65 protein-coding genes and 1 pseudogene (2 of these 66 running past the window's edge) are annotated in these 55,234 nt (G+C 54.9%); 56 read left to right on the forward strand and 10 right to left on the reverse strand.

Translation table 11 applies throughout. From position 1 onward, the window contains the following. From ACX4JR_RS09635 to ACX4JR_RS09700, 14 genes are all read left to right on the forward strand, one after another. Positions 1-342, forward strand: the 3' end of a protein-coding gene (locus tag ACX4JR_RS09635) for a hypothetical protein (RefSeq protein ID WP_476057858.1). The gene continues 411 nt to the left of window position 1, outside the view; 342 of the gene's 753 nt are visible here — the last part of the coding sequence; the start codon falls outside the window, past its left edge; it ends in the stop codon at positions 340-342. 91 nt (positions 343-433) lie between these two features. Then, positions 434-871, forward strand: a complete 438-nt coding sequence (locus ACX4JR_RS09640; protein ID WP_476057859.1) for a hypothetical protein — start codon at positions 434-436, stop codon at positions 869-871. Between the two features lie 93 nt (positions 872-964). Then, the gene (locus tag ACX4JR_RS09645; RefSeq protein ID WP_476057860.1) at positions 965-1,963 is read left to right on the forward strand and encodes a hypothetical protein; all 999 of its coding nucleotides are present in this window, start codon (positions 965-967) and stop codon (positions 1,961-1,963) included. A 410-nt stretch (positions 1,964-2,373) separates the two neighbouring features. After that, on the forward strand, positions 2,374-3,789 hold the full coding sequence (locus tag ACX4JR_RS09650; protein WP_476057861.1) for a DnaB-like helicase C-terminal domain-containing protein: 1,416 nt from the start codon (positions 2,374-2,376) through the stop codon (positions 3,787-3,789). Next, entirely contained in the window at positions 3,761-5,779 is a 2,019-nt protein-coding gene (locus ACX4JR_RS09655; protein WP_476057862.1) for a bifunctional DNA primase/polymerase, read from the forward strand. Before ACX4JR_RS09650 ends, ACX4JR_RS09655 begins: the two co-directional genes overlap by 29 nt. Then, positions 5,742-7,472 carry a DEAD/DEAH box helicase gene (locus ACX4JR_RS09660; RefSeq protein ID WP_476057863.1) on the forward strand — a complete coding sequence of 577 codons (1,731 nt, stop codon included), beginning with the start codon at positions 5,742-5,744 and terminating at the stop codon, positions 7,470-7,472. The genes ACX4JR_RS09655 and ACX4JR_RS09660 overlap by 38 nt, the downstream gene beginning before the upstream one ends. Before the next feature lie 61 nt (positions 7,473-7,533). Then, positions 7,534-7,731 (forward strand): hypothetical protein, encoded by a 198-nt coding sequence (locus ACX4JR_RS09665; RefSeq protein ID WP_476057864.1) that lies wholly within the window; start codon positions 7,534-7,536, stop codon positions 7,729-7,731. 100 nt (positions 7,732-7,831) lie between these two features. Beyond that, a complete protein-coding gene (locus tag ACX4JR_RS09670) occupies positions 7,832-8,125 on the forward strand; it encodes a transposase (RefSeq protein WP_476057865.1) in 294 nt (97 codons plus the stop codon). Positions 8,126-8,127: 2 nt separating this feature from the next. After that, entirely contained in the window at positions 8,128-9,129 is a 1,002-nt protein-coding gene (locus ACX4JR_RS09675; RefSeq protein WP_476057866.1) for an IS3 family transposase, read from the forward strand. A gap of 399 nt (positions 9,130-9,528) precedes the next feature. Continuing rightward, a complete protein-coding gene (locus ACX4JR_RS09680) occupies positions 9,529-10,209 on the forward strand; it encodes a hypothetical protein (protein WP_476057867.1) in 681 nt (226 codons plus the stop codon). 16 nt (positions 10,210-10,225) lie between these two features. Continuing rightward, a complete protein-coding gene (locus tag ACX4JR_RS09685) occupies positions 10,226-10,441 on the forward strand; it encodes a hypothetical protein (protein WP_476057868.1) in 216 nt (71 codons plus the stop codon). Beyond that, positions 10,441-10,722: a metal-dependent hydrolase gene (locus ACX4JR_RS09690; RefSeq protein ID WP_476057869.1), complete on the forward strand. Its 282-nt coding sequence runs from the start codon at positions 10,441-10,443 to the stop codon at positions 10,720-10,722. Before ACX4JR_RS09685 ends, ACX4JR_RS09690 begins: the two co-directional genes overlap by 1 nt. 84 nt (positions 10,723-10,806) lie before the next feature. Beyond that, positions 10,807-11,874 (forward strand): helix-turn-helix domain-containing protein, encoded by a 1,068-nt coding sequence (locus ACX4JR_RS09695; RefSeq protein ID WP_476057870.1) that lies wholly within the window; start codon positions 10,807-10,809, stop codon positions 11,872-11,874. Further along, positions 11,867-12,157 (forward strand): PIN domain-containing protein, encoded by a 291-nt coding sequence (locus ACX4JR_RS09700; RefSeq protein WP_476057871.1) that lies wholly within the window; start codon positions 11,867-11,869, stop codon positions 12,155-12,157. Before ACX4JR_RS09695 ends, ACX4JR_RS09700 begins: the two co-directional genes overlap by 8 nt. A gap of 103 nt (positions 12,158-12,260) precedes the next feature. Here the strand turns inward: ACX4JR_RS09700 and ACX4JR_RS09705 are convergent, their stop codons facing one another. Together ACX4JR_RS09705 and tnpA (ACX4JR_RS09710) are read right to left on the reverse strand one after the other, a co-directional pair. Then, positions 12,261-13,331, reverse strand: a complete 1,071-nt coding sequence (locus tag ACX4JR_RS09705) for an RNA-guided endonuclease InsQ/TnpB family protein (protein ID WP_476057872.1) — start codon at positions 13,329-13,331, stop codon at positions 12,261-12,263. Next, complete coding sequence (tnpA, locus tag ACX4JR_RS09710) at positions 13,328-13,729, reverse strand: IS200/IS605 family transposase (protein WP_476057873.1); 402 nt, start codon at positions 13,727-13,729, stop codon at positions 13,328-13,330. Before tnpA (ACX4JR_RS09710) ends, ACX4JR_RS09705 begins: the two co-directional genes overlap by 4 nt. A gap of 151 nt (positions 13,730-13,880) precedes the next feature. Between tnpA (ACX4JR_RS09710) and ACX4JR_RS09715 the strand changes: the two genes are divergently transcribed. From ACX4JR_RS09715 to ACX4JR_RS09790, 16 genes are all read left to right on the forward strand, one after another. Continuing rightward, positions 13,881-14,087, forward strand: coding sequence for a PIN domain-containing protein (locus tag ACX4JR_RS09715; RefSeq protein WP_476057874.1), 207 nt, complete (start codon positions 13,881-13,883; stop codon positions 14,085-14,087). Between the two features lie 121 nt (positions 14,088-14,208). Beyond that, on the forward strand, positions 14,209-15,108 hold the full coding sequence (gene nrdG / locus ACX4JR_RS09720) for an anaerobic ribonucleoside-triphosphate reductase activating protein (protein WP_476057875.1): 900 nt from the start codon (positions 14,209-14,211) through the stop codon (positions 15,106-15,108). Continuing rightward, entirely contained in the window at positions 15,071-15,613 is a 543-nt protein-coding gene (locus tag ACX4JR_RS09725) for a Holliday junction resolvase RecU (protein WP_476057876.1), read from the forward strand. The genes nrdG and ACX4JR_RS09725 overlap by 38 nt, the downstream gene beginning before the upstream one ends. Before the next feature lie 46 nt (positions 15,614-15,659). Then, the gene (locus ACX4JR_RS09730; protein WP_476057877.1) at positions 15,660-16,067 is read left to right on the forward strand and encodes a stage V sporulation protein S; all 408 of its coding nucleotides are present in this window, start codon (positions 15,660-15,662) and stop codon (positions 16,065-16,067) included. A 17-nt stretch (positions 16,068-16,084) separates the two neighbouring features. Continuing rightward, on the forward strand, positions 16,085-16,702 hold the full coding sequence (locus ACX4JR_RS09735; RefSeq protein ID WP_476057878.1) for a ParB/RepB/Spo0J family partition protein: 618 nt from the start codon (positions 16,085-16,087) through the stop codon (positions 16,700-16,702). After that, positions 16,690-17,703, forward strand: coding sequence for a DUF4417 domain-containing protein (locus ACX4JR_RS09740; RefSeq protein ID WP_476057879.1), 1,014 nt, complete (start codon positions 16,690-16,692; stop codon positions 17,701-17,703). Before ACX4JR_RS09735 ends, ACX4JR_RS09740 begins: the two co-directional genes overlap by 13 nt. 50 nt (positions 17,704-17,753) lie before the next feature. Beyond that, positions 17,754-17,927, forward strand: coding sequence for a hypothetical protein (locus ACX4JR_RS09745; protein ID WP_476057880.1), 174 nt, complete (start codon positions 17,754-17,756; stop codon positions 17,925-17,927). A 4-nt stretch (positions 17,928-17,931) separates the two neighbouring features. After that, a complete protein-coding gene (locus ACX4JR_RS09750) occupies positions 17,932-18,780 on the forward strand; it encodes a PHP domain-containing protein (protein ID WP_476057881.1) in 849 nt (282 codons plus the stop codon). Continuing rightward, complete coding sequence (locus ACX4JR_RS09755; protein WP_476057882.1) at positions 18,728-19,066, forward strand: hypothetical protein; 339 nt, start codon at positions 18,728-18,730, stop codon at positions 19,064-19,066. The genes ACX4JR_RS09750 and ACX4JR_RS09755 overlap by 53 nt, the downstream gene beginning before the upstream one ends. After that, a complete protein-coding gene (locus tag ACX4JR_RS09760; protein WP_476057883.1) occupies positions 19,063-20,022 on the forward strand; it encodes an ADP-ribosylglycohydrolase family protein in 960 nt (319 codons plus the stop codon). The genes ACX4JR_RS09755 and ACX4JR_RS09760 overlap by 4 nt, the downstream gene beginning before the upstream one ends. A gap of 4 nt (positions 20,023-20,026) precedes the next feature. After that, positions 20,027-20,629, forward strand: a complete 603-nt coding sequence (locus tag ACX4JR_RS09765) for a hypothetical protein (protein WP_476057884.1) — start codon at positions 20,027-20,029, stop codon at positions 20,627-20,629. A 158-nt stretch (positions 20,630-20,787) separates the two neighbouring features. Then, positions 20,788-22,320: a hypothetical protein gene (locus ACX4JR_RS09770; protein WP_476057885.1), complete on the forward strand. Its 1,533-nt coding sequence runs from the start codon at positions 20,788-20,790 to the stop codon at positions 22,318-22,320. Between the two features lie 417 nt (positions 22,321-22,737). Further along, a complete protein-coding gene (locus tag ACX4JR_RS09775; protein WP_476057886.1) occupies positions 22,738-24,870 on the forward strand; it encodes a hypothetical protein in 2,133 nt (710 codons plus the stop codon). A gap of 30 nt (positions 24,871-24,900) precedes the next feature. Further along, positions 24,901-25,077: a hypothetical protein gene (locus ACX4JR_RS09780; protein WP_476057887.1), complete on the forward strand. Its 177-nt coding sequence runs from the start codon at positions 24,901-24,903 to the stop codon at positions 25,075-25,077. Then, positions 25,052-25,288 (forward strand): hypothetical protein, encoded by a 237-nt coding sequence (locus ACX4JR_RS09785; protein WP_476057888.1) that lies wholly within the window; start codon positions 25,052-25,054, stop codon positions 25,286-25,288. The genes ACX4JR_RS09780 and ACX4JR_RS09785 overlap by 26 nt, the downstream gene beginning before the upstream one ends. Positions 25,289-25,692: 404 nt before the next feature. Next, on the forward strand, positions 25,693-25,899 hold the full coding sequence (locus ACX4JR_RS09790; protein WP_476057889.1) for a hypothetical protein: 207 nt from the start codon (positions 25,693-25,695) through the stop codon (positions 25,897-25,899). On the opposite strand, the gene ACX4JR_RS09795 is transcribed toward ACX4JR_RS09790, so the two are convergent. After that, positions 25,845-26,999 (reverse strand): NUDIX hydrolase, encoded by a 1,155-nt coding sequence (locus ACX4JR_RS09795; protein WP_476057890.1) that lies wholly within the window; start codon positions 26,997-26,999, stop codon positions 25,845-25,847. The two genes, ACX4JR_RS09790 and ACX4JR_RS09795, sit on opposite strands and share 55 nt — an antisense overlap. A gap of 325 nt (positions 27,000-27,324) precedes the next feature. On the opposite strand from ACX4JR_RS09795, the gene ACX4JR_RS09800 reads away from it, so the two are divergent. The 8 genes from ACX4JR_RS09800 to ACX4JR_RS09835 all read left to right on the forward strand — a co-directional run bounded on the left by ACX4JR_RS09800 (position 27,325) and on the right by ACX4JR_RS09835 (position 32,555). Further along, positions 27,325-27,681 carry a hypothetical protein gene (locus tag ACX4JR_RS09800; RefSeq protein ID WP_476057891.1) on the forward strand — a complete coding sequence of 119 codons (357 nt, stop codon included), beginning with the start codon at positions 27,325-27,327 and terminating at the stop codon, positions 27,679-27,681. 222 nt (positions 27,682-27,903) lie between these two features. Next, positions 27,904-28,305 carry an IS200/IS605 family transposase gene (gene tnpA / locus ACX4JR_RS09805; RefSeq protein WP_476057873.1) on the forward strand — a complete coding sequence of 134 codons (402 nt, stop codon included), beginning with the start codon at positions 27,904-27,906 and terminating at the stop codon, positions 28,303-28,305. Continuing rightward, positions 28,302-29,372, forward strand: coding sequence for an RNA-guided endonuclease InsQ/TnpB family protein (locus tag ACX4JR_RS09810; protein WP_476057872.1), 1,071 nt, complete (start codon positions 28,302-28,304; stop codon positions 29,370-29,372). The genes tnpA (ACX4JR_RS09805) and ACX4JR_RS09810 overlap by 4 nt, the downstream gene beginning before the upstream one ends. A 397-nt stretch (positions 29,373-29,769) precedes the next feature. Then, positions 29,770-30,045, forward strand: a complete 276-nt coding sequence (locus ACX4JR_RS09815; protein WP_476057892.1) for a DUF2325 domain-containing protein — start codon at positions 29,770-29,772, stop codon at positions 30,043-30,045. Then, the gene (locus ACX4JR_RS09820) at positions 30,035-30,394 is read left to right on the forward strand and encodes a hypothetical protein (protein WP_476057893.1); all 360 of its coding nucleotides are present in this window, start codon (positions 30,035-30,037) and stop codon (positions 30,392-30,394) included. The genes ACX4JR_RS09815 and ACX4JR_RS09820 overlap by 11 nt, the downstream gene beginning before the upstream one ends. Next, on the forward strand, positions 30,358-30,894 hold the full coding sequence (locus ACX4JR_RS09825) for a hypothetical protein (protein WP_476057894.1): 537 nt from the start codon (positions 30,358-30,360) through the stop codon (positions 30,892-30,894). The genes ACX4JR_RS09820 and ACX4JR_RS09825 overlap by 37 nt, the downstream gene beginning before the upstream one ends. A gap of 140 nt (positions 30,895-31,034) precedes the next feature. Further along, positions 31,035-32,174, forward strand: coding sequence for a ParM/StbA family protein (locus tag ACX4JR_RS09830; protein ID WP_476057895.1), 1,140 nt, complete (start codon positions 31,035-31,037; stop codon positions 32,172-32,174). Positions 32,175-32,195: 21 nt separating this feature from the next. Next, the gene (locus ACX4JR_RS09835; protein ID WP_476057896.1) at positions 32,196-32,555 is read left to right on the forward strand and encodes a hypothetical protein; all 360 of its coding nucleotides are present in this window, start codon (positions 32,196-32,198) and stop codon (positions 32,553-32,555) included. A 69-nt stretch (positions 32,556-32,624) separates the two neighbouring features. On the opposite strand, the gene vapC is transcribed toward ACX4JR_RS09835, so the two are convergent. Beyond that, entirely contained in the window at positions 32,625-33,038 is a 414-nt protein-coding gene (vapC, locus tag ACX4JR_RS09840; protein ID WP_476057897.1) for a type II toxin-antitoxin system VapC family toxin, read from the reverse strand. Beyond that, the gene (locus tag ACX4JR_RS09845) at positions 33,031-33,234 is read right to left on the reverse strand and encodes a type II toxin-antitoxin system VapB family antitoxin (protein WP_476057898.1); all 204 of its coding nucleotides are present in this window, start codon (positions 33,232-33,234) and stop codon (positions 33,031-33,033) included. Before ACX4JR_RS09845 ends, vapC begins: the two co-directional genes overlap by 8 nt. 276 nt (positions 33,235-33,510) lie before the next feature. Between ACX4JR_RS09845 and ACX4JR_RS09850 the strand changes: the two genes are divergently transcribed. The 7 genes from ACX4JR_RS09850 (at position 33,511) to ACX4JR_RS09880 (ending at position 40,194) form a co-directional block, all read left to right on the forward strand. Continuing rightward, on the forward strand, positions 33,511-34,815 hold the full coding sequence (locus ACX4JR_RS09850; RefSeq protein WP_476057899.1) for a ParB/RepB/Spo0J family partition protein: 1,305 nt from the start codon (positions 33,511-33,513) through the stop codon (positions 34,813-34,815). Next, complete coding sequence (locus ACX4JR_RS09855) at positions 34,799-35,203, forward strand: hypothetical protein (RefSeq protein ID WP_476057900.1); 405 nt, start codon at positions 34,799-34,801, stop codon at positions 35,201-35,203. The genes ACX4JR_RS09850 and ACX4JR_RS09855 overlap by 17 nt, the downstream gene beginning before the upstream one ends. 82 nt (positions 35,204-35,285) lie before the next feature. Then, complete coding sequence (locus tag ACX4JR_RS09860; RefSeq protein WP_476057901.1) at positions 35,286-35,669, forward strand: PH domain-containing protein; 384 nt, start codon at positions 35,286-35,288, stop codon at positions 35,667-35,669. Between the two features lie 61 nt (positions 35,670-35,730). Next, on the forward strand, positions 35,731-36,270 hold the full coding sequence (locus tag ACX4JR_RS09865; protein WP_476057902.1) for a metal-dependent hydrolase: 540 nt from the start codon (positions 35,731-35,733) through the stop codon (positions 36,268-36,270). Between the two features lie 85 nt (positions 36,271-36,355). Beyond that, positions 36,356-36,781: a hypothetical protein gene (locus tag ACX4JR_RS09870; RefSeq protein ID WP_476057903.1), complete on the forward strand. Its 426-nt coding sequence runs from the start codon at positions 36,356-36,358 to the stop codon at positions 36,779-36,781. 1 nt (position 36,782) lies between these two features. After that, on the forward strand, positions 36,783-38,564 hold the full coding sequence (locus ACX4JR_RS09875; RefSeq protein ID WP_476057904.1) for a hypothetical protein: 1,782 nt from the start codon (positions 36,783-36,785) through the stop codon (positions 38,562-38,564). 112 nt (positions 38,565-38,676) lie between these two features. Continuing rightward, entirely contained in the window at positions 38,677-40,194 is a 1,518-nt protein-coding gene (locus ACX4JR_RS09880; RefSeq protein WP_476057905.1) for a hypothetical protein, read from the forward strand. Here ACX4JR_RS09880 and ACX4JR_RS09885 read toward each other — a convergent pair. Beyond that, positions 40,186-40,461 carry a YlcI/YnfO family protein gene (locus ACX4JR_RS09885; RefSeq protein WP_476057906.1) on the reverse strand — a complete coding sequence of 92 codons (276 nt, stop codon included), beginning with the start codon at positions 40,459-40,461 and terminating at the stop codon, positions 40,186-40,188. The genes ACX4JR_RS09880 and ACX4JR_RS09885 overlap by 9 nt on opposite strands. Before the next feature lie 78 nt (positions 40,462-40,539). On the opposite strand from ACX4JR_RS09885, the gene ACX4JR_RS09890 reads away from it, so the two are divergent. After that, the gene (locus ACX4JR_RS09890) at positions 40,540-42,405 is read left to right on the forward strand and encodes a VirB4 family type IV secretion system protein (RefSeq protein ID WP_476057907.1); all 1,866 of its coding nucleotides are present in this window, start codon (positions 40,540-40,542) and stop codon (positions 42,403-42,405) included. Positions 42,406-42,876: 471 nt separating this feature from the next. Here ACX4JR_RS09890 and ACX4JR_RS09895 read toward each other — a convergent pair whose 3' ends face one another. Both ACX4JR_RS09895 and ACX4JR_RS09900 read right to left on the reverse strand, forming a co-directional pair. Then, a complete protein-coding gene (locus ACX4JR_RS09895) occupies positions 42,877-43,194 on the reverse strand; it encodes a HepT-like ribonuclease domain-containing protein (protein WP_476057908.1) in 318 nt (105 codons plus the stop codon). A 26-nt stretch (positions 43,195-43,220) separates the two neighbouring features. Next, on the reverse strand, positions 43,221-43,508 hold the full coding sequence (locus tag ACX4JR_RS09900) for a nucleotidyltransferase family protein (RefSeq protein WP_476057909.1): 288 nt from the start codon (positions 43,506-43,508) through the stop codon (positions 43,221-43,223). 112 nt (positions 43,509-43,620) lie between these two features. On the opposite strand from ACX4JR_RS09900, the gene ACX4JR_RS09905 reads away from it, so the two are divergent. From ACX4JR_RS09905 to ACX4JR_RS09925, 5 genes and pseudogenes are all read left to right on the forward strand, one after another. Further along, complete coding sequence (locus ACX4JR_RS09905) at positions 43,621-44,685, forward strand: M23 family metallopeptidase (protein ID WP_476057910.1); 1,065 nt, start codon at positions 43,621-43,623, stop codon at positions 44,683-44,685. A gap of 142 nt (positions 44,686-44,827) precedes the next feature. Next, positions 44,828-45,784, forward strand: coding sequence for an LAPAL motif-containing putative phage structural protein (locus ACX4JR_RS09910; protein WP_476057911.1), 957 nt, complete (start codon positions 44,828-44,830; stop codon positions 45,782-45,784). A gap of 62 nt (positions 45,785-45,846) precedes the next feature. After that, positions 45,847-46,110, forward strand: a pseudogene (locus ACX4JR_RS09915) (hypothetical protein); the annotation flags it as partial. Positions 46,111-47,078: 968 nt separating this feature from the next. Next, positions 47,079-47,480, forward strand: a complete 402-nt coding sequence (tnpA, locus tag ACX4JR_RS09920; RefSeq protein ID WP_476057873.1) for an IS200/IS605 family transposase — start codon at positions 47,079-47,081, stop codon at positions 47,478-47,480. After that, complete coding sequence (locus ACX4JR_RS09925) at positions 47,477-48,547, forward strand: RNA-guided endonuclease InsQ/TnpB family protein (protein WP_476057872.1); 1,071 nt, start codon at positions 47,477-47,479, stop codon at positions 48,545-48,547. The genes tnpA (ACX4JR_RS09920) and ACX4JR_RS09925 overlap by 4 nt, the downstream gene beginning before the upstream one ends. Positions 48,548-48,826: 279 nt before the next feature. Here the strand turns inward: ACX4JR_RS09925 and ACX4JR_RS09930 are convergent, their stop codons facing one another. Then, positions 48,827-49,240, reverse strand: a complete 414-nt coding sequence (locus ACX4JR_RS09930; RefSeq protein ID WP_476057912.1) for a hypothetical protein — start codon at positions 49,238-49,240, stop codon at positions 48,827-48,829. Positions 49,241-49,417: 177 nt separating this feature from the next. Here ACX4JR_RS09930 and ACX4JR_RS09935 point away from each other — a divergent pair, with 177 nt between their 5' ends. Continuing rightward, positions 49,418-51,157 (forward strand): DNA translocase FtsK, encoded by a 1,740-nt coding sequence (locus ACX4JR_RS09935; protein ID WP_476057913.1) that lies wholly within the window; start codon positions 49,418-49,420, stop codon positions 51,155-51,157. Positions 51,158-51,163: 6 nt separating this feature from the next. Here ACX4JR_RS09935 and ACX4JR_RS09940 read toward each other — a convergent pair whose 3' ends face one another. Continuing rightward, positions 51,164-52,036: a hypothetical protein gene (locus tag ACX4JR_RS09940; protein WP_476057914.1), complete on the reverse strand. Its 873-nt coding sequence runs from the start codon at positions 52,034-52,036 to the stop codon at positions 51,164-51,166. A gap of 51 nt (positions 52,037-52,087) precedes the next feature. Here ACX4JR_RS09940 and ACX4JR_RS09945 point away from each other — a divergent pair, with 51 nt between their 5' ends. From ACX4JR_RS09945 to ACX4JR_RS09960, 4 genes are all read left to right on the forward strand, one after another. Next, entirely contained in the window at positions 52,088-52,510 is a 423-nt protein-coding gene (locus ACX4JR_RS09945) for a hypothetical protein (RefSeq protein ID WP_476057915.1), read from the forward strand. A 53-nt stretch (positions 52,511-52,563) separates the two neighbouring features. Continuing rightward, a complete protein-coding gene (locus ACX4JR_RS09950) occupies positions 52,564-53,001 on the forward strand; it encodes an ANTAR domain-containing protein (RefSeq protein ID WP_476057916.1) in 438 nt (145 codons plus the stop codon). 78 nt (positions 53,002-53,079) lie between these two features. Beyond that, complete coding sequence (locus tag ACX4JR_RS09955; RefSeq protein ID WP_476057917.1) at positions 53,080-54,849, forward strand: CpaE/TadZ family protein; 1,770 nt, start codon at positions 53,080-53,082, stop codon at positions 54,847-54,849. Then, positions 54,843-55,234, forward strand: the 5' portion of a protein-coding gene (locus ACX4JR_RS09960; protein ID WP_476057918.1) for an EAL domain-containing protein. The gene runs 304 nt beyond the window's last position; 392 of the gene's 696 nt are visible here — the first part of the coding sequence; the start codon lies at positions 54,843-54,845; the stop codon falls past the right edge of the window. The genes ACX4JR_RS09955 and ACX4JR_RS09960 overlap by 7 nt, the downstream gene beginning before the upstream one ends.

Genomic DNA, 55,234 nt, shown 5'->3' on the forward strand with positions numbered 1-55,234 from the left:
GCCCTTGATGAAAAGGAGCGCCAGGCCGTGCTGGCCATAGCGGGAATTGGACCGCCCCTACCCCCGGGGCCGGCATGTTTACCCCTGGAAACGGCAGCCCGGTACAGGGCGGTAGTAAAACAGCCCCAGGTAGACGGTGACGACTGGGAGCCGGACCCTGAAGTCCTGGAGGCCATGGAAGGTTGGAAGGCATTGTTCTCGGAGGAAGACCTGCACCGCATGGCCGTAGCCGAGGCAGGGTCGGGCGGAAAGCTGGAAAAGGGGCGGAAATTGAACGTAATGTATGGGTCAACGGGAATGGATCAGGGGGCTTTTTCTTTCGCTACGCGAGGGGAAGGATAATCTATTTCATTCCGCCGTTCCGTTCCGCGCGAACCCCTTAGGTGCGCGGTTGGAACGGAACGGCCACAGGTCATCTAAGGAGCTGGAAACAATGCGACCTGAACTTTCTTTCCCCAAGGATAAAACCTCCAAGTTAATCCCTCTTCCTGAAAATTTTGAAGAACTTAGACTTGGAGGCCCGGAGATGCCCAGACTGGAGAAGAATTACCGGCAAGCAAACAAGCGCCAAAGTGTCACCGTGAAAGCTTTCGCTGAATCCCCGGCGTCATTCCGGGCTGGAGATCCCTATGCCAGGCCGTTCACAAAAGAGGAGGCCCGGCGGGTGTTGACAAATCTCGGCATTAAGGAAGCAGAAGTTTTCGGCACGTACCTTTCCGGCACACCTCACCAGGACTATTACGAGCCCCAGGGCCGGTGCCAGGTAATTATGGCCCGGATTTTTGACCGGGAAATACATCTCTACCTTCGTTACTGCCACCGGGGGCGCCGGGAAGGATGGCGAATATCCAAAGCTTTCGCGGTTAATTAGTGAGACTGACGTATGTTTGCTTTTATCCCACGCCTAAAAGCGTGGGTTTTCTCGTGCGGGTTTTGTAGTTTTCCGGAAAGGAGACTTTTCCTTGTGGACACCAAACTATTTTTGGAACGCAACATGGCCAGGGATGCGGTTATATTCAGCCCGTTGAAAGCCCCGGAAAAAGGCAAGGCGGAACTGCCGGACGGGCAAACAATCGACGTCCTGGGCTGGAAGGATAAATCGCGGAGCTTTTTCGTCCCCGTCCTCTTGACCGATGTCCTGCGGGAGATGAAAAGCCTCACCCGGTGTGTGTACGCGGCAGTGGTCACTCTTTTCCTTGAACGCCCGGAAATTCTGGGGCCTGCCCGTGAACCGAAGGCAGGGGTGGTGAAAACCAGTCTTCGGGAAATCTGCCGCCGCTTGGGCCTGTCAGCGGGAAAAAACCTGAACCGGATAGCCGCTTCGCTCACTACACTGGAAATGTGGCATGTACGCAACTACGAAATGGTCACCGTCGACGGTAAGGGAAAACTCAAAGAAAAGCACCAGCTTGAGCTGTTCACCCTGCTGGCCTACGTAAAATTTGCCTGGGAGACGGACGAAGAACACAGGTGCAGGAAGGCCCTGATTAAACTGCCGACGGACACGGGCAAGGAGTTCGAGGAGATGAAGCGCAGGTTTATGCCCAGGCGGCCGCCGAGGCTCGCGCTGGGCTCCGAAAGCGTAGAGATCCATATCCCCCCGCCGGTCGCGAGGGCGCTCTTAAGCGACACCCCGAAGGCCAGGATACCGCTGGCGGTGCTGGTTGAGGCCCGGAAAAAACCGCGGCTGGAAGAAGCGATCCTCAACGTGGCGTTCTACCTGGCGGGGGCCGACCCCGGAAGGAAGAAGAACCATACGGTCCACTTGAAGCACGAATTCTTGTTCAAACTGACGCGGCTGAAGAAGGAACGCCCCAGGCGGGACAGGGAGAGGGTTGAAAAAATATTAACTCTCCTGAAACATGCCGGGGTGGTGGGGAGCTGGTCTCTCGAAAAGGGAGTGTACCATATCTGCCTGCACGCGGAAGAAGACAGCTGCCAGCAGGAGAACAAAGATTCTTAAGAACAGCTGTTCCGGTGCTCACCAATAGCCCGGGGGGTGCTCACCAATAGCCACAAACCTGCTCACCTATAGCCACAAACGTGCTCACCTATAGCCACAAACGTGCTCACCTATAGCCACATTCGCACCCTCTCAGCCCTACAGCACCAAGGCCTCCCGGCCCCTTAAAGACTTTAAAGACTTAAAAGACTTTAAAGGGGCGCAAGGCCCCCTTTAAAGCGGGGGCCTTGCGCTCTTTAAAAAAATATCCTTGTTTCGCCGTGCCGGCACCTGTTAAGGAAGAAACTGGTATAAAACGGCTGTTCTTCTTGTGCCGCCGCGAAGTTGTATATATTACCTGATTAACCAGTTAATGGATTAACGCATTTCATTTCCCCGCTTCCCGTCTCTACGGGCAGCGGTTGACATAGATGCGGCTCCCGGTCTCGGCTGCGGGGCCGCCACACTGGAAAGAAAGGCTGGATGTCCCTGTGTTTTCTTTCCCCGCCCAGCAATTCATAGATGCAGAGCTCGAAGCCCGCGTTCTGTCGGCGCTGGCCGGGGCCGGGCAGGAAAAGTTCTTCGAACTGGTAGACCTACTGCCCCCGGCGGCTTTCCCCGCGCACCGGGAGGCGTATTCATCTTTGCTGGACGCCTTCACCAGGGACGAGCCGCCCCCCGCCGTGCCCGGGGTCGAACTGCCCCCGGATTTCGACCTCGACGAGGCGGCGCGCGAGCTGGCCGAACTGGCCAGGAAGCGCCTGGTTGCCGAGGCCCTGGCCAGGACGTGGGCGGAATTGCCGGCGAAGCCCGCCGACGATATATTCAACGACCTCCGGGAGGCCCTTGCCCGGGCGGAGCAGTCGGTCAGGGAGCTTGAGGCCGGGCGGCTTGTGTTCGCCGCCGACCCCGGCCTGGCAGGCGAGGTTCTTTCATGGGTGGCGGAGTGCCGCAGGGCAAGGGAAGAGACGGGCCGCGCGGTGCTTTACCCGCCTACGGGCATGCCGGGCCTGGACAGGAAGCTCTCCGGCGTGGCCCCCGGCCTCTGGACGCTCCTGGGCGCACCGGGCACCGGCAAAACTTTTTTCGCGCTTCACCTGGCCGTGCAGTTCCTCCGGCAAAAAGATACGGCGGTGCTCTTCGTCAGCTACGAGGAGCCTCCCCAGAGGTTAGTGCTGAAAGCCTGGTGCAACTATGCCGGGCTGAAGTGGGACGATTACCCCGCCGGGTACGGGGACTTCGCCGCGTTACAGAAAGCGGCGCAGGACTTCGCCCCGCTGGGCGGGAGGATGGCGGTGCTTGACGCCACCCGGGGGGCGGGGAATATTACGTGCGCACATATCCGGGCGAAAGCGGCGGCGGTGAAAGCCCGGACGAAAGCCAAACACCTGATGGTGGTGGTAGATTACCTTCAACTCATGGCGAACACCGCCGCTGGAAACGTGCAGGACAGGGCCTACCAGGACGCAGTGCGGCACCGCATCGGGTATGTGATCGCGGGACTGCGGGAAATCAGCAACCGCCTGAACGCCACGGTAATAGCCATTTCAGCCATGAACCGGGCCAGTTACAAGGACGCTGGGAGCATGGCGGCGGCCCGGGAAAGCTCAGACGTGGAGTACTCGGCGGACGTGATGCTGAGGCTCCAGGGAGCAGAATCCGGGGAAAAGGCGGAAGGAGACAGCAAAGAAGTTACAGGGTCAAGCCGGGAACGACGCGTGGAGCTGCATATCCTGAAAAACAGGGTGACCGGCCAGACCGGCGTAGTCCCCCTGGTGGTGCTGACCTCCAAGAGCCGTTTTGGGGAGGTAACGGAAATTGACGAAGCAGGTGAACCCAATTTTTGACGCCGCGCTGGATTACCTGGCCCGCGGCTGGAACATAATCCCCCTCAGGCAGGATAAACGCCCCGCCCTGACCTCCTGGCAGGAGTTCCAGTCACGCAGGGTCACGGAGGCCGAAGCCCGCGCATGGTTTTCCCGCCCGGCGAACAACATCGGCGTCGTCACCGGAGAGGTCAGCGGCCTGGTAGTGGTTGACCTGGACGGGGATTCCGCAGTACAGGCCGTCCGCGAGCGCGGCGGGCTGCCGCCGACACCTTGTGTAATAACGGGCAAAGGGTACCATTACTACCTTGCCCACCCGGGGCGCCCGGTGGCCAATGCCGCCGGCCTGGCCGGGGTGGCGGGCCTGGATATCAGGGGCGACGGGGGCTACGTGGTGGCGCCGCCGTCGGTCCACCCCAGCGGCAGGCGGTACCGGTGGGCCAGAGGGCGCAGTCCCGGCGACCTGCCCCCCGCACCGTGCCCCGAATGGCTCCTGGATCTCCTTGCCGACCGGGGGCGCCGCGGCAGGGAGACAGCCCGCGGCCCCGGAAAGACGCAGGAACCGGGTTGGGTGGAAGAGCTCCTGGCCGGCGTCCCGGAAGGCATGCGGGACGACGCCTGCACCCGGCTGGCCGGGCATTTCCTCGGGAAGGGCCTCCCGGAGGGCGAGGTGCTGGCCCTTCTTCTGGCCTGGAATTTGCGGAACCGGCCGCCCCTACCTGAAAAAGAAGTCCGGAAATGTGTCCGGAGCGTAGCCCGGCGGGAATCGAAAAAGCCGGCGCGAACACCGCCGGGCGGGCCGGTTTTCGTGCCCCCGGACTGGGACGGCGGGACGGCGGTGCTCACTGCCGACTGGCAAATTGCCCGGAATGCGGCTCGGCGGGGCAAGGCGGCGGTAGTTCTCCGCCGGGATGGGAGCCTCCCGGATGGCGCCGGAGATGTGCTGGCCCGGGCCAGGGACATTAAAACGGCGGGGCTGGATAAAAAGGCGGTATCCCGCCTGGCCTGGCTTATATACCCCTTCCGGGCCGGAAAGCAGGTTTATATGGGAGATTCTGTAGACGCCGGGATGACGGAGAAGTGGGAAACATTACGGAGAAAAGCGGCGTCCCGGAGGGAGGCGCCGCCCGCTGCGCCCAACGTCCCGGCGACTTTCCGGCAACCAGAGCCGCCTGGAGAACAAACACCCACCGTGGTAAGTGAAGATGCACCTTCCCGCTTTGAGCTGGAAGCCTGGGCCAGCCGGTACCGCCCGGACCTCCTGGCTGAAGTCCGGGCCGCCGAAAAACAGTGCGAGGCGGCTTACTGGTGGGCCGAGGCGGGTTACCCTGAGGAACTGCGCCGGGCCGGGGCCGCGCTTGACAGCGCGCTTCAGCGGGTTAGGGCTGCCATGTCCCAGGCGCGCGAGAATACCTCAAAAAACGTCGAAAATTCGCCCAGAGTGGTTTCATATTCGCAAGGGGATTATCGGGCCTCAGAGGGCGCTGTGCAAAGCCAGGAAAAGGATTCCAACAGCGGCCCTGCCCCTGGTTTTTCCCCCTCCCGGCAAGAGGGTGGTTTTCATTTTACCGAAGGCATTTTCGACGGTTTCGAGCAGGTGTGGGACTTGCCGCCGGCAAAAGCACAGGTACTGGAGGCGCAGTTCGACCGGCTCGGCCCGGTGCTCCTCAGGGTCGCCGGCAAATGGCGGGGTGGCGTTGTCAAGAAAAGAAGGCAAAAGGCCCCCAAAATCCCGGATGCTGTGGTTGCGGAGATAAGCCGCATAGAGGCCGAAGCCCTGGCGGCGGGATGGGCGCGCGAAGAACTCTGGGAATCGAAACTCTGGGCAATCACGCCAAACGGCGTGAACCGGTGCGGCCTGGCGGCGGTTCTCCACCCCGGGGATGAGGTAGTTGAGGTGACCGGTGAGCGCATATCTATCAGGAGAAAGTCCGGAGTAGAGCAAAACTTTTGGAAACCGGGAGCTGGTGCGCGTGTTAGCTCTACGCCCTTACCAGAAGGAATGTCTTGAAAAAATTGATGGCGCCAGGAAGCGCGGCGTTTTCCGCCCCCTGGTGGTGCACCCCACCGGAGCAGGAAAAACCGTAATTATGTCCAGCCTGATCAAAAAAACTTTTGGAAAAAATCCAGATGTGCGCACTCTTGTCCTGGCCCACCGCGAAGAACTGATTCAGCAAGCGCGGGACAAGCTTTTAACGATCTGGCCGGACGCCGCCCCGCTCATTGGCGTGGTAAAGGCCTCGCATAACGAGGTGGATTCGAAAATTACCGTAGCTTCCGTTCAGTCCCTTTGCCGGGAGGCGCGGCTGAAGGCTTACATACGGCACGGCCTGCCGGAACTGGTGGTAACGGACGAGGCGCACCACGCCGCGGCCCGCACATATATGCGCATTTACGAGGCCCTTTCCCTCCTTCCCGGCCAGGATACCGGCGGGCGCATGCACCTGGGGGTGACCGCCACTCCCGACCGATTGGACAAAGTGGGCCTAAAACACGTATTTGATGAAGTGGTGCATGCCCTGACCATCGGCTACTTGACTGAACTGGGCTACCTCGTTCCCGCCCGCGGCGTGCTTGTTAACGTCGGGGTAGACCTGGACGCGGCGAGCGTTAATCAGAAAACCGGGGATTTTACCGATAATTCGCTGGCGAAGGTTATGGAGTCGCCGGAAGTGTTAGAAGCCATAGCGCGGGCATGGGTCGAAAAAGGAGAGAATCGCCTTACTGTTGCGTTCACGCCCTCGGTCAAGATGGCGGTGGACCTCGCCGAAGCGTTGCGCGGGATGGGTGTCGCGGCGGAGGCCGTGTCGGGTGAGACTCCGGAAGCGGAGCGGCGCGAAATATTACGGCGCTTCGCGGACGGGGATATCCGTGTAGTGACAAATGCCCAGGTACTCACAGAGGGGTTTGACGTCCCGGAAGTCTCGTGCATCCTCATGGCCCGCCCCACGAAGTCGCGCGCCCTTTACCAACAAGCTGCGGGCCGTGGGCTGCGCCCCGCCCCGTGGGCCGGCAAGGCCGACTGCCTTGTCCTGGATGTAGTTGGAAACAGTGAGCGGCACAAACTAATTACTCTGGCCTCCCTGGATGGCCGGGATTTGCCCGAAGAGAAAGAGCGGAAGACAGGAGAGGGAAGCAGTGAAAGGGAGTCCCGCAACATTACCCTTTACGCCGGCGTGGAAAAAACCGTAGGACTTCTGACCGGCTTCGGCTGGGTTAAAGTGATGAACGGCATGGCACTTTACGCTTCCGATGTTAACGTAGCCCTCCTTGTGTACCGGAAAAACGGCGTTTGGCGCGCGGTCCGCAAGGATTTCAATAAAGAAGGCATGGCCGGTGTAAAAGTCCTGGCTGAAGGTCCCGACCGGGGGTACGTGTTCGGCGCGGCGGAGAACGAAGCGGCCAGGATAGGGAGTCCCAAGCTCTTGCGTGATGACGCCGGGTGGCGCAGTTTGCCTCCGAGCGAGGGGCAGCTGAAATTGATATCCAGGTTTATGGCAAAAAAAGGTCTGAAAAACTTTAACCCGCCAGAAACGCGCGGTGAGGCGTCAGACCTCATTACGGCCTGGAAACTTCACGAAATGCTTAAAGCGCCTACTGCGAGGCAGAAATATTTTTTAAAACAGGCCGGCGCGTGGGAGGAAGGGCTTACCAGATACGAGGCGTCTAGAAGAATAGCGCGTTTGAAGCAGGTGATTGGGTGATAAAAAAGACAGAGGCGTGAGCAGCATACTTGATTAGATAGATAGCACAGGGGGTAAGCGTATGGATATTTTTTCTACTATTTTGGGGATAGCTGTAGGAGTGCCGGTTTTAGCTTTGCTGTTTCTGTTCGTATCAGTTTTGGTTTTCTCCATTCCTTTGTTTCTCATTGCCCGAAAAATCCGTCCTGAAATTACTTTAAACATTCGGAGACAGAAAATACCCGAACAAAAAGATAAAAAACAGGAGAGTCAAATATAATGTTTCACAACGGGTGACGTAGATCCCAAAAAATGGACACTAAATTGGACAGGCCTCCTTCCTTTTGATAAAACAATACTAAGGAAGGTGGAACCAAACCATGGGTAAAAAGAAGCGCAAATTCACCCCGCAGGAAAAACTCGAGATCGTCCTTGAAGGCATGAGAGGTGACACCTCGGTAGCCGAAATATGCCGCCGCTACGGGATCTACCACTCGGACTACTACCGCTGGCGGGAAAAGGTAATGGACGGTGCCATTGCTAGCCTCAAAGAAAATGGAAAGAAAAAGAACGACCCTGAAATAAAAAGCCTCAAAGAGGAAAAAGAACGTCTTGAAAAAGCCCTCCTTGAACTGACCATAGAGAACCAGCTGCTTAAAAAAAACGGGATCTAGGCTTGCCTCATGACCTGAAAGGGCATTGGATATCTCCTGAACAGCAGCAAGAACTAATAGAAATCATTGAAAATACCCCCTGGCCGGCAGCCAGGACATGCCGGGTACTGGGGCTTAACCCCGACCGCTGCTACCGCTGGCGCAAGCGTATGGAAGAAGGCAGCCCGGTGGCCGGCAAAAAGCCCCTGCGCCCCCATGCCCTGCTGCCCGAGGAAAAAGACAAAATCATCAAATACGCTTTAAAGACGGAATATCGCCACCGCAAGTTGGCTTACGACCTGCGCCGCAAGAACATAGCTCATGTATCCTCGTCCAGCGTATACCGGGTTTTAAAAGAGGCCAACTTGATAGCGGCCTACAATCCGCCGAAAAAGCCTGTCCAAAAGCGCGAGATAAAAGCTGACGGTCCCAACCAGGTATGGAGGATTGATATCACCTACATTCCAATAGCCGGTGGATACGGCTACCTCATATCCGTGCTGGACAGCTACAGCCGGTATATTGTAAATGCAGAGCTGCGCGCCACTATGACCACCGGCGACGTGAAAAAGACAGTGGACGGGGCCCTAGCCAAGGAAGGCCTCATAACGTCAGAAAACAAGCCATTACTTGTCTCCGACAACGGCACCCAGCTGGTGTCCAAGAGCTTTAAGAAGTTCCTCAAAGACCTGGGCATCAGGCATATACGCACCGCCTACCGGCACCCGGAGAGCAACGGGCGGATAGAGGTTTTCCACAAAACCCTTAAGTACGAGTGCGTTTACCTCAAGGAAACATACCCTAACCTTTTGGCTGCCAGGCAAGACATTGAATCATTTATTCATTTTTACAACCATGAGAGGCTGCACCAGGGTATTGGTTTTGTGACACCTTACGAGAGGTACACAGGCCGGGATAAGGCCATTAAAAAGAGGTATAAAGAACAGCTGCAAATGGCCTGTGAGCGCAGGAAAGAATTGAACAGGCAGAGATATCAAAAAATGCGCTCCCTTTCGGCGGCCTAGTCAAAGGCATATTCCCTGGTGAGCCCCTGAGGTAAAAACCCATGTTAGCAGGCGGCGCCGCAAGGGTAGCCTTGACAGCCGGGACCCCCGCATGTGGTACAATGGATGGACCGGCGGGGTATGAGGTAATGTGCTGGCATATTCCCCGGAGCCGCCCCGTCGGCATTAAATGAAATACCACATGCGGGGTGGATGTCAAGGCCGCCGCTCCTCCGGGAAACTGGAAGGGGTTTGCCTGCCTAGTTTAGTGTTTTGTTATGGGAATCTACTTGATTTTTCAGAAACAGTGCATCAAAATGTTAACTTTGACGTAGATGCCTTTATGAATATTTAATGATTTGGGCAGGCAGTCAGAGGCGGCAACCGGGCGGTTTGCTTGAGGCAGAGGGAGAGGGGTAGATGAGGATATACTTCAGCGGGGCGGATAGGCCCAACGCCATCCATATCCTGGCGCGGGCCGGGGCCCGGCGGGTGATGGTGAGTTTTGCGGAACCGCCCTCCGCAAGGTGCTGGGAGTTGTACCGGAGATATGGGTTTGAAGTTATAGCCGACAGCGGAGCTTTCAGTATGTGGAGGCGTGGGGCCCGCGTGTGCCTCCACGAGTACATGGACTGGCTGGCGGGGCACGGGATAAAGAAATACTTCAACCTGGACGTTGTGGGGGATCCGGCTGCCACCGCGGCCAACCAGGCGGCCATGGAGGCGGCTGGGTTCTCGCCGATGCCGGTGTTTCATTACGGCGAGCCGTGGGACCTGCTCCGGCAGCTTGTGCGCAGGTATCCTTTGGTCGGTCTCGGCGGAACTGTCGGGTTGCCCTTGCGGGTAAAGGAAATGTGGTTCGCCCAGGTGTTCACGGCCTGCCCGGGAGGTCACTTCCACGCCCTGGGTATCGCCCGGGAAGGGTTAATTCGACAATTTCCTTTTGCAAGTGCCGACACTACGTGGTGGCTTTGCAAGTTTACAAAAGAACGGAGATTGGCGCCGGCTAGCAGAAAAGAGGAACAATTAGCGCGTGTAAGATACATGATAAATCTTGAGAGCGCTCCCAGGACGGGATTTCAGGGGGCGCTTCCTTTTTGAGGAGGGTTTTTTAGCGATGTCTATTTCCATCTGGAAGCAGACCTGCCAAACATGCTATAAGGCAGTAAGGCGCAAAGGCCGGGTGATAGGGTGCCAGGTCCTTAAGAGCAGGAAGTACCCATTTGAGCGGTACGGTAAGTGCTGGGCTTATACTGATGACCCGGCCTGGCAGCGAAAGGTAGCGCAGGCAGTTGAAAGATATAAGTCCCAGCCAGCAAAGGAGAGTGCCTGATGCTCTGGCGCACACACCTGGCAATGGGCCTGGCCGCCGGGTACATGGTTGCCGGGCCCGATCCGGTATCTCTTACAGCAGCAGGCATAGCGGCGCTTTTGCCCGACTTCGACCACCCGGGGAGCTACGCCGGGCGCCGGGCCCCCGTGCTATCTACGGTGGTGCGGGTAAGTTTCGGGCACTGCGGGGTGGTGCACGGCCTGGTTGCGGCTAATGAGAACCGCCAAGGAAGTCTATGTCTAGGGGGATTTGGGGAATGTTCTATTAAGAACTTTGAATGATTTTTACAGAACTTGCAATTAGGTTGACAAATGGTATAATATTTTATAAAAATGTAAACCTTCCTCAAAGAAAGGAGGGATGTAATGAGCATTGGTGAGCGTATCAAATCCGCGCGTACCGCTGCCGGTTTCAGCATGCGTGAATTGGCGAGGCGCGCTGGTATCAGCCCCCAAGCTATTTCGAAGTACGAACGTGGAATAAATGTGCCCAGTTCAGCTGTATTATTGCGGTTGGCGCAGGCATTAGATAAAAAAGTGGAATATTTTTTACGCCCAATTAACGTGACGCTTTCCGTGCCGCAATATCGTAAGTTCAAGTCAATGTCGAAAAAAAGTGAATTAATTTTACAAGGACGGGTCCAGGATTGGCTTGAGCGATATTTGGAAGTAGAAAAATTTTTTCCCCGCAAACGCATTCCCCATTTCGTTATACCGCAGGGTTTGAATACTCAGGTAAAAACATTGAGTGATGTAGAGCGCGTGGCACAGGAACTGCGGGAGGCCTGGAACTTAGGACTGGATCCGATAGAAAATCTGGTTGAATTGCTTGAAGACAAGGGCATTAAAATTGGGTGGATAGAAGGAGATTCAAAATTTGACGCCTGTGTATTGATAGCAAATGACCGGATTCCTGTTATCGTGGTAAAGAAAGATTTGCCGGGAGATCGGCAGCGGTTCAATGTGGCTCATGAACTGGGTCATTTGGTACTGCAGCCGGCAGGTGCGGTCGATAAAGAAAAAGCTGCTCACCGGTTTGCTGGGGCATTTCTCGTACCAGAACCGCTTGTGCGCTTTGAATTAGGTGAAAAAAGGAGCAAATTAAGCCTGTACGAATTGCATTTATTGAAACACAAATACGGAATCAGTATGCAGGCATGGATTTACCGGGCAAAAGACTTGGGAATAATATCAGCTCAAGCAGCGGCACAAATATTTAAAAATTTCCGTGTTAAAGGCTGGCATTATCAAGAGCCAGGTGACCAGCTGCCTCCAGAAGTCCCGACACGTTTTCAAAGGCTGATTATACAGGCTTTGCAAGAAGATCTTATTTCTGAAACACGTGCATCGGAACTGTTGGGCAAGCCTTTGAGCAAGTTATGGGAGGAGGTTGCCGCGCATCATAATGGCTTCCCGGCTCATATTTGTGACTGATACGAATATTTGGATTGATTTGTACTGCGGTAAGATTCTCAAGCCAGTTTTCCAATTGCCTTTGAGATTTGTTGCCCCTGATGTCATTGTTATGGAATTGGAAGAGCCTAAGGGGAATGATTTGCTCAAGTTGGGTTTGGTAAAAAAAGAAATGCCGGGAAGTCTGGTAGTTCAAGTGGCTGCCTTGGCTCAAAAATATCGAAAACCTTCCATCAATGACCTTTTTGCATTGGTATTGGCTAAAGAACTAACTGTGAAGCCTCTCCCGCCTACGCTTCGCTGAGAGGCGGGAGCTTCCTGGTTCATCGACCGCAGCCGCATGGGTCTTACGCAATCTCCGCAGGCGTGAGTTCGGGTGCTTCCAGCCCTACTGAAGCAATGAAAACTTAACCTGCTCTTTGCAGTATCACCATTGCCGAAACCACATCTCGGTCAGCAATCAGGCCGCATACTGGGCACTTATGCACCCGGACGCTCAGGTCCTTGGGTACATGAGCACCGCACACGCAGGTCTGGGACGTACCACCGGGCGGGACTTTTACAAATGTCTTACCGTATTTTAAGCACTTGTATTCCAGGTAGTCCACAAACTTGCCCCAACCGGCATCGGCAATGCTCTTGCTTAAATGGCGATTTTTAATCATGTTCTTAACAGCTAAGTCTTCCACGGCAATTAAATCATATTTTTTGACTATGTCGTAGGAAGTCTTGTGCAGGAAGTCTCTGCGCTGGTTAGCAATTTTATCGTGCAGCCTGGTCACTTTAGCTTTAACCTTCCCTCGGTTGTTTGAACCTTTCTTCTTGCGGGAAAGCCGCCTTTGCAACCGGGCCAGTTTCTTCTCGGATTTGCGAAAGTATTTGGGGTTGTCGATTTTACTGCCGTCGGAAAGCGCGGCAAAGGTTAATAACCCAACGTCAATACCAACTTTGTTTATAATTTCTACTGCCTCGGTTTCTTGAATTTCCGAGGTAAGATTAACGTACCACTTGCCGTTGTGGTATTTAATATTGATCCGGCTGACCTTTGCCGGATCAAATGCAAAGTGCGCTTTCATTTTAACGTACCCTATCTTCGGTAAGTAAATATAGCCCGACTTTTTAAAATGGTTCTGCTTATCCGCTTGTGGGTAGGTGAAAGAACGATAATGATAACGGTCTTTATAGTGGGGATACCCGGCCAGCCCCTTGAAAAATCGGTCAAACGCACTATCCAACCTTTGCAGGCAGTCCTGTAATACCTGGGCGTTAACTTGTTTATATTCCGGCAATTCTTTTTTTAACGCCGGCAGTTCATTTTTTTGTGAAGTGCAGGAAGGCGATTTACCTCTTTGCCGGTAGCAGATTTCCCTTTGTTTCAGGGCTGCGTTATACAGCTTGCGGCAAAGGGTGAGAGTTTGGAATAACTTCTGCTCCTGCTCTTTGGTCGGTTTAATGCGGAACCGGTGGACGATTATCATCTCTTCTCACCCTGAGACTCGATGTATTTTTTAATTACTTCAGTCGGTGCTCCCCCGGTGGTTAAGAGACAAAAACTACGGGACCAGAAATACTCTTTCCAGAGATATTTCCTGATTTCCGGAAACTCTTTCTTAACTAGCCGGGATGAGGCACTTTTAAAGGCGTTGATATATTTGGACAAGGCGCTGTTGGGATGGGCACTAAAAAGTATGTGTACGTGATCATGGTCGTGGTTGAATTCCAAAAATGTAATGTTGTAGTTTGGTGCGATATATTCGCCGATTTCCCTGATCCGTTCCGCAATTTGTTTGTTGATCACTTTTCGGCGGTACTTGACTACCAGGACAAGATGATAAGTTAACTTAAACACTGAATGGTAATTGCTATCCAGTTTCATAATTATATCAACACTTTCATTAATTAGTTACTGATTATATTATACAGTAACTTTTAGCAAACAACAAACAAATTGCCAGGCTTTATAGCCTGGCCGCCCATTCACTACCCGCCTGTAGAGGCGGGTGTCCTCTGGGCGGATTTCGATAGAATTGCTTACCGGCGACAAAAATCTCCGGAAAGCGGCTGCAGCGGAAGGAGTTAAAGTACGCGGCACATTATGGTTATTAGATGAGATGGTACGCATTCAAATAATTTCACCATATCAAGCTGCAGCTGCCTTGTTAGAAATGCTAAAAAAAGGCCGGCGATTACCTAAAAAAGAATGTGAAAAACGTATAAAAGCATGGAGTAGTTGATTGACAGGGAACTGATCATATGTATCAGTTTTTTTTTGATCTTGGATGTTCCACTTTTCTGACGAACAGAGAAAACAAAAAACTTGGTTTGAGGAAATTTTGGGGCAAAGGAAGGGATACAATGCAAATCCAAGTCAACGGCGACATCGCACAAGAACAAGTTGACGAAATAGTGGCCCAGGAAGTTGAATCATTCCGAAAACAGGGCAAAAATGTGGCGAGAATTACGCTGACCGTTGATGGTGAAGAAATCGAGGTCCGCACCGTTGAGAAGTCCCCCATCCGCCGTGTGCGCCGGATTACCGGTTACCTGGCCGAGGTGGACAACTGGAACAGTGCAAAAAAGGCGGAGCTGCGAGACCGGGTGGTGCACCTGAATCTTTCGAAGTCTCTGGATGCTTTCAAGGAGACCGGCATCACCCTTCGTGTGAACGGCCTTTACTATGAATCAGTGGTCGACGGCCCCGGCCTCCGGGACGTACTCTTTGTTCAGGGTTGCCCGCACCGCTGCCCGGGGTGCCACAATCCGGGTAGCTGGGATTTCAGCGGCGGCACTGAAGTAGACGTTGCCGAGGTAAAGGCCGCAATTCCATCGAGTCCTATTATCCGGGGAGTGACTTTTTCCGGCGGCGAGCCTTTCTGCCAGGCCGCCCCGCTGGTTGAAATAGCCCGGCACATCAAAAACCTGGGACTGGATTTGTGGGTCTACACGGGGTACACGTGGGAAGAGTTGATCAACAACCCAAATCCCGAAGTCCACGAATTGTTAACACTTACTGATGTTGTAGTGGACGGGCGGTTTGTCCAGGCTCAGGCCGACAAGTCGCTTCCCTTTCGCGGGTCGGCGAACCAGCGGATCATCGACGCGCAGCGCACCTTGAAGAAAGGACGGGTCGTGCTCTGGAAATTGCCGGATACTTGCGCAGGGTTGTCACTTCCGGAGTCGTACGTCCGGCTCCATCAAGGTAAGGAGCTGCAGGGCAGTGCAGAAAAGAAGCGCGATTTACAAGGGGCAGGCTAACCGTGGCCGTGCTCTGGAAGATTTGATTATCACGGCCAATGAACATTACCGCGCCCGGAAAAAGGCAGTCATTCACAAAGTCCCCACTGAGTGGCTGCCTATTCGCGGGCATAAGGGAAAAATTATTTCGGCAAAAGTAGAGAAAAAGGCGGCCGTGGACTTTCTGGGCCACGTCCTCCTGCCTTCCGGCCCACTCCCTCTGGCTTTTGATGCCAAAGAAGTCAACAGGGGCCTTCGTTGGTCACTGTCAAAACTGGAGCCCCACCAATTTGAGTTCTTGAAAGACTGCGCCGCAACCGGCGCTTTTTCATTTGTTCTGTTAGGTTTCTGGGAGGTGGAAAGGTTCTTCGTCCTGCCCTTCCCGGAACTGGAGAAGCGCTGGACATCGTGGAAGAGTAAGACCGGCCCGGCATCAGTGCGAGCCGGAGAAGAGGGGTTGGTGGAAGTGAGGTTTTTGGAGTACTTAGATTTTCTAACTTTCCCGTTGGGAAGTCCCCTCCCGTAGGGTGGGGATGAAAAGTCGATAAGAACAGAAAGGGGTTAAAAAATTAATGCTCGGTAACGAACTCAAAGACCACCGGCAAACTAAATATAGACCCATATTCGCCCCCTCCCGGAGAAGCCGTTCCGGAATAGCTTCTCCGGCAGGAGCGTCCCGCCGCGGGAAAACCGGTGTATTTCACACCCGGGTAGCCGCCTCCTCCGACCCGGAGAAAGTGGCCGGCTCCCTCGCGAAGGCGCTGGCCGGGGGGCGTGACGTTGAGGTGACCGCCTCCGGAGAGCCCGCGCTGGCCAGGCTCCTCCTGGCCCTGGGGCTGGCCCAGGCATTTACTTTGAAAAACGGGGGAGATGCCCGGGTAAAGGTAGGGGATGTGGACCTGGGCAGGGGTCCCGTTGCCGTCCTGCTGACGGGGGAGTTCTCGAGGCACTCCCCCGGCCGCGGTAAAAGTTCCGCGTAGCGGGGAGGTGAACCGGTATGTCCGGGTGCGGTAGGGGCCGCAACGGCGAGTCTCTCCAGCTATCCCTGGATTTCGGCCCCATGTGGCCCACCCCCGAACCTGCCCCCGCTCCGGATACGGGGCCCCCTTGCGAAATCGCGCCCTTTCCCGGCACCGGGGACCTCTGCCCCGAGTTCCGCCTGGTGTCCCCGGACGACATCCAGGCTGACCCGCTCCAGCCGCGGCGTAATTTTTCTCAAAAGGGCCTCTTGGAGCTAGCCGCGAGCATCGCCCGGGTGGGGCTGATAGAGCCGTTGGTTGTTGAGGAGAACGCTAAGACGGGGAGGCCGTACATCATTATCGCCGGGGAGCGCCGCCACCGGGCCATGCTCCTCGGGCGGCAGCGCTGGCCCGGCAACCCCCATTTCAAGGCGGCCCGGTGCCTGGTGTACCCGCCGCTCCCCGGGGAGGTGCGCGCGGCGTTTCAGCTGGAGGAAAACTCCCGGCGGGCGTCGCTGACCCCGTATGAAATGGCTGCCGGGCTTTACCGCGCCCGGCTGGCAATGACAAAAAACGGGGGTGCTCCTTCCTGGGACGACGTACTTTCAGTACTGGGAATTTCTCCGGGAAAGGGGATCAGAAAATGGCTTCGCTAACCGTTTGCGACTGTGACAACTGCCAGTTTTACAGCTTCTGCGGGGGGTGCCACCCGGAGTGTAATTACGCCGGGTGCGCCAGACCGTGTTCGTCTTGCTCGGTGCGCTGCCGCCGCCGGGAGGACGTTGACCTGTGGCTAAAAGACGTAGGCGGCACCCTTGACTTGAATATACCCAAATTGCATTGGCCGCCCCTCCCGGAGGGCCTGCCTCCAGTAATCCCCGAAATGGACGGCTACCGCATGGCCGAGTACGACGCCGCGGCGGACTGGCCCGCGTATGCCGTGGGAGCTTCCCGGGTGTTCTCAAAAACGGGCAGGGGGCTTCGCCCGAGGTGGCGCGGCCGCACGGCCCGCGATGTGCTGGGCCTGCCGCACGGCAAAAAGGTTGTGCTCCACATGTTTGGTCCCGACGAGCTGATCGAGCGAATCTGGACCGAGCAGTTCCGCTCTCGCCTCTGGGAGCGGGTGGCGGAGGCGGGCTTCGACCTGGTCCTGGGGCCGAACTACAGCGTTTACGGCGAGCACCCGCGCTTCGAGCATATGATTAACATGCGGCGCAGCCTCCTCGCGGCCGTGCGGCTCGCATCCCTGAGCGTCCCGGTCGCGCCCAACGTGTACTGGTGGACGAAAAGGGATCTGGAGCGCTGGTGCGACTGCATAGAGGACTTGGGAATCCCCGCCGTGGCCGTCAACGTCCAAACTTACCAAACGAAAAAAGACTGGGCGTTTATGATTGCCGGACTTGAGTATTTGGGACAGAAACTCGGGGCTAGGGTGACCGTATTTCTTAACGGCCTTTCCCGCCCGGACAGAATCATTACGTCCGGAAAGGTACTGCCCCGGGTGGTTTTTGTGAGCCGGGAAATCCAGGCACGAGCTCAGCACGGGAGGCTCTTAGGAGCAAAGAAGAATGAGTATGAGTACGGGAAGGCTTCAGAACTGTTCAAAAGAAATATTGAACTTTTTTACAAAAATCTCTCTCCAACCTTGACAATGTAGTGCAAGCATGATATAATGCAAGCATGAAATAAGGTTTGGAGGAATTATGTATGTCAGAGAAGGTCAAAGCTATCCAGGTACGGCTCACCGAGGACGACTGGCGGTTTATCCGCCGCCTGGCGGTTGACAGGGACACAACTATCTCAGAAATTTTTCGGAACTACATAGCTTACCTCCGGCGCGGCGGGAAACTTGTCGGGTTCACTGAACGGGAAAGAAGGTAATATTTTGGCCGCAAAGAGAAAAACTTTACGCGTTGACTTCCACACCCACCCCCTGGCGGACCGCTACTACTGCAGCTTCACTTCGCCCCGCGTGCCGGCGCAGCGGGACGCCGATGACATTACGGAATTTCTGGCTGCGGCGGCGAAGCGGGATATCGATGCAGTTGCGGTCACCGACCACGACTGTGCCGCTTCGGGGTGGTTCGCGAAAAGGGTGGCGGAGCAGGCGGGACTTGATATCATCGTTATTCCCGGTGTAGAGCTTACCACTAACTGGAACGGCTGGCGGGCCCACGTACTGGCCTATAATATCAGGGAGGACTTGCCGCCCAACACATTAACCCCGTGGGACGCGGTGGAAGAAGTCCACGCCCGGGGCGGGGTGGCGGTGCTGGCCCACCCGGCAAGAGAGGGGGAGCGCGGGCCGGAGATTTTTCTCCGGTGCCTTGAGGCGGGGCTGGACGGGGTTGAAGTGCGGAACCGGATGAACGGGAATTTTGACGCCGCGCGGTGGCTCGGGAGGCGTTCAAGGTGGCGGGAGAGGTTCGTGCTGCAGACCGCCGGTACGGATTGGCACTGGTACGGGATGACAAGGTTTTTGGACGTCTGGTGCCTGGATAGATACGCTGCTGAGGTGCCGGTGACATGGCTGGTCGAAAAAGGGTTGGTTTTGCCGGAAGAGGCGGAGGCGGCATTGGAGCGGAAAGCAAAGCGGCGGAGAAAAAGAAGGGCAAGAAAAAAAGAGACAGCAGTTGAGCCGCTTTGGGGCGCGGAAGACGACCCCTGGTGGTGGGGGCTGGATGAAATTATGCCGGAAGGGAGTAGATATGGTGCCGAAATGCTATATAAGTAAGCACGAGCGGGACGAAATTCTTTATTTGACTGACCAGGTACTTTCTCCCATGCCCCCCCGGTTAAGGACTTTTGTGCACACTGAGAAGTGTTACGGCAGCAAATGTAAAAAGAAATGCGCTGAGCCAAAGGTATTTGTCGCTATCCAAATCCAGGGATGCATTCCTTTGGAAGCTCTGGACAAGATTACCGAGGGGCAGGTCGCTGCCGAGGTGGAAAAGACGCTGGCCGGGCTGTTCAAGGTTCAGGAGAACGCGCCGGTGGAAGAGAAGGTGAGTGCCAGATGACCAGTAATTTAGCCGGCAAAATCAGGGGCGGATTGTACGGCGTCGCAGTGGGAGACGCTTTGGGCGCCACCCTGGAATTTATGGGTAAAGAGGAAATCCGCGCACGTTACAGCGAGCTTCGCGACATCGTGGGGGGCGGGTGGTTAAATCTCCAGCCCGGGGAGTGGACGGACGACACTGAGATGACGCTGGCCGTCGCCGAAGGTGTTATGAAAGATCCAGAAAGTCCCGTCCCGCACATCGGCGAAGCCTTCCTCCGCTGGCGGGCCACGAACCCGCCGGACATCGGGAGCACGACCCGCGCGGTATTCCACACCTACGGCCGCCTGAAGGACTGGCACCGGGCGGCGGAGGAAGTCCACGCCCGCACGGGGATGACCGCCGGCAACGGGGCGCTCATGCGGACGCTCCCCCTGGCGTTCGTTTATGAAGAAGACGCGGACCTCTACATGCGGACGATGGAGATCGCTAGGATGACCCACTGGGACCCGGAAGCCGGGCTGACATGCTTCTTGTATTGTCTAATTGCACAGCGATTTATTAATGGTGCGGAGGATCCATTAGCGGCCTTTGAGGAGGCACGGGTTGGTTTTTTCGAGACGGTGCCGCCATCCATGCGGGAACCAGCAGAGAAAATTGTTGCCCGGGTTGAAAACCTGTCAGGAAAGGCCGAAGGAGAGCTGCGCCCTACCGGCTACACCTTGGATACGCTGGGGTGTGCCTTGTGGGCTGTGCTCACGAGAATTTCTTTTGAAGATGCCGTGGTGACCGCCGTCAACCTGGGCGGGGATGCCGATACAGTGGGGGCGGTCACTGGCGGTCTGGCCGGGGTTTTGCACGGCTACGAAGCAATTCCGCAACGGTGGTTGGAGAAATTCAACGATAAACAGAGGGACAGGCTGGATAAAGCGGCGGCCGGCCTGGTTCAATTGGCGCGGAAGCAAGAAAGGAGGTAGTACCGTGGGCATGAGGATAAATACCCCGTTTTTTACTGAGGATGAAATGAAAGCCTACAAGTTCCGCGCGGGGGAAAAACTCACCATATACCGTTTCCTGGAAACCCCTGCTCCGGGGGCAATGCCTCCCATCTGGCCGACGGTGTTCGTAGTTGTCCTGGAAGACGGCCGGTGGGCGTGGGCGGAGGTGCCGACGCACTTCTACAAGGCCGGTGCGAGGCCGGAGTTCAATGAGGAGTTGGGGGAGTACCCCGACTGGCGGCTCGGCAAGACCTGGCCCGGCGTGTTCCGGCGCATCGAGCCGCAGGACATGCTCGGCGCGCTGCAGTACTGGGTAGAGGAAGGCTGCAACGGCGTAACCAACGACGTGGGGGTCGTCGAGCGCGTCGTAGTGGACCCGGACGACCGGGAGGCCATGGAGAGGGAGGCGGCCCGGATCATGGGCGAGGATGGAGACAGGATGCCGGAACTCATCGTTCCCGTCACCGGGATGAACTTCTGGCGGTACTTCGGGGAGATCGCCGTCCAGGAGTCCATGCACCAGATGCAAATATGGGAGGCGGCGGGCGAGACCGGGGCGGAGTTGCCCTCGCCGGTTTCTTCGTAAGGAACAGATTTCGCACAAAAAAATCAAGAAGACCGGTTGTCCGGTCTTTTTTTTCTTGAAGGTCAAGACGCTATGAAAAAAGGTAAAGCGGCAAGGTCCATATCATGGCGTGGGTTTAAACCGAGCCAGGAGAATTAACGTAAGTGAGGTGATCCTGCATGGGCGGCGGCGGTAAAAAGAAACACAGCGCGGCAGGGTTGGGCAGTGGTGCGGGTTTCGGCGGCGGGGCCGGCATCGCACCGTCCGCCGCGCCGGACGTGTCCGCGGCGGGAGGGGGCTTCACGCCCGACCTGGCGGGCTACCAGGCACTCTCCCAGGCGGTTTCGAAGGGGTACGGGGGAAACTACTACGGGCCTGCAGCTCCCAAGGTGGCCGCGGGGGCCGCGAAGGTGGTGTCCTCCTGGCCTGAAACTACCCTGGTCGGCCTAGGCAAAAAGAAGGGCCTGAAGCACGCCGTCCTGTCGGCGGGCGGCGGGATTACCGGCGCTTCGCCGGAGCTGAAGGCTGCGGTCAACCCCGCCTACCCGGACGGGACCGAGACAGTTGAAAAAATCAACGAAAATGCGGAACACGACTTCCAGGAACTCCCACCAGAAGTTCAGGCGGAAGCGGAGGAGAAGGAGAAGGCCGCGGAGGACTTCGTGGTGGCCGGCGTGACCCCGGACGGCGCGGCGGCCCTCACCCCGCCGGTGACACTGGATCCGGCCGCGCTCGTACAGAAGGCCCGGGAGTCCCTGAAAAACGGCGTGGCCAACCTGAAACTGGGCATTTCGGAGTTCTCCCAGAAGGCGAAAGGCATCCTGGACGTGCTCCGCTTTTTCGAAAAGGTTAAAGAAGAAGTCCCCCGGGTTGGGGCAGATGAATTCAAAACTCTGACGTTTTCGTTCAAGCAGGAGGCGAAAGACCTGGGCGGCGTCCATACGAAGTACATATACGCCGACCAGAAGGGGCGGGAGTGGCTCTTCAAACCGGACAAGTACTCCGGGGGCGCGGTGGCCGAGGCCGAGTCGGCGGCCTCCCGGATAGCGCGCCGCGTGGGCCAACCTGCCGTGGACGTGTACGTAACGGAAACTTCCAAGGGGAAGGGGAGCATTCAGCTGTTCATCAAAGACGCCAAGAAACTCGGGCCCGACCCCACCAAGTATTCCCCGGCCCAGGTGCGGACACTGGTGCGGGAACATGTCTTTTCCTGGGCGCTCTCCGAACACGATGCAAAGCATGACAATTTTGTTGTTACACCGGGCGGCGCGGTGGTAGGAGTGGACAAGGGCCAGGCGTTCAAATATTTCGGGGAGGACAGGCTCTCCCTGGACTACCACCCCAACAAGGTGCACGGCTCCCAGGAGCCCGTCTACTACGCCCTCTACCGGGCGGCAAAGGCAGGTAAGGTAAAAATCAATCCTTATGACGCCCTCCCGGTGATTGAGGCATTTGAGAAGATCCCGGATGAGGAGTACCGCGAAATGCTCCGCCCGGTGGTGGACGCGGCACTGAAGTCCCCGTCAAAGGACAAGGTCGCCTGGTGGGAGCGGATGAAAAACCTGGCGGCACAGCGCCTCGGGCATGAGCCGGTGGATAACGAGGTGGCCGAGGAGTTCATTCGCCGGGCGTGCAAGCGGAAGGACAACCTTCGTAAAGACTTCGCGGAGTTTTTCGGCAAGGCCCTGGGAGTAGAAGTAGATTTCTCATGACCGCATAATCAAAGATAATCAAAGTCAAAGGATAAGGGTCTTGCAGCTGAGGTGGTTGACATGGGTGGCGGAACAAAAAAGAAGAATAGCGTTTTCGGCTTCGCGGCCGGGGCAGGAGCGGGCATCGCCCCCGCGCTAACTGCCGGAGAAGTCCCCGGAGGGGCAGAGCCCCCGGCGATTCCGGCCCAGGAAGCCCCTTCTTCATGGAGCGTTTTCTGGCAGTGGAGCGCCGAGAAATATAATAACATTTTCAAAAAGGGTGAGATAAGCGCCGCTGAGATGTACCTCCTGGCCAACGAAAAAGCGAAAGAACTCGGCATACCGACACCGCTGGCGATACAGACCGTTTTTCACCCCGCCGACGAAGAAACCGCCAAGAAAGAGCTGGCCGGCCTCGTGGCCGGCGGGAAGGCGCCCGTGCCGCCTGACATGGAATTCATTGACACCGTCCCCGCGGACAATCCCTTCTGGGCCTGGTGGGACGAAAAGTACGCCGCATTCCTGGGCGGCGAGATAAGTGCGGATCAATTAGTTACCGGGGCCAAGGCGAAAGCCGCAGAGCTCGGGCTTTTGGGAGGTCCCGCGGAAAACGGTTCCGGGCTATCCGGGGCAGGCGGTGGGGATGCTCTTCCTTCTCCCGGTTCGGACTCTGCGAAGGAGGAACCGGTGCCGGCAGGGCCCGTCTCCCCCGCGGCCCCGCCGGAAACGCCGGACTGGCTCCTGGAGGCCAGCCCCGTTAGGGAGGATTTCTGGAACGGCGTGGAGGAGGCCGGCCCGCTGGGGCGGCCTTTCCTGGTCGCCGGGCCAGACATAGAGGACCAGACGCTGACGGCTACCGTGTTCCAAGATCCCGGCGGAGACCCCTCCAAAGCCCGCACGGTGCTTTTCGGTAAACTGCGGGAAGAGTCCGAAGGCAAACTTCTGGACGCCCTGGACCTTGAAGGCTCCCACGTCATGAAGGTGAAGCGTCAGGTGGAAAAGGAAGCGCCCCTTTTCCTGGACGAAAAGGAAGGCCTGTTCGCCCAGCTCCTGAAGGTGGCCAAGAGCGTCAACTACCACACGGGTGAGGGTAAGGACAATGTCATTCCGGACCACACGCTGAAAGGGATGGCGGAACTGAGGGACAAACTCGAAAAACTGCAGGGTATCGTGCAGGATGAAAAAAACCAGGCCATGGTGCAAAACTACCTGGATCAGCTCAAGGCGGTGGAGTCCGCAGTGGCCAGCAAGACCAAGGCTCCCTTCGTCAAGCAGTACTTCGCCCCCCAGCTGGTCGAGGTTGAAGAGGAGGTTGTCGTCCCGTCGGGCAAGGGGGAAGGCCTGCCGGCCAAAAAGCGCACCGGATCGCGGATCAAGGCAGCCGAATCGGGAGGCGCGGTCACGTGGGACGGCGGCCGCGAAACCAGCAGCTTTTACGGCGTGGAATACGCCATAGACCTGGGTGACGGCTACCAGGCCGTGTACCACCCTAACGACAAGTCGGTGCCGTTCTCGTTGCGGGGGACCCTGGAAGTAATTGCCCCGCAGGGAGTAAAAGACGGCCGGGAGGCATTACAGAAGCTGAAAATGCTCCACCTTCACGCCGAGCCGCCGGCCACCGCGGCGGAGGCGGAGGTTATGTACCTGGAGCGCAACATCTGGGCGCAGGGGTACGAGAAAGACCCGGAATACAGGGCTATTGGCCGGAGGCTGGAGGCCCTGGAAATGAAGCAGGAGGCGAAGCTTCTGGCGGCTCTTGGCGGCGCGGACGGCCTGGGCGAAGAAGAAAAACTCGCCCTGGCCAAAGAGTTGGTGCTCCAGAACCAGCGGGCCTTGCTCGCGGAGAAGACCCGGCTCCTGAAGAGGTTCTTCGAGAAAAAGCTGGGCCTCGCCCCGGGAGGGCTGGACAAGCTCCCCACATACCGGCCGGAGCCCGGCGCGACTTCGAGGCAGAAGGGGTTTCATTTCTGGAACCGCTTTGATTTGAAGCCGGAAGAAGTACGGCAGAAGACAAAGGGCTACCGGATTGTCCACCGCATTGAGGGCGCGGGCGATTCAGGCAAGGCCGGCATACTCTGCCGGGTAATAGAGAGCGGCGGCGTGCTCGCGGCCACGGAGACGCGGTACCGGATGGGAATATCGCACAAAGGGGTTTCTTCGAAAGATGACATGAAGACCGGCGGGGCGGCGTACGCTTTTACCTTTATGCGCCCCGTTCAAAAACAAGATGATTTTGATATTGTGTGGGACCCGGAGGTACTTCTCACCCGCTCGGACTGGTTTGCTACCAAGGGGGATGACTTTGGGGCCACTAACCCGTCTGACAGCCATTTCAAAGAGTCCGGGCGGACAAAGGATATTGACAAGCTCCTGTCATGGAAATCAAATTTCAGCGGCTGGGGCGGCCAGGTGATGTTCAAGAACGGCATAGACTTGCTGGGCGAACACGCCCCGCGGTACATTTTTGTAAACTCAGAGGCCGACCGGCAGAAAGTGCTGGCGTCCTTCGCCAAGGTGGGGGTGAAGGAGCTTGGAGGAAGGCCGGTGGGAGAGGTGGTCCAAGTTAGGTGAGCGGCGCTTGTTTCGGGCGCCGCTTTGTTTTTGTTTAAACGCAATGAGAGCTTCGGTAAAGCTACTAAAGGAGTGACGGGAAGGGTTGGGTCTGCCGAAATCACACGCGAACGGTGCGGCGTGCCTTTTTCCGCCGGAGGAGATGCTTACGTTTTTCTGGCCGGAGTACGTAATATGGCCTTTGCGGAGACGCAAATGGGAGAATAATCCCACGAAGACCTATGAAGAAAAGCACGGCTTCCACTGGGACGTGGTGCGGGCTGTGCGGGCCGGGAAGGTTGTTTTCGGCTGTGTGCGTAGCCTGAAGGCGCGGGCCCTGACCCTGCGGACAGCGGCGGACGGGAATTTCGAGGTTTCGTACTCGAAGACCAGATTGTTGCACTGTCCGCGGGGATTGGTCTACGTACCGGTGTGGTAGTAGTCGATAACAGACCGAAGGGAGATGCTGAGCAGTGCAGGGTGATGGTGGTTGTGAACTTGAAAGAGCGGCGCACGCCTTTTGGCGCAGGATATCGATTTGAAACGCGAGTACATGGAGGTGGCGCTGAAGCGGTGCGGGTTTAGTGAAGAGAAGCTGTTCGATGTGCACACGTTCGAGGTAGTCGATCTTTCGTGAGGTGATCCGAAAATTCTTGGGTATGAAAGAAACATCTAGTTACTGCTGACAGAGGGACAAACATGCGTTTAACCCAGCGTCTTGCTTCACCTGTCGGGGCCGCCCGGAGAGGGCGATGCAGCTGTCGGGTGATCAGTTCCCGGTTGGAATTGCAAAGACCTCGCGGGAATATATTTTTTCACAAAGAACCATAGGAGCGATGTTATATGTTCCAAGAAAAAGTGCGAGAATTGCAGGAGGCCCTTGCTTGTGCTGAAAGTGAAGACCCTAAAAAAATATTCGCCCTTGCAGTGGAATGTTTAGAGATTGCACAGCATGAGCGGAGGTTGGACGAATTACTGGAAATTTTCCCGAAACTCTACGAAGTGGTTATAACCTTTGACCGCTTTTTCCAATCGGAGGAGAGTCTTTGATTTAAAAACGGCCTTCTATGTTTTCCCCTGAGATGGTTGAACTCATCCTGGCTCAGGTTGTGCAGTTGTCTGAACGCGAGTTCCAGAGAATAAGCTGAAGCGGGCGAGAACTCCAATGTTGTGATTACAGCGAAAAACGTGGAGATGTTTTTAAGATCCAGCACATGCAGTTCTTTGACTTCCAGCCGAAAGTCTTTGGCCTGGGCAGCAAAAGCTATGGCTTGGTTAATGTCTTCTACGTAACATTCAGTGATTGCTATGGGCTGGTATTTTTGTTTCGTGAGAACCAAGTTCACGAAACGTATTTGTCCAGGATACACTTCCATTCCTATTTCTTCTTTTATCTCTCGAGCGGCGGCTCTCGTGAGAACGTTACCTTCTCTTCCCGGTAAATCAACGTTCAGGACGGTACCAGTAGAAGCTACAGTGTAAATGTTTCCGGAAATGGATAGTCTTGAAGATCTTTTTACAATTAGGGCTTTTCCTTGCTTGTCCAGGATATTGGTACTCACGGCAAGAACATTGGCCAACCTATTATTGGACAAAACATCCGTAAAATTTTCGATAGCCCTGCTTCCGAGAACCTTGTTTTTGTATTCAGACATGATGCTGAGATATTTTATTGCGTATGGTGCTAATAGTAAAGAATTCCAGAAGTTGTACCTTACGTTGCCCGGGAAAAAAGTAATATTGGTGGAAAGCAGGTCAAAAAAGCTGACTTCGGATAAGTCGATAACTAGAATTCCGTTTTCTGTTTTGTAGCCGTCAAGCCTTATACACCTGCCGTTGTAGGAGTGGGATCCGGTTAACCTGTCGTAATATTTAACCAGAAACTCCACTTCCCATTCCGGTAAAATATTCGTGAATCGGGATTCACGGTGGAAACGGGCTGTAATTTTTGTTTCTTTTTCCGATTCAAACAGTTTGGTTATCGCGGGATCTGTTACAACGAGTTTAAAATAAGGTTTTTTGTTTTTCATTTTATTGATTTTACTGGTAATTGCCGAACTAACGATTATAATCAGCGCACCGAGGGATACCGTTAGTACGTTTCCGACAACGCTGGTCAGTGTTCCCCAAATGAATTCGCTTACCGTCATTTTTTTCTTCTCCTTACTTTGATTGCCTGGATGACAAAGCCCCCGTTCTTGGAAAAAAGGATGGTTGTTAGGTCAGGAACTAGAAAATCAAGTCCATGTCTATTTCTACATCGACCGTACAATTCCTTCACTTGGGAGGGACAGAGGTGGCCGGCGTACCTCCCGGTTTTTGCGGCCCGCATTTTCGCGGGCTTTTTTGTTTGAGGTCTCGGCTTTCCGCCCGGGGAGGGCGGCGCAGCTGGTGAGCGGTTTATTCCGGGGGCCGAGATGATATGGGATTCTTGCTAATTTTAGGAAAAACTTGATCCTACTGGGGTGATTCATATTGGTAAAATTTAGGGTGATTGCTATAAATAGAGGCGAAATATGGGAAGCTTTTTGTTTGGAAACTGGGAATGAGATAAGAGGTTATGGACAGACAGTAGAACAATGTATAGAGAACTTATTTGCTTTGGTAAAATCTATAGTAACGATTGTCTATCCAGCGAAAGTAAATGTTAGTCAATTCAGTAAGGCAGATTCTAAGTTAATATTGCACTGTTGTGAACCTGTAAAACATTACATCATAGGCGTTATTGCATGGAATCTGTTACTTCTTTGTCAATACGTTTTTAGATTTAAAAAAATAAGAGTTCAGCTTGTGATAGACTTCCGTGCTTTTAGAAAAACGTATTCACCGTAAAATCCACGACCTGTGCTCAACCAAAGTAGTAGACGAAAATAATGTTTCATTTTAAAAGAAATTGTAACTCGGTCTATCGAAATCCGCCCAGAGGACACCCGCCTCTACAGGCGGGTAGTGAATGGGCGGCCAGGCTATAAAGCCTGGCAATTTGTTTGTTGTTTGCTAAAAGTTACTGTATAATATAATCAGTAACTAATTAATGAAAGTGTTGATATAATTATGAAACTGGATAGCAATTACCATTCAGTGTTTAAGTTAACTTATCATCTTGTCCTGGTAGTCAAGTACCGCCGAAAAGTGATCAACAAACAAATTGCGGAACGGATCAGGGAAATCGGCGAATATATCGCACCAAACTACAACATTACATTTTTGGAATTCAACCACGACCATGATCACGTACACATACTTTTTAGTGCCCATCCCAACAGCGCCTTGTCCAAATATATCAACGCCTTTAAAAGTGCCTCATCCCGGCTAGTTAAGAAAGAGTTTCCGGAAATCAGGAAATATCTCTGGAAAGAGTATTTCTGGTCCCGTAGTTTTTGTCTCTTAACCACCGGGGGAGCACCGACTGAAGTAATTAAAAAATACATCGAGTCTCAGGGTGAGAAGAGATGATAATCGTCCACCGGTTCCGCATTAAACCGACCAAAGAGCAGGAGCAGAAGTTATTCCAAACTCTCACCCTTTGCCGCAAGCTGTATAACGCAGCCCTGAAACAAAGGGAAATCTGCTACCGGCAAAGAGGTAAATCGCCTTCCTGCACTTCACAAAAAAATGAACTGCCGGCGTTAAAAAAAGAATTGCCGGAATATAAACAAGTTAACGCCCAGGTATTACAGGACTGCCTGCAAAGGTTGGATAGTGCGTTTGACCGATTTTTCAAGGGGCTGGCCGGGTATCCCCACTATAAAGACCGTTATCATTATCGTTCTTTCACCTACCCACAAGCGGATAAGCAGAACCATTTTAAAAAGTCGGGCTATATTTACTTACCGAAGATAGGGTACGTTAAAATGAAAGCGCACTTTGCATTTGATCCGGCAAAGGTCAGCCGGATCAATATTAAATACCACAACGGCAAGTGGTACGTTAATCTTACCTCGGAAATTCAAGAAACCGAGGCAGTAGAAATTATAAACAAAGTTGGTATTGACGTTGGGTTATTAACCTTTGCCGCGCTTTCCGACGGCAGTAAAATCGACAACCCCAAATACTTTCGCAAATCCGAGAAGAAACTGGCCCGGTTGCAAAGGCGGCTTTCCCGCAAGAAGAAAGGTTCAAACAACCGAGGGAAGGTTAAAGCTAAAGTGACCAGGCTGCACGATAAAATTGCTAACCAGCGCAGAGACTTCCTGCACAAGACTTCCTACGACATAGTCAAAAAATATGATTTAATTGCCGTGGAAGACTTAGCTGTTAAGAACATGATTAAAAATCGCCATTTAAGCAAGAGCATTGCCGATGCCGGTTGGGGCAAGTTTGTGGACTACCTGGAATACAAGTGCTTAAAATACGGTAAGACATTTGTAAAAGTCCCGCCCGGTGGTACGTCCCAGACCTGCGTGTGCGGTGCTCATGTACCCAAGGACCTGAGCGTCCGGGTGCATAAGTGCCCAGTATGCGGCCTGATTGCTGACCGAGATGTGGTTTCGGCAATGGTGATACTGCAAAGAGCAGGTTAAGTTTTCATTGCTTCAGTAGGGCTGGAAGCACCCGAACTCACGCCTGCGGAGATTGCGTAAGACCCATGCGGCTGCGGTCGATGAACCAGGAAGCTCCCGCCTCTCAGCGAAGCGTAGGCGGGAGAGGCTTCACTTCTACACCGACAATACAATTCCTTCACTTGGGAGGGACAGAGGTGGCTGGCGTACCTCCCGGTTTTTGCGGCCCGCATTTTCGCGGGCTTTTTTGTTTGAGGTCTCGGCTTTCCGCCCGGGGAGGGCGGCGCGGCTGTCGGGCGGTTTTCCGGGGGCCGAGTAACAATATCGTCTCTGTGGCTGGACAGTTCAATCGCAGGAAATATATCGCCAGGGGGCCGGAAAACCCGGCCCCCTGGTTTTAAGAAGGGAGTGATTTTTAATGCGATGTCTCATCGTGGGAGCCGACCGCCTGGGGACGGCTCCGGCGGTGTTGAAGCAGAAGTACGGCGTCCGGGAAATTGTCCACTGGAACGGACGCCGGAAGAAGCTGCCCGAAAGCCTCCCGAGGGGTACGGACTTGGTAGTGGTTTACACGAGCTTTGTTAACCATTCCTTGATGCACCGGGTTAGAGAGCTGGTCCGAAAGGCCGGAGTAAAGGTGATCTGGCTCAGGCGGGGGCTTTCAGAACTGGAGGTGCTGCAAAATGCGGTGTGACAACTGCGAACTCGAAAAGGCGGCACATGCCTTTTTAGGCGCCCTTGAACTGGTGCAGGATACCGGTGCCGAAATCAGGCTGACGCCCGTTATGTGGGAGGGGGTGGACACCGTAAGGAGGTCGCTAAGGTGTGGTTCCGAAAAGGTTGAAGAGCCCTCCCTCTCCGCTTTGAATCCGGACCGTGCCAGGCTACGGGCGCCCATAGAGGGTATCCCGGGGGCGCTGGTCGAAGCCGGAAGATTGACGGCGGGCGCGAAATTCAGTTACGAAGAGGCAGCCCAAGTTCTGGAGAGTGCTATCCACCGGGTGAGGTGCGCGGCCAACAGGATGAGGAATGTGATACCGTGACTTTCGAGATGCTGTTCTGGCTCGGTGTTTTTGGTGTGGCTGCGGTTTACGGGCTGGCCTGCAGTTTCCAGAAATGGAGAGAGTGGTTTGAAAGGCTGATGCTTACGGCTGGCGGTATCCTATCGGCGATGATATTTTCTGGTACTGTCGGCTGGTTTCGTTCCGGCGGCAATCCGCGTGCGGCGTCAATTTGGGCATTGGTGACTATGGTCCTGTGCCTGCCGGCATTGGTGCCGGCATTTTTAGAGGGTCTGACGGAGTTTTGCGAAGCGCTGGTCGAGAGGAACCCGGTGCGTGCTGCCGCCTGTATTTTCTCGCTGGCCGTACCGCTGTTTGCCCTGCTGGGCGGCGTATTCTTCTGTGTCAACCTGGAAGAGGTCGTTAATGCTGTCAGGCAGGCGCAAGCATTTCATGAGGTGTTGACCAGTTGTGGCGTACCTGACGTATCAATTTCTGGATTTTCTCGATGTGGCCGCGTTCGCAACGATCCTCCTGGATAATGTATTGTTGTTCTTCATAATGTACCACTTTTTCGCTGGGAAATTTCTCGTGAGAGCAGTCAGGGGTAGTGCTCTGTCGGTGTTCGCGGTAGTGTTTTTTTGGTGAACGGCGTGATAAGGCAGTTGGCGGAGGATGAGGCATGGCGTGGCTAGGCGGGGTGAGGTACGGAACCGGGGATTCGGCAGCTTCAGTCCGGAATCCCCGGTTTTCTTTTCTTGAAGCAAGCGAATTCAAACAAAAGACTCTAGGGAAAGGGGCGGAATACGTGATTGTTGGTATTGATCTGGGTTACGGATACTGCAAAGGCCTGAGCGAGGCTGGAGAACGCATCCTCTTCCCCTCCGTAACAGGCGTGGGTTTTTTGCGCCAGATGGCGGAGTTGGTGTACGACGGTGCTTCCAAGGCTGACGACTACGACCTGGTGGTTCTCGGCGATACGCCGGAGCACTACTTCGTTGGTCACCTGGCCCTGGCGCAGGCGAGGGACGCCGCCAGGCCGTTTTCGGACGAGAGGAGCACCGCAAGGGAAATCAAGCCGCTGCTCCTGGCCGCCGTGGGCGCCCTGTGCAAGGGCGAGCCGGTGACCCTGGTGACGGGCCTGCCGCTGGAACCGTTCTTCAAGCAGGCTCCGGGGCTGAAGCGGTCGCTGGAAGGACTTTCCGGAACAGAAATCCGGCTGAACGGGAGGCCGGTCAAAATCGTGTTCGAGAGGGTCATCATGTTCCCCCAGGCGGTCGGGGCGCTGTACGGGCACCTCGTCCGGGGCGGCCTGCGGCCGTCGGGTGTGGTCGGGTTGATTGATATCGGGTTCAAGACTTCGGATGTGATCCTCTATGACGCGGGGGCGAAGAAGCCGCTGGAGGGGTACGCCGACACCATCCCGGCGGGCACCAACGACGTGGTCGTAGCCGTGCAGGACGAAATAAAGCGCGAAGTAGGTATGGCCCCCAACCCGGAGTGGGTGGAGGAGGCCGTGATCAAGGGGATCCCCCTGACGTTCGACCGGAGGAAGTTCGACGTGCCGGGGATGGCCGCAGTGAAATCCGCACAGCTGGCCGAACTGGTGGCCTCCCGCGTGGCCCGGCGGTGGAGCGACTGCCTGAAGCGCCTGGAAGTGGTGTTCCTGGCGGGCGGCGGTGCCCACCTGATCCAGGGTGCCATGTCGCGCCTGGCTCCCTGCGAGGTGCTGCCCGATTCCCAATTTGCAAACGCCGCCGGGTTCCTGGCGAAGGGCCTGGTCGCCGTGGCACGGGGAAAAGCCGGTAACGGCGGGGATTAAAACCTTTTTGTCGCGTGATCCGTGCCACGGGCGGGCACGGCCCGCGCGGGGTGTGGCACGCGAAAGGCTTTTTCTGTCTTGCGCAGCAGGGACGGCCTGTGTTGGAGGTGTGGCACGCTGAAAGCCGAAAAAAAGTCCTACCGTATAAAATTCAGGGTCTCCTCGGACGTGGCGGAAGTGCTGGATGCCCAGGAAGACCGGCCCGGCTACGTGGCCCGGGCGGTGACCTGGTACGCCCGCTTCGGGGAGCCCTGCATGCAGAAGCTGGATTCGCTGTTGGAACTGGTCCGGGGCGGGACGGGACCGCCCGGGGAGCGCGGGCCCGGGGATGACGGCGAGGAGCGGTTGATTGACGACGCTTTTTCGGAATTCGTACTCTGATCTTTCGTTCCGTTCCGCCGTTTTTCTTTAAGGCGCGCGGGCGGAACGGAACGGCACCGAAGCCCATCTTTAATGTTTCATGAAACTTAGAAATTTTTGTTCCGGAAATTCGCCCGCGATCAGGTCGAAATGCCTGTCGCGGTGGACGAGAGTACAGGAATGGTGAAGCGCCCAGGAAACGATGAGAAGATCGACCAGGGGAATCACCAGGCCCTGCCGCCGCAGGCGGAAGCCGAGGGAGGCGGCGCATTCCCAAACCGCGTGCTCGCCTTCGAGCAGAGGCAATGCGTTCAGCATTTCGTTCAGCTCGGCAAATTGTTTTTCGTTTCTGGCACCCAGGAGAATTTCCGTTTTTACGGGCGGGGCGAGGACCACGGCTTCCCGGAGCAGCGCTTCCTTCAACCAGCTGACGATTTCTTGCTGTCCTCCGGGGCGCAGGGCTTCGATCCAGATTGAGGTGTCGACCAAAAACCGCTCATTCATCCCGGCGGAACTCCTCGAGAACGGAATCATTCAGCGCCAGGTCGACCTTGCCCAGGCTTGCCGCGAGTTTTTCCAGGCGTTTGCGGCGGACGAATTCCGTGAGGGCCGCTTCGATGGTTTCGGTAATTCCCTTCAGGCCCGCCAGATCCATGGCTTCGCGTAAAAGTTTCCGGTTGACATACAAAGTTGTTTTCATGGTCAATCACCTCATAGTTAATTTTAACAGATGTATTTAATTTGTAAAGACAGCCAGGTCCCAGTGTCGGGGCCCGGCGTGCGTTCTGGTTCGGTAAAGCCAGACGTGTTCCTCCCCGGTGGGGGCAAAAAAGCAAAATATTTCTGCATACCAAGAAGAAGTACAAAATCACAGTAATCGAGATGATAAGCATCGTAATCTGCCAGGCAAAAAGAGGAAGAAGAACAGGGTTTTTTAATGCGACCATCCGATCTTCTCAATAAGGGGGTATTTAGCATGCCGGACAAAATGCTGGTTCCCATAGAACTGCTTAAGCCCAATCCGGATAACGAGAAGTATTTTTCGGAGCCGACACCCGAAGAATACGAGACACTGAGGCGCAGTATTGCGGCCAATGGCATCCGCGACCCACTGAAGGTGGCTCCGGATTATACAGTTATAGCCGGGCATGTGCGGTTACGGGTTGCAAGAGAACTGGGTTTGAATCATATCCCGGTGGAAATAGTCGACGGTGATCCGGAGTATCTGGAGTACCTTTTGGTAGCAGATAACGAGGAGCGGCGGGTGTGTCAGGACCCGGTAAAGAAGGCTAGGAGGGCTGAATTTCTTAAAAGGTACTGGGGAATACGGGAAGGACGGCCTGAAAAACTGGGTAAAAATTCCCCAGTTTTTAAAACGCTCGATGATGTAGCCGAAACTGTGGGTGAAACCCGGGAAAACCTTAAGAAACTCCTCAAGCTCAATGACCTGATCCCGCCTCTGCAGGAACTGGTTTCCCGGGGCAAACTGGGTCAGACGGCGGCCTATTCACTGGCGTTCCTGCCGCCGGAAGGCCAGGAAAAATTATTAGAAGTCCTGGGCGAAGCGGGTGTTTGCGGTCTTTCCGTGGCCAAAGCAAAAGAATTGAGAAGGGCTCTGGAAGCCGAGCGTAAGAAGGTTGAAGAACTGGCGAGAAAGTTGTCCGAGGTCGAGAAGGCAGCGGCTCTCGCTCAAAAAGGTTCCGTCGAGGCGGAACGCTTGAAGGCCGATGTCGAGAGGCTTCGCCGGGAAAACGAGGAGCTGAAAGCCCGCGAGCCGGAAACAGTGGAAAAGGTAGTGGAAAAAGTGGTATACAAGACGGACCCGGCGGTAGAGGCAGAACTAGAGGCGGTGCGGGACGAAGCCGACCGGTACCGCCGGGAACTGGAGGAAATGCAAAAGGAGAAGGCAGCGTTCGAGGCCATGGTGGCCCAGCTGAAGAAGGAGCGTGCGGCACCGAAGCGTAGCCTCAAGGACGGCTCTGAATTGCGCCAAGCACTGGAGCGGGCGTCCTCGCTGGCGAGGGAGCTGGGCGGTGTCATGGATCGCCTGGTCAAAAACCACGGCAGTGTGCTGACTGCGCTTGCAAGGGACAATGCGGGCGACGGGGAAGACCTCCGGGATGTCGCCGGCAAGACGGTGGACTCGATGGCATACACGATGTTTCGGCTCTCGCTGGAATTTTTGTCTGACCGGCTGGTCGGGCTTTTTGACTTATTAGAGGAAAAGCCGCCGAAACTGGCGGTGCTGAAAGGGGGAAAATACGGTGCGGAAAAAGCTTAACGCCGAGGCTTTGCTAGTGCTCCTGCAGGAACGCTACCCGGAGGGCGTTCCGGTTTCCGAGGCGGCGCATTTGCTGTGCCAGGGCGACGGGCCGCGCCAGCGGGCAAAGATATACCGGATGGCCCGCGCCCTGCGGGACATGAACTTCGCCGTCTACGCCATAGGCGGCGTCTATTACCTCTGCGGCGGCGACCCGGAGAAGCTCCTTCTCGTCGGCGAGCGCAAGGAAAACCAGGTTGCGGGCAACATCGAGGGTTTTCTCCGCGTGGTGGAGGAGATCGTGGACGCCCTGGCCGTGAGCCCGGACCCGGCCAAGCAGGCCCTGCTTGAAAGGCTCCGCCAGCGGACGCGGAAGCGGATCCTCCGCCTGGCCAGGAAGCTTGCGTAGTGTTCCGTTCCGCCTCTTTTCTTTAAGGCACGCGGGCGGAACGGAACGGCAAACAATTTTCACCAGAAGGTGGTGCTGTATTTTGGAAACCGCAGCTGTACTCTGGACCGACGTCGCCCGCTGGGCCGGCCTTCCCGTGCTCTTCGAGCGGTATCGGCTGGCCAGCGACGTGCTTTTTGTCCGCAGGGGCTTGTTGACGGTCAGAGAAGACCGCCTTTTTTTGTACCGCGTCCTGGACGTCCAGGTGCGCCGGGGGATCCTGGACCGCCTGATGGGGCTCGGCACCGTTGCGGTGTACAGCGCCGACGCCACGGACCCCGTGCTGGAGCTGAAGGGCGTGCGGCGTCCCTATGAGGTAGCCGACCTCATCCAGTCCCGGGCGGAGGACGCCCGCGCGAAAGCGGGGATCAGGGGCCGCGAGGTGTACGGTGCATTCGCGGGGGAAACCGAAAACTTTGGAATCTGATGGTTTACCGCGTTGCCGCGGCAGAGACTGTGCCGCGGTTTTTTGTTTGGAGGTGCTTTTTATGCTTTACGACACGCACCTGGCGGGCGGCGTCCTGTCGGGTGCCGCCGTGCTCTTCGTCATGGGTGCCCCGCCGGAAACGTGGCTCGGGGCGCTCTTCCTGGCGGGTGCGGCCGCCGTGCTCCCGGACATCGACCACGGCCGGGCGGCTTTGAACCAGGTCCTCCGGAAAGCCGTGCCCGTAGCGGGCGGGGTGGCCAGCGCGGCCATGCGGGCTGTGTTGGGACACAGGGCGGCGACGCACAGTGTGGCAGCACTGGCTGGGCTGGCCGCCTTACTCAAGTTTGCGGTGCCGGTATCGGCGCCGCTTTTTGCCGCCGCGCTTGCGGGTTACCTGAGTCACTTAATTCTGGACACGTTCAACCCCCATGGGGTGTGGTGGACGTGGCCTTTCGGGAAGAGGTGGTCGCTCAGGAAAGTGCTGCCGTGGCCGTTCACTTTCGAGACGGGCTCGCGCATTGAGATGTGGGCCTTGCGCCCGGCGCTGTGGCTCGGGGCGGTGTTCCTGGTGGCGAAATGTTTGGGACTTTTGTCGCGTTGATAAATCCGGGGAATTCTCGCGGCATTAAAATGAGCGGGTGGAACGGAACGAAAAACGACAAAAAATTGAGGGGGAGTTTTAAGTTATGTTTCATTTTTTAAAACACATTTGGGGCATCTTGGCTTTTACACCTTTGTACCTCTGTTTCGCCGCGGCGGCGTTCGCCGAAGGAAAAAATAGCGATCTCCCGCCTGCTGGCCTCTTCAAACCAGATCCGAACGTGGTCTCTACCGGCGGCTCGGCGGCGGTGTTCATCAAAGTCATCTCGTGGCTGGTGGCCCTTGTGGCCGGGGTCTACTTCGCCTGGGCACTCTTCCACTTCGTATTCCACGACCTGAGGGACATTTTTACCGGGAAGGCCGACCTGAAGAGCAAGTCCGGGCGGTTTACGGCGCTCGGCGTATGCTTCATGGTCCTATTGCTGGCCCTCACCGGGCAGTGGTACACCGTGGTGAAGGTCATCTGGGACAAGATCGTGACGCCGCTGATAAATACGCTGGGAGGCAGTTAGAATGTTTATGTTTGCCCGCGGCAAGTTGCTCCTGATTACCGCAGCGGTCGCCCTGGTCGCGCTGTTCCCGGTTATTTGCCCTGCTTCACTCCTGGCGGTTGCCCAGGGGGGAAGTGTCGAGCCCTGCGTTGCTTTCGCCGCGGAAGCCCCTGGGGGAAGCGGGGGGAGCGATGAAGACGACAGCGGAGATGACAGCTCCGGCCTTCTGGATACTATCGAGGAATTGATAGCTACTATCAAAGCATTCGTTGAAAATATTGGGCGCATCCTCCGGGGCGATATATTTGACATATTCGTGGAATGGCTCGGCAAGCAGCTTCAGAAGACCATAGACCCGGTAATAGGCGCCTTCGGAACCGTGTTCCTCTACACCCCTTACCTTCACTCCCACCCCTGGGTTCACTCCTGGTGGTCGTGGACGTTCTGGATATCTTTCGGGCTCTTATTCGCGGCCACGGTTTGGGCCGGGATAAGGGTATTCACGGCAAGCGCGGACCCCGGGAAGGACATGTGGAAGCCGCTGAAGGTGGTGGGCATAGCCCTGGTATCGTCGCTTGTCTCCCTCTACGCGGTGGACTTCCTCGTCATGCTGGTCAACAAGATGGACAGGGCTATCCTGGCCGATGTAGTGAACCAGGTGGCAACCATGGGCAAGCAGATCAACCTCAACGGCAGGGACGACGGCGCCCTGATACTGGGCCTGATGTTCTCCTCGGACGCCACGCTGAAGAACCCACCCGTGCTCTACCAGATGCTGGTGCCCGGGGGGCTTTTCATACTCCTCGTGGTCATGCTCGAAGTTTTCGTCCTGGCGTTTTTCGCCCTGGCGCGCTTCTTCCTCCTGTGCGCGCTGGCCGTCGCCGCGCCGCTCTACTTCGTGGGCGCGTCGCTCACATCGAAGATAGAAACACTGGTGGGCTGGTGGTCGCTGGCGGCCCGGACGGTGTTCTTCCAGCTGGTGTACGCCGCTGCATGGGCCTTCTGCGTGAACGTGAGGCTGGCCGAAGAGGGCGGGGCCACGGCCTCCGGCCCGCTGGCGCTCCCTACGGCGGCGTACTTCGGGGTCAAGGCCACCTTCATCGAGATGGTCGTCCTGGCAGTCCTGATCTACGTGACGTGGAGGTACTGGGCCGCGCCTGCGTGGGCGGCCGTCAGGGACCCCGTGATGCTCGGCGGGGGCGGCGTTCTCCTCTCGGCGGCTTCCCTGGCCTCGGGCGCTAGCCGCATGCTGGGCCTCGTCTCCAAAACCATGCACAACCCGGGCATCGGCGCGGCGGGCATCAAGCTCGGGGAATACGCCGGGAGACTCCGCAGCCGGGGGGAGGAGTTGCTCAGGCGGAGCCCTGCCGGAAAGGGTGCCCTCGGCAAACTGGAGCGGGTACAAGGCGGCGTCCTCGGGAGGGCACTGGACCGTCTCGCCCCCGTACCGGAGAAGATCCAGTCCGTGGAGGTGGTGCGTGTGGAAGGAAGGTCGTTTGAAGAAGGCGGCGTGAAGTGGTCGGTGGTCAAGGTCCCGGCTGGTGAGGCGCAGAAGGCGGCGAACGTCCTGAAAAAATCCGGTGTCCCGGGGTCCGCAGTTCGCCTGGACCCCAACGTTACGGACTCTGTGCTCGTGGCTTACGGCTACAGCTCCAGAGCTGTGGACGTGCTGAGGAAGGCGTTCAAAAAACGGATCCCCTACTGGACGGACGGCAGCGGTTACGTCGTCATCCAGGACGGTGTGCCCGTCCACGTCCCGGTGCCCCCGGATAACGGCGTGAACATGGGGCGGTGGGGGCAGTAAAAACAAAGAAAAGCCGGGTTTTCTTACTTTTAGAAGCGAGGAGTGATACCGTTTGCAGCCCGTATTTTTCCCCGCTGATGTGAGACAGGACATATCCGTTCTCGGCGTGCGCGTGGGACTTCTCTGGATCCCGGCGCTGGGGCTGTTCGCCGGATTCCTTCTCTTTGTATACCTCCCGCCGGGATTCCCGGTACTGCCGCGGTTCCTGATCCTTGTGGTGCCCCCTCTGGCGCTGTTCTTTTTCCTTGCGGCGCAGGTCGACGTGCTGTGGAAGAAGTTCCGCGCCTACAGGAAGGAGCCAGCCCTGCGGCTCCCGGACGCACGGGGAGGACAGAGAAGTTTTCAGTCCTTAGTATCGGCATCGACTGTGGAGGATTCTTTTATACTAAATTTCGACGACGGGTCCAAGGGAACAGTACTCTCCATAATTCCAATACCGTGGGAAGTGATGACGGAAGGGGACCAGATGTCCGCCGTGGCGGCCTTCGGGTCGGCGCTCACGAGGGTGAGCATGGCTGGGGCCGAGGTGACCGTGTACCTGGACGTGGACGCCGACCTCCCCAGGGCGGAGTGGGACCGGCAGGAGGCGCGGTGGCATCGATCCTTCCCGGAAGACTCCGGCCTCAGAAAACTGGCCGAGGCGAGGCTGGCGCACTTTCGCACATCGGTGCGGCCCAGGCCGGAGGCTTCCATCCGCATTAAGTGGAGGCCGTACGACGCCTCTCTACCCAGGAAGCCCAGGGACGAAGCGGAGCGGGAGGTGCTGGCCCGGCGGGCCGTCGCCGACCTGGTTTCCGGCTTTGCCGCGGAACTTGAGCGCTCGGGAGCCAGGGTGCGCGTCCTGGGTGCGGAATCGGTATGCGACCTGGCCGCAAGGCAGGTCCACCCCCTGGACTGGCGGAAGCTTTTGCCGGTTACCGGGACTGACTGGCTCGATACCCCAACGGGTAGTTCCGGAAGAAAAGGCAGCGCGGGCAGCATTAAAAAACGCCTCGTTTCGCGCTTCCGCCGGGGCGGTGCCGGCCGGGGGCAGGTGGAAGAAAAAGCCGCTGCGCCGCAAGTTCAGGTGAAAGTCATCGCAGTGGCCGCGATGTCGGAAGCAGGAAGAAAAGAGGCGGCCAGGACAGCTTTGAAAGTGGCAGAGAGGGAAGGGCTCCCGCTGGTGGACGCCGACCCGCAGGGGTTCCTGGCCGGGGAAGCGGGCATCGGGGAAGACACCGCCGGCCGCTTCGACTGGCGGTTTAACCCGGACAGCGGGGGCATAACGCTCCCTGGCGGACTTCGCTTCTGGCCGCTTTCCGGGCGGCTCTTCGGCGTTGGCGACTATTCCGGGAATTTACGGGAGATTCTGGAGGGTGCCGGTTCTGCCGTGGTAAACCTGGGTACCGGTACTCTCCCGGAAAGGATAATCCCGGAAGCTGTCATTGCAGTGGTTACCAGCGAGCAAGATTTAGAAGTCATACACCGGGTCTTCCCTCCGGGCCGTGCGGGGAAGTTGATGGCGGCCGTGCCGGGAGGCGAGGGCCGGCTCGTGGAGGCGGCGAGGAAATTTGGGGTACAGGTTTCCCAGTTGACTACAGTTACATTCCACGGCCAGCAATACTCTCGGGGTGCAATACAGTCACGGTAGGAAAGTCCTTGAACCTGCTTTCTCCTCCCTGCGGATCTTCCGGACCCATTCTGCCGCCGGGGTTTCTGCCCATTCCGGCGCGTCTTCCGGCCCGAGAACTCCCCGCGTTTCCCTTAACCCCTGAGCCCGTATTTCCCGGGCCATTTTTTCGGCCACTGCTTGGACGATGAATTCATTGCGGCTTATCCCGAGATGTTTCAGGATTTTTTCCATTTGGGCAATAATACTGGCTGGAAACCGGACGTGTACCATTCGGTTGTTACTCATTTTATAACACCTCCTGTTATACCAAGATGTTACTGTAAAGCAATGAAAACATCAACAATCCGGAAGAGGTGCTATTTTATGTTTTTTACAAGATTGAAGCGCGGCAAAGCCCATTCCAAGCCAACCGGTTCGATTAATAAGCTCGCCGACTGGCTTGCCGAGCGCGCCGGGGGCCTGGAGCGCAAGCGCACTTACCTTGTCGTGGGAGATGAGGTCTACCACCGCACTTACCTGGTGCACGGCTGGCCCTCGGCGGTTTCCCCCGAGTGGGTACTCCCCATAGTCCGTGAGCCGCTTCCCGAAGGTTGCTCGCTCCGCATAGCCCTGCACTTCAGGCCCGCCGAAGTGAACTGGAACTGGGCTACCAACATGCGGGTGCGGCGCCTCGAGCGTAGTGTCCAGGGCGCGGCGGAGTCCGGGTCCGTTGCATCGCCGGAAGAAGTAAAGGCGCTGGAGTCCATCCGGGCGCTCCAGGAAAAGACCCTTTACCACGGCGCCGGGGTATTCGACGTTTGGTGTACAATTACGGTATCTGCGACTTCTCTGGAAGCACTGGAAGTGGCTTCCTCGCGGTTGGAGAAGTGCTGCCGCAGCGCGCGGCTGGCCATCTCGAAGGTGCCCTACGAGCAGACCGACGCGTTCAGGGCGGGGTGGGTCGCGGGCGTGCCGGATGGGGAGTTCTTCAAGAGGCACCCGGGCCGGCTGGCCGATGAAGACAGCGCCGCCGCGCTGTATCCCCTGGTATACGGCACCCTTGACGACGGTACGGGGATCTACATAGGGAACCGGGCCGCCGACGCGGGGGACGGCTCTTTTTGTTTCCTCGACCTGGAACGGGACCCAGAAGGGAACAAGAACTTCGTGGTCCTGGGGGCATCGGGTGAGGGCAAGTCCACCTTCATGAAAAGCCTTCTCGCCTCTCTCCTCCTGGAGGGCTACCAAGTCTTTGTGTTCGACGTGGACGGGGAATATCGGAAATTGTGCGATTTTGCTGGCGGTCTCTGGATAGATCATACCCTGGCGTCCGGGCGGTATGTTGACCCCTTGAGGGTGCCGCCCCCGCTGGGGGATCCGAACGAGGACGCCGCGCGGCTGGACGGGGTACTCAATGCCGTGATGCGCGCGGCGAGCCTCCTGGCCGGGGGACTGTCGCCTGCCGAGGCAAACGCCGCCGACCGGGCGCTGATGAGGCTCTGGGACGAATGCGGGGTCAACCGGGATGACCAGGGCACGTGGGCGCGCCTGAACGGGAGGCGGGTCCACGACTGGTACGTCCAACTGAAGGCGCTAGCGGGTGAAGGCGCACCTGGGGCTGAGTCCCTGGCCGACAAGCTCTGGCGGTTTTTCGAGGGCGCTCAGAGCCGGATGTTCGCCGTGTCGGACGACGTGGACTTCGGCGGCTCGCCCCTGGTGGTCTTCCACGTAGCCCAGACAGTGAACAACGAATTAGAGGAGCACACGGCGGCGGTCAAAATGTCCCTGGCCCTGACTTCCGTGTGGGACGCCGTGCGCCGCAACAGAATCCGGGGCAACCGGTGGTCGGCGGTGTTTTGCGACGAGGGCCAGCGCCTCCTCCTGGACCCCAACGCCAGCCGGTTCGTGAACACCCTGGCCACGACCATCCGGAAGTGGAACGGCCTCCTGGTCCTGGCCACCAACAAGCCGTCGGTGCTCTGGGCGCACGCGGAGGGCGGCACCGAGGGCGGGTCCGGGCTCTGGAGCAACTCGGCATACAAGGTCCTCTTCTGGCTGGAGGACGCGGACATGAAGGCGGTTGAAGAAAACGCCGAACTACCCGGCCCGGTGCTGGACACCATAAGGGGCCTGAAGCGGACGCACAGGTTCGTCTTCAGGGCGCTGGATAAAGGCTTTGATGTCCTGAAACTGAGTTTGCCAGAGGAAGAGCTGGCACTGTATAAAACGAGAGGGCTTGGCAAAAGGTAAATTCCTAAGAACAGCTGTTCCGGTGCTCACCAATAGCCCGGGGGGTGCTCACCAATAGCCACAAACCTGCTCACCTATAGCCACAAACGTGCTCACCAATAGCCACAAACGTGCTCACCAATAGCCACAAACGTGCTCACCAATAGCCACATTCGCACCCTCTCAGCCCTACAGCACCAAGGCCTCCCGGTCCCTTAAAGACTTTAAAGACTTAAAAGACTTTAAAGGGGCGCAAGGCCCCCTTTAAAACGGGGGCCTTGCGCTCTTTAAAAAAATATCCTTGTTTCGCCGCGCCGGCACCTGTTAAGGAAGAAACTGGTATAAAACGGCTGTTCTTCTTGTGCCGCCGCAAAGTTGTATATATTACCTGATTAACCGGTTAATGGATTAGTACAAAACGGGAAGTTTTAAAAAAAAGATAAAAATTGACCCGCCCCATCAAGCAATTAAAGTATTGCGGCTTGGGGCGGATCAATTATCTATCTCCGATAAAATGTTTGATATTTGTTCAATCAGCTTGGGGACGTCTTCTGTACTGGTAATCCAGATTTCCTCTAAGTCAACACCGAAATATTCATGAATCAATATATTCCTCATACCGGCCATTTCTTTCCAAGGCACTTGCGGGTATTTTTCCTTAAGTGAACTAGAGATATGCTTTGCGGCTTCACCAATGACCTCAAGCTGTCTGATGATAGCTGCCTGGAGTTGATCGTTGTTGAAAAAGTCTTCTTTCTTGACTCCCGAAAGCCAGCGGGGGATTGCCCTGGCGTGCTCTAAGATGTGCATCAACCTAATTGTGTCGCTTTTTCCGTTCACATGATCACCTTCATCTCGCGTAAAACGTCATCTCTAAAAAACTTCGATAGTGATTTTTCGGTAACAACATCAACCTCTCTATTAAGAGCCTGTTTCAGTTCATGTGCAATTCTGGCTCGAACAAAAAGGGATTTCCTTGCGTTAGGGGCATATTCAATCAGAATGTCAATATCACTGTTATCAGTCTGCTCTCCCCTTGCATAGGAGCCAAAAATAGCGGCTTTTTTAACACCGTGTCGCTGAAGTATTGGTACGGCAATTTCCTTAATTTTTTCAATATCCATATTTTTCACCTCTGTACTATTATACCCAATCCCTGGTTGTTCTTCCACAACATTCAATCACAAATTTCTTTTTTGCTCAGAAAGCGAAATCGAACTACAGAAAAGTTTGGTGATGAAGTTGTATGACAAATATGTTTTGCCGGCTGTATCGTCTCCAAACATTTCTGCAAAGGAAGCGGGCAAGATCGCTGTAAATGCAACAGTAAAGAAAGCAACACACGGTGTAATACAGTGGCTCTTCGCCACCTTAGGCCCCATTGTCATTGTTATCATACTCCTGATGTTTTTCGCCCTAATAGTTCCCTTCGCGTGCCTGATGCGCGACTTCTACTACTCCGGGGAATACGGCTACTTCGACGGCGGTATCGGCCTGGGACTCGCCCCCGTGGCCGGGAGGTGGACGCTGACCGGGAAGTTCGGGGAAGACCGCGGGGACCACGTGCACATGGGAATTGACCTGGCCTGCCCGGAGGGCACCCCGGTGCTGGCCATCGCGGCGGGCAGGGTCCGCCTCTCCTCCAGTGCCCACGGCGGCCTGGAGCTCTGGCTCTACGGGGAGGACGGGAGGACGTACTACTACGCACACCTTTCGGGCTACCACGTCTCAGACGGTGAAACCGTTTCCGCCGGCCAGGTGATCGGCTTCGTGGGGAGCACCGGCAGGAGCACCGGGCCGCACCTCCACTTCGGGGTTGTGGCGGGCGGCAGGTGGGTTGACCCGCTGCCATTGCTCCAAGGGAGCGTCCTCCCGGGAGACCTCGCGTACCGGGACGTGGACGCCGGGAAGCTCGCCGCGTGGCTCAGGGGCAAAAAATCCATGCTGGCCGGCCGCGTGGATGAAATAATCAAGGCCGGCCGGGAAGTAGGGGTTAACCCGCTACTGCTCGTGGCCATTACCGGCCAGGAGCAGGGTTTCGTCCCGGAGGGGAGCCCGGCGGCGGTGCTCGGCAACCCGTTCAATGTCTACGGCTCCTGGCAGAATTATTCCCCGGGCCTTTATGAGTCGGCAAAAATCGCCGCCCGGACAGTGGTGAAGCTAAGCCGGGGCAGGCCGGGGGACGTCCACCCCATATATTGGCTGAATTCCCGTGATAATCCGAACGGCATGTATGCCACGGACCCAAATTGGTGGCGGGGGGTGACGTATTTTTTCGAAGCGCTGCAGAAGGAGATGTAGTTTTCAGGTTTTTTGGTTGAGAGTGACTTCCTCCCTACACCTAACGGTCTTTTTTCTTTTTCAGCTGAAGTTTTCCCGTGGGAAAGGGTTTTTCTTTTATCGAAACTAAGGAGAATTTGTCGAATAGAAGGTGTTGAGGGAAATGATTACCAGTGATAAAATCTTTTCAAAAAAGATTGTTTTAAGAAGCTTTCTCTGGAGAGCGTTTATGAAGAACAAAGTTAGTCTGCGTATAAAATATGAGGGCCAGTTATATCAAATAGATGTTAATACGTTAGTTGTTTCGCTTTTACACTTCTCTGAACTAATTAACGCAGTATCTAAAGAACTAATTTCAGAAAGCGAAATAAAGCTAAAAATTGAGGCAACAGAAAAAGGAAGTTTTATTGTTGTTTTAGAAGCAGTAAAAGGAGTAATTAAAGGATTGTTTGATTTTTTGATAAATGAAAAAGAAGTAATCGATTCCATTCATAAGGTTATTGATACAACCCTAGGTGTTTTAAATCTTAAACGCTTCTTAAAAGGCAAGAAACCAGATAATATAGAGACTGAAAATGAAAAAGTTACAGTTGAAAAAGGTGGTGCCAAAATAGTTGTTACTCAAAATGTATATCAGATATATTGTAAAAATTTAAAAGCAAATTTCCATCTGGAAAAAATGTTTGAAGGCTTGTCTGAAAATCCAGAAATAGAGGGTTTTAACATCGAAACAAATAAAGGTAGTACTTTCTGTGCTAACAGAGAAGAGTTCTATGGACTAGCTAATGATAACGAAATTACTGAAAGCAAAGAAAAAAAAGAAGTTAAAGAAAAAGTCAAGCTAACAGTTGTTAAGGTGGTCTTTCAGAGAAATAGAAAGTGGGATTTCATATATGAAGGAAATAAAATTTCTGCCTATATAGAGGATGAAGAATTTTGGAATAAAGTAAGTGCTAGAGAGTTAAGTTTTTCTAATGGAGATATTCTTATTGTTGATCTTGAGGTAACAAAAGTTTTTGATTCTGAGGTTAATACCTATGTTAACAAAAAATATAAGGTAATAAAATTTTTTAACCATATACCCGGTCAAACTTATCAACAGTTACAGCTTCCATTATAAATCCGGCAAAATAGCCGGTTTTTTTATTTTCAGGGTAAAAATACTCGAAAGGAGCTCATTTTCCAATGCTGTCCTGGGATCAGGTTTTTTTTATTTTAGGAGTTGCTATGATAGTTGTTGTGGTCTCCAAGCATGCTACCGCCGCGGTAAAACAGTGGCTCAGCCTGGCCGGCACTGTCCTCCTGGTGGCGTCGGTTCTCCGCTACGGGCCGGAAGTAGTGGCACTGCTCAAGGAGATCTCCGACACCCTCTGGCCGGTTCTGGCAAAGGCCGCATCAAAGGGCGCGGACGCGTTTGCAGGATTTATGCACTCGGTACTGCGATGAAGGAGTGCTCGACAGAGGTGATAAGATTTTATGACCGGCACCCCTATATTACGGTATTCCTGATTTTCAGGTCGGCGCAATATCCGTAGCTGATTACCGCCTGGGCTGCAAACCGCGGTCGGGCTCGTATACGGATGCCCGCTTACCCTGGCGGGCAGGGCGGATTCCAGGTGGAGGGAGCGTATTGGTAACGCCGTCCCGCTGCCTTCCGCCAGGACGGTGGGGGAGGTAATCCTCCGGGCGTTGCTGTTGAGTAGATTGGATGCGTGAGAATTGAGCGCGACGGGAATATGGGTGGTGCCGAGATATATACAAAAAGTTTAGCGGAACTGATTTCAAATGGCGGAGGAAAACGCGAAAAAGGTGGCTGGACTTCAGGGTGTCGGCCGCCGGATTGCCATGGCTTCAGTACAGAGGCAATAGCAGTTAATAAGGGTAGCAGAAGCCCCAGAGGGTTTTTTATAAAACCTTGTTAATGGGAGGCATGAAATGACTGAAGAATTCAAAATCCTCCACATATTCTCCGGCCTCGGCGGGAGACGCGCTTGGTTTCCAGCAGGCAACCGCGGAGTGGCGCGGCATCCGCGGCTGGTTTCGGACTATCGGCGGGATTGATTGCGATAAAGAAGCCTGCGAAGATTTTGAATGTGGATAAGGATAAAGAGTCTGAAAATTCTGGGTTATGAGAGGCCTGGGTACCGTACTGGCCCTGAAAGAAAACTGAGTTTAAGGAGTTGAGGTAAAATGACTAATAGATTACATAAGAACATTTTTATCAAAAAAATCATGTCATTTAGATATTCAATGGCTTTGGTTGTTCTATCGAAATCCGCCCAGAGGACACCCGCCTCTACAGGCGGGTAGTGAATGGGCGGCCAGGCTATAAAGCCTGGCAATTTGTTTGTTGTTTGCTAAAAGTTACTGTATAATATAATCAGTAACTAATTAATGAAAGTGTTGATATAATTATGAAACTGGATAGCAATTACCATTCAGTGTTTAAGTTAACTTATCATCTTGTCCTGGTAGTCAAGTACCGCCGAAAAGTGATCAACAAACAAATTGCGGAACGGATCAGGGAAATCGGCGAATATATCGCACCAAACTACAACATTACATTTTTGGAATTCAACCACGACCATGATCACGTACACATACTTTTTAGTGCCCATCCCAACAGCGCCTTGTCCAAATATATCAACGCCTTTAAAAGTGCCTCATCCCGGCTAGTTAAGAAAGAGTTTCCGGAAATCAGGAAATATCTCTGGAAAGAGTATTTCTGGTCCCGTAGTTTTTGTCTCTTAACCACCGGGGGAGCACCGACTGAAGTAATTAAAAAATACATCGAGTCTCAGGGTGAGAAGAGATGATAATCGTCCACCGGTTCCGCATTAAACCGACCAAAGAGCAGGAGCAGAAGTTATTCCAAACTCTCACCCTTTGCCGCAAGCTGTATAACGCAGCCCTGAAACAAAGGGAAATCTGCTACCGGCAAAGAGGTAAATCGCCTTCCTGCACTTCACAAAAAAATGAACTGCCGGCGTTAAAAAAAGAATTGCCGGAATATAAACAAGTTAACGCCCAGGTATTACAGGACTGCCTGCAAAGGTTGGATAGTGCGTTTGACCGATTTTTCAAGGGGCTGGCCGGGTATCCCCACTATAAAGACCGTTATCATTATCGTTCTTTCACCTACCCACAAGCGGATAAGCAGAACCATTTTAAAAAGTCGGGCTATATTTACTTACCGAAGATAGGGTACGTTAAAATGAAAGCGCACTTTGCATTTGATCCGGCAAAGGTCAGCCGGATCAATATTAAATACCACAACGGCAAGTGGTACGTTAATCTTACCTCGGAAATTCAAGAAACCGAGGCAGTAGAAATTATAAACAAAGTTGGTATTGACGTTGGGTTATTAACCTTTGCCGCGCTTTCCGACGGCAGTAAAATCGACAACCCCAAATACTTTCGCAAATCCGAGAAGAAACTGGCCCGGTTGCAAAGGCGGCTTTCCCGCAAGAAGAAAGGTTCAAACAACCGAGGGAAGGTTAAAGCTAAAGTGACCAGGCTGCACGATAAAATTGCTAACCAGCGCAGAGACTTCCTGCACAAGACTTCCTACGACATAGTCAAAAAATATGATTTAATTGCCGTGGAAGACTTAGCTGTTAAGAACATGATTAAAAATCGCCATTTAAGCAAGAGCATTGCCGATGCCGGTTGGGGCAAGTTTGTGGACTACCTGGAATACAAGTGCTTAAAATACGGTAAGACATTTGTAAAAGTCCCGCCCGGTGGTACGTCCCAGACCTGCGTGTGCGGTGCTCATGTACCCAAGGACCTGAGCGTCCGGGTGCATAAGTGCCCAGTATGCGGCCTGATTGCTGACCGAGATGTGGTTTCGGCAATGGTGATACTGCAAAGAGCAGGTTAAGTTTTCATTGCTTCAGTAGGGCTGGAAGCACCCGAACTCACGCCTGCGGAGATTGCGTAAGACCCATGCGGCTGCGGTCGATGAACCAGGAAGCTCCCGCCTCTCAGCGAAGCGTAGGCGGGAGAGGCTTCACTATTTTGGCTGATACTACTTGCCTTTGCTGATTTTATTTTTTTTGCCAATGCAAAAGGAGAGCTCAACATCGTCAAAAGTATAATATACTTTAACATCATGTCCTTCTTTTTGTTGCTGATATGGATGCATTTATCTATGCAAAATTTATTGAAGAAAATTAATGCTGGCATTGTTTATAAGATTAATGAGACTACCACTGATAAAAAGATAGCTAAGGACAAGAAACAAGATTTGTAATAACATAATGTAATTGTTGACAAATATTTTCCCTTTAGAAACTATTTTAAGTATTAGTACGTTATTGTAAGCTATTGGCCATGCAAAAATAATTAAGGATTGGAGCAAGTTCATTAATAAAACCATAGCTAATAAAAATAAGCCAAAAACCTGATATGAAGCAAAAAATGAGTAATCATTTAATCTCGCATTTTCTTTTCCTTGTTTTATAGCCTCTAAATATTGAAAGTATTCCGGTCCTATGTTTGGATTGTTAAAAACCCAAAATACATAAATTGCTAGACCCCAACATATAAAAGTCCAAGTTTTAATTAAATCCAATTTTTGCTTTTTAATAATATCATACAGAGCGGTAAAATTAACGACGTATAAGAAACTTTCCAAAGTTGGAGTGGAAGTTCAGTGGCTTGGACTCTTTGAAAAACTTTTGTGTTAGATTCGGATGATCAATTTTGTCACCAGTTTCCATTTAGGTCCATTAAGGAGGTTGGTTCCAGAATGCCGCCCAAACCACATAAAACTACCAAGCAATCCTCCGCACTTTTTCAGCAGCATCCCGGCGACCCCGGTACCTCCGCCCGGCTCTTCTACCTGGGCCTGGGCTTTGCCGCCCTGGGGCTCGGGCTGGCATTGACCGGCGTCTCCGCCGACACCGGCGTCAAATTCCTGGTGGCCGGCGGGGCCCTGGCCCTGGCGGTCCGGCTCTTTTCCCGGCACGGTATTTCCATTTTCCTGTTCCCCTTCGGGCTCATTGCTTCCCTGGCGGCGGCGCTCAAAGACCGCCTGGACGGCCCGGCCACCAACGAAACGGAACTCGCCGCCCTTTCCGGGCAGCCCCTGGGCGAGGGACTGCCTCCCCTGGAGCTCTTCGGTCCTCCCGGCCCGCCCGCGGCCCACAGCGCGGCGAAGGACGCCGGGCGTGCTGTGGTGGCGGCCCTGGCGGAGTTCAACGTACCCGCTGAGGTCACCAGAGTCCGCACCGGCCCGGTGGTGTCCCGGTACGGCTTGAAGCTCGGCTCCGGTGTGAGCGTCAGGAAGCTCTACACCCTGGAGGGAGACCTCGCCCTGGCACTGGGCGTGCCGTCCGTCCGGGTGGTGGAGGAAGGCGGCCGCCTCTGGCTCGAAGTGCCCAAACGGAAGCGGGGCACCGTCGTTCTCCGGGGCGTGCTGGAGCAGTACCGGGGGAAACTGCCCAAGGGCGAACTCCCCCTGGTGGTCGGCGTGGACGTATTCGGCAAACCCCTGTCCCTCCCCCTTGAAGGCATTCCTCACGTCCTGGTGGCCGGGGCCACCGGGGCGGGGAAAAGCGTGTGCGTGCACAGTGTCCTCCTGGGACTGCTGGCATTATTTCCTCCGGAAGAACTGCGTTTTGTTTTTATTGACCCAAAACAAGTGGAACTGGCGGCCTACGAGGACCTGCCGCACCTGGCCGCACCGATAGCCGGGACGCCGGAGGAAGCGGTGGCCGTTTTACGGTGGGCGGTGGACGAAATGGAGCGCCGTTACGGTGAATTGAAGAGGTTGCGCGTGCGCTCAATTACTTCTTTGCCGAAAGAGAAGCGCCCCTTCCCGTTTCTGGTCATAGTGGTGGACGAGCTGGCTGACTTATTCCTGTCCGGCGACTCCGGCAAGGAGGCGGAGAGTCTCCTGGTGCGCCTGGCCCAGAAGGCCCGGGCGGCGGGCATGCACCTTATTCTGGCCACCCAGCGGCCCGACGCCAGGGTGCTCTCGGGCCTGATCCGGTCCAACGTACCCGGGCGCATAGCGCTGAGGTGCGCCAAGTCCGGGGACTCCGAAATCATTCTTGACACGCCAGGGGCCGAGCGGCTATTGGGTAAAGGAGACGCGCTCATCCTGGTGCCCGGCCAGGGGGACCTTATACGCGCCCAGGTAGCCTGGGTGCCGGGGGACGTTCCTGCGAAAGTTTCGACGTGGTGGCGGGAAAACTGCCCGGAGGTCGGGTTTGTTTTCGCCCCGCCGCAGGAAAGAGAGGGAGATCGCGCGAAGGGTGCAGCCAAGAAGAACAAAGATGAAGAGACCTTGCAGAAGGCTCTGGAGGTGGCCCTGAAGCACGGCAGGGTGTCCACCGGGCTTTTGCAGAGGGAGCTCGGTATAGGCGGCGGCAAAGCGTCGCGGCTGCTCGCCGAAATGGAGGCGCGCGGCTGGATAGGCCCGGCGAGGGGGAACAAGGGAAGGGAGGTGCTGATTGATAGAGAAAAGGGAAATACAGATAGCTAATCTGTGTTATTCTATATAATATTTTGTGACATCTGCCCACAAGTATGGTAACTTTGCTCTTTTTGCAATGCAAATGCGGTGATGCCCGTTACCGCCGGGATAATAGAGACCTTCATACTCAATTACTTTTACTAGATCGACTTGCTCTAAAAAGCGGTTTCCTTTTTTAAGCTCGCAATATAACCAGCCGCATCGCTTTGAAGCAAGGCATTCTTCAATGCACTTTGGATTACGTGAAGTTTCTTCTAAGATTTGTTCAACCGTTTTAAAGGAATATTTACGATTGCTCAAATCTATATTCCCTGCTGCTTCTTCTTTTGCTAACTGAACACAACCCCAAGCTCCTTTGCCTAACCCATCCGGATAAGAAGCAATTAGATCCACCTTAATTTTTTGAAGCCCAAGATGTTCAAATTTAATTTTTTCATGGTTACGACCCCAGGGAGGGTTATATTGTTTCCATGTATAGTAAGCCTTGCTTTTTTTTGTTTTTTCTATTTCTATATCAGTTTCATAAAGTAGTATTTTATTTCCGTCTTTGCTTAAGTAGAGTTTGATGTAGTCTATCGGATCTATTAACTTTATAACCCATTCGTATTTCGTTTGCTTTTTAAAAAGGCTTCTTTTGATGACCTTCTTTACTGTAAAGTAAATGCCCGGTATTACCTCGACATTTTCGACCTCTTCCCGGTACAAATATTTATCTAGAACGTTATTTTTCTTCAGGCAAAAATAAGGATGGTACGCGCTTTCATCAACTAATGCGTCATGGTTGAAGTATAAAACTGGTACTTCGTCGGTTAAACGAGGATCCATATGGTATGAACCAGTAAAAGTAATAGGGGTATAAAAATTTTTTGGATTACCTGATTTTAACAAGCCACGATTCTCCTTTTTCATTACTTTTTTGAGGAAGGGAAGAACATATCATTGCGTTGGTTTAATCTTAAGAAAACGGCGAACAAAAAAGAATTGTGTCCTATGGCCAATGCACCTGTAAAAGAACTTACTCCTGAAGAATATCAACAGTGGGTGACATATGCGGAGCAATGTTACAAATTACTTTGTGATCTTAATGTTCCGAATCACGTTCAGAATTTTGATTTGTTATTGGATCAAGCAATTTCGCGGTTAACTAAAGAACAATTACCAGGCTCGCAACGGCAAAGTTATGCTGTTCGCTTTAAGTGCTACGCTTGTGGATTGGAGTTTTTTGTACTAACTTGGGAACCTCGATGGCCTGTTAAATTTCGCGCTTTTTGCCCAGAGTGTGGAAAACAGTACTCTTTACCCTTAACTGTAACTGAAGTTGATGCACCAATATGTTACATGGGAATTTCTTCAAAAGTTTAATTCTATATCGAGTTATCAAAATCCTTTCCTTACCGTAGGGTAGGTGGTTTTACTTGCGCGTGCTTTTGGCTACAGGCATTAAGGAACTGGATAAGAGTATTTCCGACGAACTCTCCCGCCAGAACATAGACGTTGTCGGCGAGTGCTACTACCGCGAGGACCTGCTTACCCTGGCCCGGGAGCGCGGGGCAGACGTAGTGATTCTCTCCTCCCACCTGCCCGGCCAGGCCGGAGTGATAGACCTGGTAAAGGAGCTCCGCATGGCCGGCCTGCGGGTGGTTCTGCTACCCGGCCGCCGGGACGACCCGGAAGCAGTAGACCTGGTCAGCAAGGCCGCGGGGCTGGACGTCTACGACCTGGTGTGGGACCCGGTGAGCCCGGCGGTGGTGGTTCACCGGGTGCTGAACCCGGCCACGCTGGCTGAGGCGGGCGTGGAGCCCGACGAGTCAGTGGTAAAAAAAAGGATTGAACCATGCGCCGCGTTCTTCTGACTTTAGTCAAGAATAAGACGCATTTTTTATCTTTACAATGATGTTTTTCGAATTAATAAGATTCGCGGGGTGTCCAATGTGCCAAAAATACTTATAGCTACCCAGATTGTTTCCCTTGATGAACAACTCGCAAACAATAAAGAACTTATTGATGCGGGATACGAACCCGTAATTCCCGGGTACAGGGACTTAATTGAAACGGCAATAAAAATAAAGGACGAGTTGGACAAAACAGCGCCTTCCGTTGCGATAATATCCCGGGCGCTGGCGTCGCCAATGGAAGCGGTCATCAACGCAATATATCAACTGAGAGCCGAAGGGTACCGCGTGGTACTGCTTCCTGGGACCAGAGGCGGGGAAGAACCGGAGTACCTGGTAAAAGAAGCTTTCCGCCTGGGGGTTTATGATTTCGTTTACGACCCGGTTACGGCTGAAAAAGTCGTCCGGCGAATCCTGAACCCGGCCACCCTGGCAGAAGCCGGCGTGGAGCCAGACGAGGAGACGGTGGGTAAGTCGGCCGCCGGGAAGCGGAAGGCAGGGTTCTTGGGCAAACTCTTCATCTTCAGAAAAAAGAAGAAAACTCAGTCTGGTAAAGAAGGCAATGAAGGGCGGCCAGGGAGAGGACCGCAGGAGCTTGTACCTGCCGGGGGAGCGATTCTGCCGGTGCGAAAAACACCGGCTCCCGAACGTCCGGCAGCTGGCTTGTCTAAAACCCCTGCGACCGTCCTGCTCGTGGGAGCACGGGCCTCTGCCCTTGCGCCGGAAATGGCCGCTCTGGGCTGGAAGACCGTAAACGACCCGTCTTTTCCCTCCGGCGTTGCGGTTGTGGACATCGAACGGGTACCTGAAATCTCACGGCAGCTGTGCTGCCCGCTGATCGGACTTGGTTCCGGTCGTTTAAGTGAATGGTTTTCGGTCTCAGATGAAGGCGTTCTGGTGGCGTCAGACCGCGCATCAGTTATCGCCCTGGTTTCGGAATGCTTGAATGCTGCTCGCCCCGGACCGGAGTCAAAAAAAGCCGGGCAGAACGGCTATGAAATACCGAAAGCATGTGCCACATCTCCTGTTTTGCCACAAAGCAGGGGATTTGTTTTTGCTTTTTATTCCGGTGCACAGGGCTTTCAGGGGAAGACCGTCCTGGCAATCAACACGGCGGCCCTCCTGGCAGGCCAGGGGCGCTCGGTATGTATCGTGGATTTGGACACCGATAAAGCGGGCCTGACGATGCTCTGCGGGTATTCGGACGACAGGCCGCCGGCGACCGACCTGGCGCGCTGTTTTGGAGAGGGAATTACCTTTGTCGATGGCCCTGCAGGGGTAAAACTTATTCCCGCGCCGCTCAAAAGCCCCGGCTGGTTCCCGGACCCGCAGCGAGTAGGAGAATTTATAGCGAGGCTCGCTTCCGAACACGACTACGTGGTGCTGGACTTCGGCGCTAAAACAGCTTCTCCCGCCGTTATAACTGCGCTCAAAGCGTCCGACAGGGTGTTTCTGGTTTCGACCCCGCTGAGGACGGCCCTTTCGGCAGTGGCCCGGTTCCGGGGACGGGAGCTTTCTGAAGTAGGTGGAGAAAAAGTGACCGCTGTCATAAACCGCGTGGGGGTGAGGGGCGGGGTATCGCCCCGGGACGCGGCAAGGCTCCTGGGCTTCAACGACCAGTATGTAGAAATACCCGAAGACCCTGCGGTCGCATCAGCTGAAAGCGACGCGGCAAAGAGTGGCGAATACTGTCCTCCGGCGTTAAAAAAGAAAGGACTATTTAAAAAGAAAAGTTTGCTCGGGTTGGCGCTTTTAAAACTTCTCAGCGAAACAGAAGCGCGCACCTCAAAAGGAGTGGATCTATGCTGAGCGATTTTTACCTGCACTACCAGCCTATCTTGTATCTCCAAGACCTGACCTGCACACTCGGTTACGAGGCGCTGCTCCGCCACCCTGCCGGGTGGCCCCCCTGCGACCTCCTGCGGGAAGCCAGGCGCGTCAATGCTATTCCGGCGTGGGAACTGCGGGTACTGGAACAGGCAGTTGAAGAAGTGCTGCTCCGCACTTCCGACATGCTTTTTTTTAACCTCACACCCGAGGCGTTTACCGACGTGACTTTTGCCGTGAGAGCAGAGCGGGCGGTAAAGAAAAAGGGTGTTTCACCGGCCAGGGTGTGCGTGGAGGTTTCGGAACAGCGCCTGTACACACTAGATGATTTCAGGCGCGCAGAGGAAGAGTGGGTGGGGCTGGGTTT

The sequence above is a fragment of the Desulfofundulus sp. JL263-se genome (assembly GCF_056316025.1).

Bases quoted from the DNA above. Each gene is read 5' to 3' on its own strand.
- ACX4JR_RS09640 (WP_476057859.1), top strand. From the start codon at position 434: ATGCGACCTGAACTTTCTTTCCCCAAGGATAAAACCTCCAAGTTAATC.
- ACX4JR_RS09650 (WP_476057861.1), top strand. From the start codon at position 2,374: ATGCGGCTCCCGGTCTCGGCTGCGGGGCCGCCACACTGGAAAGAAAGG.
- ACX4JR_RS09665 (WP_476057864.1), top strand. From the start codon at position 7,534: ATGGATATTTTTTCTACTATTTTGGGGATAGCTGTAGGAGTGCCGGTT.
- ACX4JR_RS09670 (WP_476057865.1), top strand. From the start codon at position 7,832: ATGGGTAAAAAGAAGCGCAAATTCACCCCGCAGGAAAAACTCGAGATC.
- ACX4JR_RS09680 (WP_476057867.1), top strand. From the start codon at position 9,529: ATGAGGATATACTTCAGCGGGGCGGATAGGCCCAACGCCATCCATATC.
- ACX4JR_RS09685 (WP_476057868.1), top strand. From the start codon at position 10,226: ATGTCTATTTCCATCTGGAAGCAGACCTGCCAAACATGCTATAAGGCA.
- ACX4JR_RS09690 (WP_476057869.1), top strand. From the start codon at position 10,441: ATGCTCTGGCGCACACACCTGGCAATGGGCCTGGCCGCCGGGTACATG.
- ACX4JR_RS09695 (WP_476057870.1), top strand. From the start codon at position 10,807: ATGAGCATTGGTGAGCGTATCAAATCCGCGCGTACCGCTGCCGGTTTC.
- ACX4JR_RS09705 (WP_476057872.1), bottom strand. From the start codon at position 13,331: ATGATAATCGTCCACCGGTTCCGCATTAAACCGACCAAAGAGCAGGAG.
- tnpA (WP_476057873.1), bottom strand. From the start codon at position 13,729: ATGAAACTGGATAGCAATTACCATTCAGTGTTTAAGTTAACTTATCAT.
- nrdG (WP_476057875.1), top strand. From the start codon at position 14,209: ATGCAAATCCAAGTCAACGGCGACATCGCACAAGAACAAGTTGACGAA.
- ACX4JR_RS09730 (WP_476057877.1), top strand. From the start codon at position 15,660: ATGCTCGGTAACGAACTCAAAGACCACCGGCAAACTAAATATAGACCC.
- ACX4JR_RS09735 (WP_476057878.1), top strand. From the start codon at position 16,085: ATGTCCGGGTGCGGTAGGGGCCGCAACGGCGAGTCTCTCCAGCTATCC.
- ACX4JR_RS09740 (WP_476057879.1), top strand. From the start codon at position 16,690: ATGGCTTCGCTAACCGTTTGCGACTGTGACAACTGCCAGTTTTACAGC.
- ACX4JR_RS09745 (WP_476057880.1), top strand. From the start codon at position 17,754: ATGTCAGAGAAGGTCAAAGCTATCCAGGTACGGCTCACCGAGGACGAC.
- ACX4JR_RS09755 (WP_476057882.1), top strand. From the start codon at position 18,728: ATGAAATTATGCCGGAAGGGAGTAGATATGGTGCCGAAATGCTATATA.
- ACX4JR_RS09760 (WP_476057883.1), top strand. From the start codon at position 19,063: ATGACCAGTAATTTAGCCGGCAAAATCAGGGGCGGATTGTACGGCGTC.
- ACX4JR_RS09770 (WP_476057885.1), top strand. From the start codon at position 20,788: ATGGGCGGCGGCGGTAAAAAGAAACACAGCGCGGCAGGGTTGGGCAGT.
- ACX4JR_RS09790 (WP_476057889.1), top strand. From the start codon at position 25,693: ATGTTCCAAGAAAAAGTGCGAGAATTGCAGGAGGCCCTTGCTTGTGCT.
- ACX4JR_RS09795 (WP_476057890.1), bottom strand. From the start codon at position 26,999: ATGACGGTAAGCGAATTCATTTGGGGAACACTGACCAGCGTTGTCGGA.
- tnpA (WP_476057873.1), top strand. From the start codon at position 27,904: ATGAAACTGGATAGCAATTACCATTCAGTGTTTAAGTTAACTTATCAT.
- ACX4JR_RS09810 (WP_476057872.1), top strand. From the start codon at position 28,302: ATGATAATCGTCCACCGGTTCCGCATTAAACCGACCAAAGAGCAGGAG.
- ACX4JR_RS09815 (WP_476057892.1), top strand. From the start codon at position 29,770: ATGCGATGTCTCATCGTGGGAGCCGACCGCCTGGGGACGGCTCCGGCG.
- ACX4JR_RS09820 (WP_476057893.1), top strand. From the start codon at position 30,035: ATGCGGTGTGACAACTGCGAACTCGAAAAGGCGGCACATGCCTTTTTA.
- ACX4JR_RS09830 (WP_476057895.1), top strand. From the start codon at position 31,035: ATGGCGTGGCTAGGCGGGGTGAGGTACGGAACCGGGGATTCGGCAGCT.
- vapC (WP_476057897.1), bottom strand. From the start codon at position 33,038: ATGAATGAGCGGTTTTTGGTCGACACCTCAATCTGGATCGAAGCCCTG.
- ACX4JR_RS09845 (WP_476057898.1), bottom strand. From the start codon at position 33,234: ATGAAAACAACTTTGTATGTCAACCGGAAACTTTTACGCGAAGCCATG.
- ACX4JR_RS09850 (WP_476057899.1), top strand. From the start codon at position 33,511: ATGCCGGACAAAATGCTGGTTCCCATAGAACTGCTTAAGCCCAATCCG.
- ACX4JR_RS09865 (WP_476057902.1), top strand. From the start codon at position 35,731: ATGCTTTACGACACGCACCTGGCGGGCGGCGTCCTGTCGGGTGCCGCC.
- ACX4JR_RS09870 (WP_476057903.1), top strand. From the start codon at position 36,356: ATGTTTCATTTTTTAAAACACATTTGGGGCATCTTGGCTTTTACACCT.
- ACX4JR_RS09875 (WP_476057904.1), top strand. From the start codon at position 36,783: ATGTTTATGTTTGCCCGCGGCAAGTTGCTCCTGATTACCGCAGCGGTC.
- ACX4JR_RS09885 (WP_476057906.1), bottom strand. From the start codon at position 40,461: ATGAGTAACAACCGAATGGTACACGTCCGGTTTCCAGCCAGTATTATT.
- ACX4JR_RS09890 (WP_476057907.1), top strand. From the start codon at position 40,540: ATGTTTTTTACAAGATTGAAGCGCGGCAAAGCCCATTCCAAGCCAACC.
- ACX4JR_RS09895 (WP_476057908.1), bottom strand. From the start codon at position 43,194: ATGCACATCTTAGAGCACGCCAGGGCAATCCCCCGCTGGCTTTCGGGA.
- ACX4JR_RS09900 (WP_476057909.1), bottom strand. From the start codon at position 43,508: ATGGATATTGAAAAAATTAAGGAAATTGCCGTACCAATACTTCAGCGA.
- ACX4JR_RS09905 (WP_476057910.1), top strand. From the start codon at position 43,621: ATGAAGTTGTATGACAAATATGTTTTGCCGGCTGTATCGTCTCCAAAC.
- ACX4JR_RS09910 (WP_476057911.1), top strand. From the start codon at position 44,828: ATGATTACCAGTGATAAAATCTTTTCAAAAAAGATTGTTTTAAGAAGC.
- tnpA (WP_476057873.1), top strand. From the start codon at position 47,079: ATGAAACTGGATAGCAATTACCATTCAGTGTTTAAGTTAACTTATCAT.
- ACX4JR_RS09925 (WP_476057872.1), top strand. From the start codon at position 47,477: ATGATAATCGTCCACCGGTTCCGCATTAAACCGACCAAAGAGCAGGAG.
- ACX4JR_RS09935 (WP_476057913.1), top strand. From the start codon at position 49,418: ATGCCGCCCAAACCACATAAAACTACCAAGCAATCCTCCGCACTTTTT.